The organism is Bradyrhizobium sp. LB8.2 (assembly GCF_040548035.1).
In the GTDB taxonomy this organism is placed as follows: domain Bacteria; phylum Pseudomonadota; class Alphaproteobacteria; order Rhizobiales; family Xanthobacteraceae; genus Bradyrhizobium.
In genome coordinates, this window is sequence record NZ_JBEPQV010000047.1 from 1 (window position 1) to 47,691 (window position 47,691).

Genomic DNA, 47,691 nt, shown 5'->3' on the forward strand with positions numbered 1-47,691 from the left:
AGCACCGCATTCTGCACCGACTGGCCCGCCAGCTCGGCCAGCGAATCGTCCCCAATCCAGCCGCCGTCGTCTGACAGACGTGTTCATGGAGAGGAGCAACTTCCTCATCTCAGCGCGTCGAACCTGAACGCGTCCCCATCTCGCTTGATGTGCCCGGCCGAAAAATGCCCGCCGATCACCAGCGTCGGGGTATTGGCAAAGCGGCCGAACAATTCGCGGCGCGTCACCGCCGATTGGCCCTGATCGGAATCCGCGGTCGAGGACCAGCCGAGATGCGCCATCTGGCAGGGATGATGGGCGACGTCACCCGTCAACAGTCCTTGCTCACCGTCCGACTGGATCAAAATGCTCATATGTCCGGGGCTGTGGCCCGGGGTCGGGATCACTATGATCTCGTCGCTTAGCCGGTGGTCGCCCGGGATTAACTCGGCCTGGCCGGCATCGACGATCGGCTTCACGGAATCGCCAAATACGGCCTGCTTGTCGGGCTCGGTGGAGTGGTCGCGCCAATGCTCATATTCAGTCTTGCCGAAGACATAGCGCGCCTTGGGGAAGGTCGGCATCCATTTGCCGTCGACCAGTTTCGTATTCCACCCGACGTGATCGACATGAAGATGTGTGCACAGCACGGTGTCGATGCTCTCGGGCGGAAAGCCCGCCTCAATCATCGTCTCCAGGAATGGCGCGGTGCGGTGGTTCCAGGTCGGGACGTTGCGGCCCTGCTTGTCGTTGCCAAGGCCGGTGTCGACCACGATGCGGCGCGTCGGCGTCTCCACCACCAGCGAATGGATCGACATTTTCAGCCGGCCCTCTTCGGTGGCGAAATGCGGGATCAGCCAGGGCAGCTTCTGGATTTCCGCATTGCTCGCCAAGGGCAGAATGAAGCGGGTCGAGCCGACCGTCTCCAATGCCACGATCTTGGTGATTTTGACCCTGCCGACTTTCCACTGCATCCGGCGCATCCTGACGTTCTTGCTTTGGCACGGAACATGCGCAGTTTCGCCGTCAGGCGCAATGGATCATCTGACGTGATGCGGCGTTATCGCGGGAACCCAGGGAAAGCCAAAGGGCCAGCCATGCCAGAGCCAGACATGCCAGAGCTTGCAATCTCCGCCGAGAAGGTCGCCTTCATCATCGAAAAGGCGCGCGAATTCGACGTCAAGGAAGGAAATTCCGATCCGGATTCCGGCTCGAACGCGACGGATGACGATGCGGTCGACATCCTCGAGGATGACGGCTCCGATCCGGTCGTCAACGAACTCGGAAGTTTCATCGTCGCCCTGAACGAGGACGAGCAGATCGATCTCGTCACGCTGACCTGGCTGGGCCGCGGCGACGGCACGATCGACGACTGGAACGATCTGCGCGCACGCGCCGTGCAGGCGCGCGCCGAGTATCACAGCCCCCGGCGCGAAACGGCGCATTATCTGCTCGGTGAGCCGATGCTGGGCGATCTGCTTGCCGACGGGCTCGACGAATTCGGCATCGACTGGACCGACGGAACCCCAGTCGCCGATTCCTCCAGTTCGAGCCAGCGGGACGAAGACGAGCCCACCAAGCAACAGCGGTGATCCTGGCCGATACTAGCGCGCGCAGTCGACGACCACGGTGCCGAGCTTGTCGCCTTTCTCGACGGCGACATGGGCCTGCGCCGTCTCCGACAACGCAAATTGCGCCGCGACGTTGTGAATTCGCGGCCCCGCCGCCAGCCATTTCGAGATGTCGGCCTGCGCCGCCGCAAGCAACGCCGGCGGCAGCGCGAACAAGACGAGCGAGCGGAGCGTGATGCACTTCTCCATCAGCTCTCGCATCGGCACAGTCGGCGTGCGGTTGCCGTTCGTGGCGTAGACCGCGATTGTCGAATTGATTGCCATCAACTTCAGGGTCGTCGCGATGTTGCCGCCGAAATCGACATCGACCACGTGGTCGACCCCGCGTTCGCCGGTGAAGGCCATCGCCTTGGCAACGACATCTTCGTCCCTGTAATTGACCACGAGATCGGCACCGGCTTGTCGCGCCTGCTCGCCCTTCATCGCCGAGCTGACGGTCGCGATCACCTGCGCGCCGCCCCATTTCGCGAGTTGCACCGCGTAATGCCCTACTGCACCCGCGCCGCCGGTGACCAGCACGGACTTGCCGACGATCGGTCCGTCCGCAAACAGGGAGCACCACGCTGTCATTGCGGGAATGCCCAGCGTCGCGCCTTCCGCAAAAGAGAGATCGTCCGGCAGCGGCGTCACCAGATGCTCAGCAAGCGCGATATGTTCGGCCGCCGTGCCAAAGGCGCGGCCGTTGCGCTGGCCGTTGAACAGCCAGACCCTGTCGCCGATCTTGAACCGCGTCGCGCCATCGCCGATCTGGTCGATAAATCCCGCGCCATCGCTGTTCGGAATGACACGCGAAAATTCCTTCGCGCGATAGCTGCCGCCGCGCCGGCCGACATCGGCCGGGTTGACGCCAGAGGCTTCCAGGCGAATACGAACTTCGCCTGGGCCTGCGACCGGCGTCGTCATCTCACCATAGGTGAGGACGTCCGCCGCCGGTCCTGTCTCTTCGTACCAGACTGCCCTCACAGCGTTCCCGGGAAGGCACCGCCGTCGAGCAAAAGGTTCTGGCCGGTGATGAAGCCGGCCCTGCTGCCGCACAGGAATGCGCAGGCGTAGCCGAACTCGTCGGGATCGCCGAAGCGGCCCGCGGGATTGAGCTTGGCGCGCTCCGCCAGAACCTGGTCCGGCGTGATGCCGCGCTTCTCGGATTCCCCCTTCGCGGTGCTGCGCAGGCGGTCGGTCTCGAACGGGCCCGGCAACAGGCCGTTGATGGTGACGTTGTTGATCACGGTCTTGCGCGACAGGCCGGCGATGAAGCCGGTGAGGCCGGCGCGCGCGCCGTTGGAGAGACCGAGAATGTCGATCGGCGCCTTCACCGCGGCCGAGGTGATGTTGACGATGCGGCCGAACCTGCGCGCCATCATGCCGTCGACCGTCGACTTGATCAGCTCGATCGGGGTCAGCATGTTGGCGTCGATCGCCTTGATCCAGTCGTCGCGGGTCCAGTTGCGGAAATCGCCGGGCGGCGGTCCGCCGGCATTGTTGATCAGGATGTCGGGCTCGGGGCAGGCCTTGAGCACGGCCTCGCGGCCGGCCGGCGTCGTGATGTCGCCGACGATCTCGGTGACAGTCACATCAGGACAGGCCTTGCGGATGTCGTCGGCCGTCTTTTTCAAAGCTTCGGCGCCGCGCGCGGTCAGTGTGACGTGAACGCCGGCTTCCGCCAGCGAGATGGCGCAGGCGCGTCCGAGGCCTTTGCTGGATGCGCAGACGATGGCGCGGCGACCTTTGATCCCAAGATCCACTGTTTCACTCCCGTAACGTCATGCAGGTTTTTAGAGCCGCTATTCTAGCCAACCTTGGCGCCGCTGATAAGGGACGGGCTCGCATCAAAATGCATGCAGTCCTGCGCGGCGATGCAAATGCGCCTGATCAGATGCGCCGTTCCTGCTTGAGACGGTCGATCGCGGAGGTCGCCTCCGGCGGCAGCGACTTGAAGCCCATCTGCCCCGCGGCCGAGAACAGCGGCCGTAGATGCGAGCCGGCGAGAAAGGGCGGCTGGCGGTTGGCCGGCACGATCTGGTCGAACACCAGCACCAGCGTGGTGGCGACGAGGCCGACCCTGATGGCGCCGAGCGCGGCGCCGCCGAGCCGGTCGCCGATGCCCGCCTCGCGTATCGTGTCGCTCAGCGCCAGCCGGCCGAGATATCCAAACAGCATGCCGACCACCACGAAGATGCCGAAGAACCAGATCCAGTTCTGAAGCAGCGGCGAATTCGGATTGCCCGCGACCTGCGGGACGATCAGCGGCATCAGCGCGACGGCGATGGGGGCGGCGACGAGATAGGCGAGGATCGTCATGGCGCTGCCGAGCAGGCCAGTCCTGAAACCGAAGCCGATCGCGATTGCGAGCGCAGCATAGACGGCGAGATCGAAACTGTTCATGCGCGGGACCCTGCCATGGAACGAATGAACGCAGAACCGATCATTCCGGTTTCAGATCGTTAAAATCGTCTGTATTGGTGGCTGCAAAGCTCAGGGATCGCGCCCCAAGAAAACGTCAAGGAACTCGTCATGTCAGACCTATTCGACGTTAGTCGAGAAACCATCCTCGTGACAGGCGCGAGCCAGGGCCTGGGGCGGCAATTTGCCCGGGTGCTGGCAGCGCATGGCGCGGCCGTCGCGCTCGCGGCGCGGCAGACCGACAAGCTGAAGAGCCTGGAAGAAGAGATCCGCGGCAAGGGCGGCCGTGCCGCCGCCGTCGCGCTCGACGTCACCGACACCGCCTCGATCGCCAGGGCCGTCGACGCCACGGAAGCCGCGCTCGGCCCGGTCACGGTGCTGATCAACAATGCCGGCATCGCCATCGAAAAGCTCGCGACCGAGCAGACCGAGGCCGATTGGGACGCGGTGATCGGCGCCAATCTCAAGGGCGCCTATTTCCTTGCGACCGAAATCGCGCGGCGGATGATCGCGCGCAAGCAGGAAGGCAACATCGTCAACATCGCCTCCGTGCTCGGCACCGGCGTTTTGAAGGCGGTGTCGCCTTACGCGATTTCCAAGGCCGGCATCATCCAGGCGACCAAGGCGATGGCGCTGGAGCTTGCGGGGCAAAACATCCGCATCAACGCGCTGGCGCCCGGCTATATCGACACCGAGATGAACCACGCGTTCTGGTCGACGCCGCCAGGCGAGCGCCTGACCAAGCGCATCCCCCAGCGCCGCATCGGTGCCGAGTCCGATCTCGACGGCGCGATTTTGCTGCTGGCCTCGAAGGCCTCGCGGTACATGACGGGCAGCGTGGTGACGGTGGACGGCGGGTTCTTGTTGAATTGAAGAGCTGCCGCGTACTCCGCCCTCATCCTGAGGAGCCGCGTAGCGGCGTCTCGAAGGATGAAGATGAGTGCGGGGTGCGTCCTTCGAGACGCGCGCAATCGCGCGCTCCTCAGGACGAGGTCGGAGCAAGTGGCTGCCGTAGCTCGGCGCAGCTTCAATTCTACCGCATCTCCGCCCTGATCATGTCCGCCGCCTTTTCCCCGATCATGATTGTCGGCGCATTGGTGTTGCCGCCGATCAGCGTCGGCATGATCGAGGCGTCGACGACGCGCAGACCCTCGACGCCATGCACCTTCAATGCCGGATCGACCACGGCCATCGCATCCGTCCCCATCCTGCAGGTGCCGACGGGGTGATAGACGGTGTCGACGCGCTCGCGCAGGATGGTGCGGATGTCGTCGTCCGTTCTCACGTCAGACGTGAACATGTCCTTCTTCTGCAACGCGCGCATCGCGGGCGTCTCCATCAGCCGTCGCGTGGTCTTGAAGCCCGCGACCATCGTATCGAGATCCTCCGCCTCACCCAAAAAATTCGGATCGATCATCGGCGCTGCCAGCGGATCGGCGCTTTTCAGCCAGACGCTGCCACGGCTCTTCGGTCGCAACAGGCAGACATGGCATGAGAAGCCCGCCTCCTTGTGCTTCTTGCGGCCATGGTCGTCGAGCATCGCGATGATGAAGTGCAGCTGGATGTCGGGCACATCGAGGTCGGCTCGGGTCTTCAGGAAGCCGCCACACTCGGCGAAATTGGTGGTCATCAGGCCGCGCCGCTCCCGGCGGTATTGCTGGATGGCGCGGAGCAAGGATGGCAGCCGGCTGATCGATGAGTGGACGAAGTGCGGATAGTCGGAGGCGTAAACGAACACGAAGTCCGGATGATCCTGCAGATTGCGTCCTACGCCCGGCAAATGATGCACGACGCCGATACCGTGCGCTCGAAGCGCCTCGCCATCGCCTATGCCCGACAGCATCAGCAACTGCGGCGACTGGAAGGCGCCGGCGGCGAGGATCACCTCGCGGCGGGCGCGCAGCTGCTTTGTCTGCTTGCCCTGTATATATTCGATGCCGACCGCGCGCCCGCCCTCGAACAGGATGCGCGTGGCATGCGCCTGCGTCTCGACACGCAGATTCGCGCGCTTGTCCATGTGGGGATGCACATAGGCGCGTGCTGCGCTCCAGCGCTCGCCATTATGCTGCGTCACCTGGTAGCTGCCGAGCCCTTCGTGGTCGTCTTCATTGAAGTCCTCGCGGATGCGGAACTGCGCCTCGCGGGCGGCCTGATGGAAGACGTCATGGATCGGATTGTCCGAGCGCAGCCTATTGACATGTAGCGGGCCGCCCTTGCCATGATACGCGCCGTCGAAATCGGTGTTGTTCTCCGAGCGCTTGAAATAGGGCAGCACGTCCGCGTACGACCAGCCGGCATTGCCGAGCGAGGCCCAGTGGTCGTAGTCCCATTTGTTGCCGCGGATGTAGACCATGGCGTTCATCGCCGACGAACCGCCGAGCCCCTTGCCGCGCGGTTGATAGCCGATACGGCCGTTCAATCCCTTCTGCGGCACGGTATCGAAGGCCCAGTTCGCTGCCTTGTATGGCAAAGCGAGCCCGAACGGCGTGGTGATCCGCCAATTGTCGTTCGGACCGCCGGCGTCGAGCAGCGCCACGGATGTCCCCGCATCCTCCGACAGCCGCCCCGCCACCGCGCAACCGCCGGAGCCCGCGCCCACGACGACGAAATCGAATGTGTCGCTCACTGATGTTTTCCCCCTGCGTATTTTCTTCTCGTCATTGCGAGCGAAGCGAAGCAATCCAGAATCCCTCCATGGTGACAGTCTGGATTGCTTCGTCGCTACGCTCCTCGCAATGACGGTGCTTGTGGTCGCTACGACATGAACCGCATCATCTTCTCCAGCCGCGCGATCTTGCCGCCATAGGGCGGATAGAGGTCGGCGAGGCGGTTGAATTTCGAGCGATAGAACACCGGCTTCAGCTTGCTGAACGTGCGAAAGCCCCATTCGCCGTGATAGGCGCCGGTGCCGGATGCGCCGACGCCGCCCATCGGCTGGTTGATTTGCGCGAAGTGAAACAGGCAGTCGTTGATCGTGACTCCGCCGGAGACGGTGCGCGCCAGCACCTCGTCGCGGGCAATGCGGTCCTTGCCGAACCAGTACAGCGCCAGCGGCCGGTCGCGGGCGTTGACGAAGGCGATGGCGTCGGCCGGTTCGCGATAGCCGAGCACCGGCAGCACCGGGCCGAAAATCTCCTCCTGCATCGCCGCCATGTCTTCGGTCGCGCCGACGATCAGCGTCGGCGGGAATTTGCGGTGCGCTTTCCAGTTGGGATCGTCGGCCTTCGCCGGCTGCGAAATCTTTGCGCCGCGGCTTGCCGCATCGGCGACGAGATTTTCCAGCCGCGCATAATGCCGGTCGGAGATCACGGAGGTGTAGTCCTTGTTGGCGGGATCGGTGCCGAACATGCGCCGCATCTGCGCCCGCACTTTTTCGGCGAAGGCCTGCAACGAGCGCTCGGGCACCAGCACATAATCCGGCGCGATGCAGGTCTGCCCGGCATTGAGCAGCTTGCCGTAGGCGATGCGCTCGGCCGCCTCTTCGAGATCGGCGGAGGCGTCGATGATCGCGGGCGATTTGCCGCCGAGCTCGAGCGTGACGGGTGTCAGATTGCGTCCCGCGGCCTCCGCGACCAGCCGCCCGACCCGGGTCGAGCCGGTGAACACGAGATGGTCGAACGGCAGGTATGCGAAGGCCTTTGCGACCTCGTCCTCGATGCCGGTGACGAGCACTTCCGCGGCATCGAATTTTTGCGCGATCGTCTCCTTCAGCAGGCCTGCGAAGCGCGGCACCAGCTCGCTCGGCTTGATGATGACACGGTTGCCGGCGGCGAGCGCGCCGATCGCAGGCGCGAGCGTCAGTTGGAGCGGATAATTCCAGGGCGCGATGATGCCGACAACGCCGAGCGGCTGCGGCATCAGCCGGTTGCGCGCGGGCAAAAATTGCAGCGCGGTGGCGATGCGCTGCGGCGCCATCCAGCTCTTCAGATGCTTGGTGGCATGCCGGATCTCGGAGAACACCATCATCGTTTCGGCGATGGTGGTCTCGACCGCCGAGCGGTGGCCGAAATCGGCCGAGATCGCCTGCCGGAAGCGCTCCTCGTTGTCGGCGACCACGGCACGCAGCCGCGCCAGCCGGTCGAGCCGCCCGGCAAGGTCAGGCGCCGGCTCGGCCCGCGACCGCGCGACCATGGCATGGAAGGCGTCCTCCAGCGCTCGAAGCGGCGCGCTCGGCAGGGATTTGTCCAAGGATTTGTCCAAGGATCGGTCCAAGGCGTTCTCCCTCTTAAGTGGCGTTGGCCCCTTGGTTTTGTTGCCGCAAGCTGGCCCTTTGTGGAACTTCTGGCAAGACTTGGCTTTTTGGCGGGTTTTGACCTGTCATAAAGTCGAAAAAATCGTCCCGCAGCCCTTTCCAAAGGCACCCCGGGTTGGTACATACCGCCCGCACCCAACGGGCTTTGCCCGGGGTCGCCTTCCAAGGAAGCCTTTGGGACGGACGAAGCAAGCCACGCGAGCAGCGTCGGCCCTTCATCCACCGTCCCGGCATTTCGCGAAGGCAAAGCAACGGTTAACGCGGGGTGGAGCAGCCCGGTAGCTCGTCAGGCTCATAACCTGAAGGTCATAGGTTCAAATCCTATCCCCGCAACCAGTACACCCCTAGACTCTAGGGGATCGGCCGCCGCCCTCTCAGAAATCCTGAGTAGGGCGGCGAGTTGGCCGTAAATCTCGATCTCCACAGGCTTGTAGGGTCCGCGTGGATGAATGACGACCTTCTCAACAATCTCCCGAATGGCCTCATTGGCCTCCAAGCGGCTGTCCTCGTCGGACTCGGCCAGAGCCTTTTTCAGGTTCCGTACCTTGTCGCCGTAGGCGTTCGCCGCGTTCGGATGAAATACGACCGCTGGCGGGGCGACGGCGGCAATCTCCGCCTCGATTTCGTCGCGCTCAGCCTCAAGGGCGGCTAGTCGGTCGCGCAAGGCACGGCTTGGCGTTTCGGCCAACAGAACGTCCACGGCTTTTGAGATAGCACCGTTGACGTTGCCCAGCCGCTTTTCGAGATCACGGTGCCGGTGAGCTGTTGAGCTGTGCAGTTCGCGGGTCATACGATGATACTCGCGGACGTATTCTGCGATCAGGTCGGGCGAGGCCAGGTTTTCCTCAATTCCCCTCAACACCAGCGCCTCGATTGCCTCTCGCGCGACGGTGCGCCTGTTGTCGCAAAGGCCGGTTTCCTTCATGCGGGTGCAGACCAGCAGCGAGCCGCGCTTGTCCCAGCCGCCAACGACGTAGCCAGCCCCGCAGCAGCCGCATTTGACCAGACCGGAAAGCAGGTTCTTTGGCCGCGTGGCGTACACGCCTTTGGGGCCGCCGCGATCCTCTCGCCGGGCCTGGACCTTGGCCCAGCTCTCGGCATCAACGATGCGCAGGTGTTCCGCATCGGCCGTCATCCATTGCTCGCGCGGATTTTCGCGGCTGATACGTTTGCCGGTCTCGGGGTCCTTGATGAAGGTCTGCCTGTTCCAGATAATCCGGCCGACGTACAGTTCATTTTGCAGGATGCCGTTCAATCGCTTGCGGCTGCCCGCGATGGTTGACGCATTCCAGACGCCGCCGCGCGGTCCCGGCACACCCTTCTTGTTCAAGGCTGCGGCGATGTTCCGTGGCGAATTGGCCCCAAGGTAATCGGCGAAGATTTGGCGAACTGTCGCCGCCTCTGCCTCATCAATCTCAAGCTCGCCGGGCTTTCCAGGTATCGCCCGATAACCGTAGCTGCGCCCGCCGTTGTGGCGGCCATCGCGCACAACGCCCGCCTGTCCGCGCCGGGTTTTCTGGGCGAGGTCCTTGAGATAGAGCGAGCCAAGCAGTCCCTTCACGCCGATATGAATGTCACCCGCAATACCGTCCTGGGCGGTGCGGATTTCAACGCCCGCGAACTGAAGGCGCTTGTGAATACCAGCCAGATCCTCTTGGTCTCGCGAAATGCGGTCCAGCGCCTCGGCAACCACAACCTTGAACTTGCCGGCCTTGGCGTCGCGCATCAGCCGCTGCCAGCCGAGCCGGTTCAACGTGCTTGCGCCGGATATCGCGCGATCGTCGTAGACAGCAGTGACGATCAATCCTTCCCGTTCACAGATGGTGCGGCAGAGCGCGACCTGGTCCTCAATGGACCGATCGGTTTGCTTGTCGGAGCTAAACCTTGCGTAGATCGCCGCTTTCATTGTCGCTGCTCGCGTCCGGTGGGCGGTGTTGCAGGTTATAATCCGCGATAGCGGCAGCGCGAGCAAGAGCACGAACGAATCGCAGCAATGCGTCGTTGGCGGTGCTTTCGGCCCGCGGCGCTGCCTCATTATCCGCGCCCTCGATTGGCGCGGATCGACCTTTGAGGCGGCAAAGCTTATCCGGCCCGCGACCAGCCATGCTGATCACTCCCATCACAGCGCAAATGCCACGCCTTCCCGACCACGGCCCGAGACATCGGCGCCATGGCATGCGCGCCCATGTTGCGACGGGCGGCATCCGCTAGGGAAAGATCAAGTAGCGGGATGTTCAGCGGCTACGGTTGGGGTTGCTGCTGAGACGGGCTAGGTCGATTTTGGAAGCTTTTGCTGGCCTGGGATAATGGTGATTTACACCGGGTGGCCAATAATGATTTTAAAGCGCTTCTGTGGAGCCCTGAGCGTGGAAACTGTAGCGCGAGCGGCTGATTTTTTCAAGATCGATTATCAAATAACCGACTCAGCACTGGCTTTGGTAGTGGTGAGACTCCCCTTCTCTTCGGTCTATCAACTTGCACGGCGTTGGCTGGAGTTTCGGCGCGGGCGCAACCGGCCACTTCATTGGGCCGGTTTGCGCCACGCGCAGCGTAGAGCGCGGAAGAAGGATATTCTAAGGATAAAGGATCCCCCTCAAGTTTCGATTCAATACAGTCACTTAACCTGGAAACGGGTGGTGTATGCGTCAGCGAAAGGTGGTGTATGCGTCAGCGCCGGGTGGTGTATGTGTCAGCGAGCGGTGGTGTATGCGTCAGCGGCGGGTGGTCCATAGGTCAGCGACCGGGTACCGGGTGGCGTATACGTCAGCGCGTTGCGCCGCTAACGAGTAACGGCCGCCAAACGCGTAAAGATCGCTCTTCGGCTTTGCCGACGATCTCAATGCGATATTCAAGCAATTGGCCGCCACAGGCCTCGACGGCTTTCTTGAGATCGCGGTTGAAATACTTTTGTTCGGCTCGCGACTGGAAGCGCTGCGCCAGCTCGACAAGCGAGATCGTATAGGCATTGCCGTCTTTAGGCACCTTCAGGGAAAGCAGCCGGTACAATGCGCGATGCATGGGTTGGGCCAGGATGAGATAATCGCGGCTGAATGTGCGCAGCATCGGCACGGCGCGTTCGACGATACCTTGGTAAATCCAGTCAGGGATTTCGATGGAAAGACGCGCAGCTTTGCCTTCGTTCGTTTGCGCCAGCACATCGACCCGCCCCGTCAGGTGAAAGACGCCCCCGCGATACCGGCTTTTCCGGAGTGAATCGATGGTTACGGTCGTGCTCGCGAGCCGTCGCAGGCCGTCCACGATATCATCGCTGGCATGGCCGCCCCACTTGGCCCGCTTGAACTTCACCACTTCGCTAATGCTGACCTCAAACGTATGCGGCGGCATGACCGGCGGCTTCACCTCAAGACCGGCTCGCCTGTCCGCTTCATAGCGCTCAACAGCGGCCTTGTATTGATTGGCCATGTCGGCGAGCCAACTCTGCATCATCAGCACGAGATCATAATCCTCGGACGTTGGCAGCTTCTCGCCCTCTGCGGCCTTGACGCGGAGTGTGAGGCCTTGCGGTGAGGTGTAAACCAGTTCACGGCGGGTTTCGTTACGGCTGTTGAGTGTGAAAGGCGTCATCTCCATGAGGTGGACATCGTCCTTGAGAGCAACTTCCGACAGCTCGGGAATGAAAAAGTCGCGCTGGGCATCGTCAGGGGCGACCGCCCGCAGGATTTTCTCAATGGGCGTTACGTCCGCTGGCCGCTCCTGCCCGCGCTCGACAACAGAGACGGAAACCGGCTTGCCAGCAACATCGGACGCCACCGACTTTATGGCGTCCGCTAGGCTTTGAGTGATGAAATGCGCCGCGAATTTCGTTCCAACCGATACGGTGAGCTTGTCGTCGCTCAGCTCAATGGTAGCGCCCCGCAGCCATTCGGAGTAAGTCTCCGCGCCAAGCTGAGCCTTGAGGCGTTCAGCTATCAGTTGACCCGGGTCTGTCGTCGTATTCACGTCTAATCGTATTTACGATTTCAGGCTTCGTCGGGGAATTCCGCTTCCAGCAAGCGCCGGATTTCATCGGCCATGATCTTGCCGCGTCGGGCGCATGCCATTTTTACCCGCACATGCAGTTCGACCGGCACATCGATCGTGAATCGCTTCATGACGACTGGTGCAGGAGAAATCGCCACGCCTTCAATCTTGGTTGCTTTCAAATGCGGTTCGACGCCTTCCCCCACCCAAGCGTCGGCCGCTTGCGATTTGGGCGCGGGCATCTTGAACGCGACTGTCTTGTTCATGCTGCTGCTTTCTTGATGTTAAAATCCGAGAGGCTGCGCGCGAGGCGGGTGATTTCCTTCGCGGCCTCGCTACCGGGTTCGGCCTCGACAACGGCCAGACCGCGGGCCGCGCTTTCCGCGTAGACCACCCGCTGGCTAAGCGCTCGGTCGCAAACCGGCAGCTCGAAATTCGCCAGCGCCTTGGTGACGTCGCGGCCAATCGCCGTATTTACGATTTTGCGATTAATCACAAATACGGCCCGCAAATTCGGCTTGAACTGCTGGGCTTCCTTGATGAGCTGCACCGTGTCGGCCGAGGCCCAGACGTCATAAGGCGATGGCTGCACCGGAACCACGACCAGGTCGCTGGCCATGATCGCGGCGCGGCCCAACTCGCTTACGCGTGGCGATCCATCAATGATCACCATGTCGTAGTCGCTTGCGATGCCCGGCATGTCCTTGTGGAGTGTCGGCTTCGGCATCCCGACCACCGCGAACAACGGCTTGCCTTCTCGCGCCGACGACCAGGCGAGCGAACTGCCTTGCGGATCGGCATCGACCAGCAGCACACGCTGGCCAGCCTTGGCGTAAACCGCAGCCAGGTTGACGGCGATGGTGGTCTTACCCACGCCGCCCTTTTGATTCAGCACGCCAATGATCATGAGTTTTGCAATCGTCCTTACGACTGCACGATGACACGATTTTACGATTTTGCAGTAGGGATGCCGAAGAAGCAGGCAACAAGTGTGGCGGGGTTGTCGCAACGTCGTATTCACGACTTTACGGATTCACGATTTTGGTGCTGGCGATGGCTTGCAGACCGGCAGTGACGTGTCCGGCCCGTCGCACAATCGCATTTGCGATTGCACGATTTTACGCGAAACCTACTTCCCGGCAATTGTCGGAGCCCAGGAAATCTCTGGCTCCCATACGTCGGCTTGGTAACCGTCGAGCAGAGTGGCGGTTCGCCGCGTCCAAACCAACGCCAGGCCTTCTAGCTTGCACCACTTCTCCAGGTCGGAGGCTGCAGGCGTGCCTTTCACGTCCAAGCTGTCGGGCATTTTCACGCGCAGGCCTGTGAGGCCGTGCTTGGCAGCCTCATAGATCATCATGCGAATATTGTGGGTGTTGAGTTCAACCGTCGCGCGTTTCTCGCGGGCCAGGAACGATTCCTTTTGCAGCTCGGGCAACAGCTTTTTGACCGGCGCCTTCATCACGCGCGACCCTTCGCCGCGAAACGGCCGCCCAGGTAGGTATCGGTTATCTGCAGGCGGTTATGACCCAGCTCATTGCTGATTTGCATCCGCGCCCGATAATCGCGCGCGCGTTCGCCACGGTTCAGGCGCTCGTAAGTGGCGCCACCAGCGGCGGGGGAGGAGCGTCCGGTCAGCACACGATAACGCCATTGCGCGTACCAGTGCCGGTGGCCGTGCATATTGTGGATGCCCGCGCGCCAGGTAGCGTGCTCGACTTCCTTGCGAAATTCAATGTAGCTCTTGTTTTGCGGAATGATTGCGCCGCTGCCGCAGATTTCGCGCACCTCATCGAGCAGTGCCCGCTGGCGATCATGCGTCAGCGTGACCTCACGCGCCCGGCCACCCTTGCACCAGCTCGCTTGCAAAGCGATGCGGTCGCCGCGATCGGCTTGGCCGACGCGGAATTTCAAACTTTCTTCAAGCCGCAGGCCGAACGCCATCTGCAGGCGCAGTGCGAGTTGCATGCGGTCGGGAAGGGCGCTCATCTTCTGGCCCATTGTGGTGTGGGCCTTGCTGCCCTTGAAACCCTCACGTAGCGGAATGCCCACGCTGGCGTTGTCGCGAGGCAACACGCTGGCCTTGCGGACGCTTTGCGCCCACCAGCGCACCCAGCCCATGCGGTTCTTGAGCGTGCCAGGTGTCAACCGCGCCGCCTTCCAGTGCGCGACCAAGGCCTCAACGTGTTTTGGTTTAAGGGAAGCTGCACCGGGGAGGGCATAGCCAAGCCCGCGCAGATCCCGCGCGATCGCTTGCAGTCCCCGGTGTCGTTGCGTTCGTGTCAGGTGCGACCCTTCGGCCTTGAGAGTGAGATTCTTCAGGTCATAGGCCAGCGCGTCCACGTCGTTCAGCTTTCTTGTTTTTGTTTAGTGATTATGACCGCCCCGTGCGCCGTAGCTGCACGCGGCCCGCCGTCGCCGGCAGGATGGTCAGGTTACTCTGCATGATCAGTGCTGTTTCTCCTTCCGCTCAGTCTGCAATCGGTTCGTACCGGGAGCGCGCTGGATTCCTTCAGTATCGCGCATACGCTGCCTCATTTTTTCCGTTCCGTTCATCGCTTACCTCTTTCAGGTTTGCCGCCGACATTGCCCGTGGGGTTGTACATAACGGCCGTTGTGCCGGGTTGCGCCCGGCTCGCTTTGATGACGTGCATCAGGTCTTATTCTTGTTATTCAAATGGTCGTGGCCCGGAGGCCGGTTGTGTCCCTCTTCCCCGGCCCAATGGCCCGGCGGCGTGTTACCGGAACAGTCCCGTTCAAGACTGTTCGACCCCCTTTGGCACTCGTCAGCACTCGATCCTGACAGGCCCCTGACACCCCTGTAGAAAGAATTGTTTGTGGCTGATTTCCGCGCTTTTGGTCGCGGGCGCTGAGCTTGCGATGCGCCGCCGTCACTACCGAGGGCAAGTCGGTAGTGACGGCGGCGTTAGCCGCTGTTGCCGCCATGTCGGCATCGGGGAGGGCTCCCCAAACCCTTCCTGAGGCCGCTTAGGGCTGCGCCTTCCAGCGGCCAGTAGAGAGCTTGCGCCGCTCTCCGCACCTCTGGCGTTCAAGCCTAATCGTTAGGGCAGGGGATAATCAGTAAACCGGAGTTGAGGGGCGTGCCGGTGCCCGTCGGGCTCTAGGCTTCGCCCGGAGCCGTGCAGATCCCGCCAGCGGGAAGCCACGTCTCCGCCATTCGGTAACGATCCTTCACGCAAAAGGATAATGAACCGCTCGCCGGAGGCACTCGGGTCCCGCGTCCGCCTGCGGCTATCGTTATCACTGCCGCTCCTGCGGGTGCCTTCTTAACCGGTCTCGCGGTTGCACTCGATCCAGCATCCGCCTTCGGCTATCGCTATCACTGATGCTGTGCCGGGTGCATATCCCGGCTCCGCGTTGCTTCGCTGTTTGATAGCAAAGAGCCACACCGCCCCAACCGCATCAAGGCCAAGCCCTGCGGGCGCTACGCGGCCTTGACCCGGTCGTGCCGGTGAGGCGAGGGGCCTTCCATCGTTTAAGCCGGAATCCGGCTTAAGCCGATAGGCCACACACCTGACGCCGCAATAGGCGGCTCCCAAGACAATACAATTACTTGGCGCTAGGGTTTGCCCATGCGCTCGCTTGTGCTCGCAGTGGTGTTCGGTCTTGTGGCCAGCACTGCTGTCGCCCAGGACTGGGGCAAGTTCGCGACGATTTCCAGCACAATGGGTGTGAGTGCCAGCCGGTTATGCCTAGGTGATGCATCACGCGGTGACATCGGCTGCCCTTCTTATGCGCCCTACGTGAATAGCTCGGGATTTGTGGGCATCGGCACAACGGCGGCCAGTTCTACCCTTTACGTCAGCGGCACCGGCTGGGTTGGCAACACGTCATCCAGCATCAACCTGCAAGACGACCTCTACCTTGGTCACTCCTACTCCTATGGCTATTCGCCGAATCTGAGCATTCAGACGATGGGCACCACTTGGGCGACCACGAATTTCCAAGGGGACCTGGGGCAAGGGCAGTTTTACTTCTCCCGCAACTCCGGGGGCAACACCGTACTCATGATGGGTTTGAGGTCCGCCGATTACATGGGAACGGTCTTCAACCTCTATCCCGTCAGCGCCACGATGACCAGCGCTACCACTGTTAGTGGCACGCCGTATGCTGCCATTAACCAGTCGGGCACCAGCTACATCAGTACCTCGGGCATCCTTATCGGCCCCAACGCAGCCTCACGGAGCGCAGCGACAGCGCTTGAAGTGAATGGCACCATCAGCGCCACCAATTTTGTCGGGAATGGCAGCGGGCTCACGGGAATTGCAGGCGCGAGCGCTGACCGCATTGTCAGCGGCACCACGTCGATGCTGGCCATCAGCAACACGGGTTATGTGTCGCTGACGCAAAGTGGCGTCAACACCGGCTGGTTCGATCCCGCCCGTGGCCTGGTGACAATTGGTGTGAGCAGCACCGGGCCGATCAGCGGGACGGACGGATATTTCAGCGGCAACGTTGGAATTGGTATGCCCGTTTCCACCAACTACGGCCTGCAGGTGAGCGGTACCGCGGGGTTGTGGGCCCAGGGAAACAATCCTTCCGCAGTTGTCAGGACGCCGGGGGCAACATCAGGACTGAAGACCAGTTTTTATGCGGGCCGGGGTGCGGTTGCCGCGGTGTTCACCGCCAATCCATCTAACTCGGGCGCATCGACCGAAGTTACCATCGCGGGTGGCACATCAACCGGGAACTCTTACCTCTCGTTCGATAAAGCCTCGCCGACCACTGTCAATGCGCCGGGCAGCATTGGCTACGATTTGGCCAACAACGCGATGGCTCTCAATGTCAATTCGTCGAATGCGATCACTATCGTTAGCAGTGGCTTTGTGGGGATTGGTACCAACCAGCCCAGCACCACGCTCCATGTGATGGGTGGAGCTATCCTCGCCAAGCCTAATTCGCCGCTGTACTACCAGAATGACCTTGGGGTTGGGCAAATCAACAATGCCAATACTCCTAACTTCTACCTTCAGAGCATTGGCAGCAGCTCCTATGCGTATATGCGGCTGGCGGCGCAACGGTTTGGCGCCACCTACGATATAGACCGTGCCGACTCCAATATTCACGGCAACGCCAATCTGATGCGCGTTAGCGGCGCCACGTTTGCTTCAACCACATTCGCGCTCTATCCCACAGGAGCCAGCATCACCAGCGCCAGCGTCATCGTCTCAAGCCCCTACGTGGCATTGAACGAAGGTGCAAACAGTTACTACAACGGGAACGGTAACCTGGGTGTAGGTACAACATCGCCAAACGCCAAGCTCGAAGTGTCCGGCACTATTAGCGCCACGAATTTCGTCGGCAACGGCTCGGGGCTTACCGGCATAGCCTCGACGGGTGACCGCATCGTTAGTGGCAGCGTCAACATGGTCGCCGAACAGACCAGCGGCACCGTGCGGGTGAGCGGCACGCTGGCGATGGTGAACACCGGCAATGAGGTTTGCAATGCGGCGACGTGGTACAGCTTCCGCGTCAACCCGAACACCGGCATGATGCAGATGTGCAGGCCGTAAACGCCAGGGTGTTGGACCTCGCCAAGTAGCCCGAAATGCCTCGATTTTGGAACGTTTCGGGCACTTTTGAGGCCATTGCAACCGATAGGCCGACTGACTATCTCAGTTGCATCGGGAGCCATCAGAGCTCAGCCTTCCCCGGCAAAGAACCAAAGCCCGAATTAACGGGATCGACCGCCGACTTTAACCCGCACTGCGGGTGATGGTCGATTGCGCGTCATTCACCACCACCCCTGTGCCAACCATAGAGGTAGTGAAGTGAATCAGTTCATCCAACGTATGTTCAAGGCCGCCGCCGCCCGCAATGGCGGCGTTGTTCGCCGCAGTCGGGCGAGCGTTAAGAAGCACGCGTCCTTTCGTCAACTGAAGGCTGCTGTCACGAAACGTGGCTTCCATCTGCTGCGCAGCGGCGGCCAGTACATTGTCATTTGCAACAAGGGTGACTGCAAACTGCTGGCCTAATGCCTGGCCCTCGCCTGGCATGAGAAATCGTGCCGGGCGGGACAGACCAGCCACAAATAAGTTACCGATCACAGGCGCCGCTGATTTGACTTTCCGCTTAGGGCCTCTTTCTTTTCGCCGGATCTATTTCTTGAGCTTCGCCATCGTCTTTTTGAAACGCTCTTGCTGTTCCTGCAGAGTGAAGACCACGATTTCCATGTTTCGTTCAGCACTTTTCTTTTGAACAGGCGTTTTGGCTTTGTCTGCCAGCTTTTTGAACCGAGCATATCGCTTCTGTGCCGCCGCGATAACGCGTTCGTTTGATTCCTTGAACTTGCGGATAGCGATGTCGATGGCATCTACCATAGGGTTGCTCCATAAGAAGCCCTCGATAGGGCCCTTATTCTGTGTTGAGGTTGGGCGAGGAGTCGCGTGAATCCCTTCATCCTCACAGACGGCCGCCTTCTAAGCAACGAGCGCGGATGGAAATAAATGCCGGAGGTGAACTAGCGCGGCCGATTTTTAGGTGATTATTGGTAGGCCTCGAAGCGAGAGGTTCACATGATTCAAGTCAACGTTCTTAGATTCCTGATCGAAAAAGGGCCGGGGCGTTCAGAGATTGACCTGGCGAGGGCGATCCACGGCGACAAGGCTTATCAACAACAGGTCAACTCGGACATTCGTATGCTGGTTGATAGCGGTCAAGTTGAGCGGCGCGGGGATGGCGGCGTGAATGATCCATACAGGTACTATTCAAAATAAATACCTCCGAAGAGGATGTGGGGCAGGGGATCTTGACGCAAAGCTGCGCGCGTTCCGCTCGTGTTGCATAAGTCAAAATATATGCAACAGGGGTAGGCATGAACGTCCGCAACGGCTTTGACCGTTGCGTAAGTCTGTTGCAAATTACAGGCAGTGAAATACGGCTATGCCCGCGTGTCGACCTCCGAGCAGGATCATGCCGGGCAAGTTGACGCGCTAAAGGCAGCGGGCGCCGTCAAGGTCTTCAGTGAAAAGATAAGCGGGGTGAGGGCGGATAGGCCGCAGCTAGCCCGTGCCATCGCGGCTCTAGACCAGGGCGACGTCCTGGCCGTGACGCGGATTGACCGCCTCGCGCGATCATCGCGCGACCTTCTCAATATCGTGCACGAGGTAGAGGCGAGGGGCTCAACGTTTGAATCATTGACCGAGCCATGGGCAAATACGAACTCACCGCAAGCCGCCGCCATGCTTACGATGCTTTCGGCTTTCGCCCAGCTCGAACGCGCATTTATCTTGGCCAGGACGAAGGAGGGCAGGGAGCGCGCACGACTTTTAGGCCGAAGCTTCGGGCCCAAGTTCAAGCTGAGCCAGCAGCAGATCGCGCACGCGCGGGATCTGCAAGGTGAAGGGCGTGGTCTGCGGGAGATTGGCGCGCTGCTTGGCTGCCATGCCTCTACCGTATCGCGCGCCCTGCAAATTGAAAAAGAAGAGGAGGAAATCGCATGACCGCAATCATGCTCACCCGCGTCGATGTTCGCCGCAACATGGCGCGGTATTACAAGCTGGACATTCAGCCAACGTTGTTTGGCGAATGCTCCCTTGTGCGAGAATGGGGGCGTATTGGGCGTGCTGGCACTGTCCGAATTGAAACCTATTCGTCCCGAGGCCAAGCCGACATAGCCATGATCTCGAAATGGGCGCGGAAGCGGAAGAAAGGTTATCAATAAAGGGAAGCGGCCTAGCTTCCAGTCGCGTAAGCGCATTTACGATTTCACGACTGCGCTAATGTTCCGAGCAACGGCGCAAGAGGTTCGGTGTAAATAAGGTCCGAACGTTGAGTCCTATCGGCTTCCAACATCGACCCCACACGTGATGAAAATTCCTCTGCACCCTGACCGATTGGCCAACTAACTAACTCTCTACTCTCCGAGATCGCCGGCGAATACGCGCTCATCTGGTCCCGCCGACCGGCCAAAGACGCGCCCCTCCACCGAGCGGGGCGTCTCCCCTGCTAATCCCTGTCAGCGTGCCGGATTGCGCGCCGTGACGATCCACGTCGCGCTTTTCATCATCACCAACCGTTCGCCGGGGCGGCCCGCGAAGGCGGCACGAACCGCGGCCGAGGCGCGGGCGCGGATGTCGTCGGGCTGATCAGCGAGCGCGCGCGACAGCGGACCGACCTCGAACGTCATCTTCACCGCGTCGTCGATCGCCGCGTCCCGCGTCGCGCCCTCGCCAAACGGGAGGGAAGCATCGAAGGGCGCGATCGCGATATCGCCGAAGCCTGCCGCCGTCAGGATCCGAGCCACCCGCCCCCGGTCGCCGAACGAGAATGGACCGGGCGCTTCGGGATCGGGCGGCGCCGTCGGCGGGACGACGCCTTTGATCGCGCCCATCGGCAGGCGCATCCAATCGTTCTCGGCCGCGCCGCGCCAGCAGACGAATGCGACCCGCCCGCCCGGCTTGAGCGCACGGCGCATATGCGCGAACGCCTCTGTCGGATCGTCGAAGAACATCACGCCGAAACGCGAGAACAGGATGTCGAACGCGCCCTCGGGCAGCTCGGCGCTGCTGGCGTCGGCCACCCGGAACAGAACCTGCGTATCCTGTGGCGCACGCGCGCGCGCTCGGCTGATCAGCGGTTCGGAGATATCCACGCCCAGCACTTGGCCCCCCGCACCGACGCGGGCGCCCAGAGCCAGACTCGACGCACCCGCGCCGCAGCCGACATCCATCACGCGCTCGCCCGCCGCGGGCGCGGCGGCTTCGATTGCGGCCTGCCCGAACACCGCCAGCCTGGCTTCGAGCCGGGCCTCATGGACGACCCAGCGCTCCCCGCTTTGGCCCTTCCAGTCGGCGACCCGATCGGCATTATGCTGTGCCATGACATATCCTTGTTCTGGCCCGGTCATTGGGCGCAGTGCGACCGCCGGGGACTTCCGAGACGATGCAGTTCATCCGGCCTACAAGCGAAAGATTACGGCTTGCGCGCGCTTGCCTTCACAAAGTCGTTCTGATGCGCGCGCACGAAGTCCTCGATCGACATCGGCGGCACACCGGTCAGCAGCTTCACATCGTCCGAGGATCGGTCGTATCGGCCGTCCCGGTGCAGCAGTGCCATCGACTCCAAGTGCGCGACCACGTGTGCGGATGCGCCAATGGATCGCAGGATCTCCAGCCACGGTTCCATCGGAATGTTCATGTAGGTGATTGGACGCCCCAAGACTCTTGTGAAATCTTCGGCGACCTCGCGAAGAGTCTCCGCACGGGGACCGGTCAGCTCGTAGACCTTTCCAAGGTGAGACTCGGGATTCGCCAACACCTCTGTCACGCACCGCGCAACATCGTGGGCGGCGATTGGCGACGTCTTTCCCTCTCCGAACGGCAACATCAGCGCGTCCTGAGCGGTGACTGTCGGAACGGCAAATCGCCAGAAGAACGCGTCCATGAAGGCGGTGGGACGCATGGTGACCACCGGCAAGCCGCTCCACCGCAAGACCTGCTCGGCCAGCCAGTGCTGCTTGTGCTGCGGGCTGCGCGCGGTCTCGCGGATATTCATCTCCGAGACCGTCATTTGCGACATGTTGACGAATGCTTCGACGCCATGGTGCTGGGCAACCACCGCCACGTTCGTCGTAGCCTCTAGATACTTCTCGTTGACCGACATGCTGAAGTACAGGCGCTTGCAGCCATCCACGGCGCGGTGCACCGCGTCCAGGTCGAACAAATCTCCGACGATCACCTCGGCACCAAGTGCCCTCAGCGATTCCGCCCGGCCGTCATCCTGGCGGACCATGGCGCGCACCTTCAGCCCGCGCTCCAGCAGAGACTTCGTCACGTTCGGTCCGATCGCTCCAACTTGGCCAGCGGCACCGGTGACAAGGATGGGATGGGAGTGTTTCATGTCAAGGTTTCCTTCAGATCGGTACCGGCGCTTCGGCCGGCGACGAGAATGGTGCGACCGAACAACTTCACTGGCGACTTCCGGAATTGGTATTGAATTGATTGACAGGACTGTTCGAGGCCGATCGATCGAGAAGTGCCCGCGGACGTGACGATCGCGTCTCGGCTGTGCCGTTTCTGCTCGGCGCGACTCACGACGCCACCATGTCGGCGTGAATCGCCTCGACGACCGCGGCGGGGTGGGTCATCGGGATCATGTGTGCAGCCCCGGGGACAACGACCGTGCGGGCGGCGAACGCCCCCGCGAGCAGACGGCTCACCGACCGCGGAGCGACCGACGTTCGCTCGCCGACGAGCACCGAGGTCGGCACCGCGGTTGAGGTGAACTCGGCGAGCGTGGTCCGATCGGCTGCGCTGGCGGTCATCTCGAGCCGCAGCCGCGGTGCGAGCCCTGCAACCAGCGCACGCCCCTTCTCGCCCAGCGCGTTCCACGCGCCAGCGCCGTTCCAGTGCTCCACCAACAGGCAGGCGGCCGCACTGTGATCAGGCCACGCGCGCATGAACCGATCGCAGAGGGTCTGCGTCTCGCGCAGGGCGTCTTCCTCCCCGGGCACGCGCAGCACGCTGACGACCACAGGATCGACCAACGTGAGCCGCGCCACGCGAGACCCGACGGCCAGCCGCAGGTGAAGTCCGAAAAAGGCCCCGATCGAGTGGGTAACGAGGTGAAACGCGCCGACGCCCTGCATGTCGAGCCAGCCGCGCAGGTACGCCACCTCATCCTTTAGCTGCCACGCCTCGCTCGGTTTAGGCGATCGTCCGTAGCCGAGCATGTCGGGTGCTAACACCCTGGCGCGGTGCGCCTCAAGACCCGTGCGGACCGCGACCCAGGAGTAGGAGCCGGTGGCGGAGCCGTGGAGGAGCACAATGGGAAGGTCGTCGGTCATGGGAGATCCTGAGTTCGGAGTTGCGCCGGGTCTACTGCGGGTCAGCCGGCGAGCGGTTTTCCGTGACACCGAGCCAGGCTTGCGGGACCTTCGCACCCAGCCACCGCGCGAGGCTTGCATTGACCTCGACGGGCTTTTCTTGTGCCATCCAGTGCCCTGAGGAAATCCTCTCGATCGTGAGATCGCGACAAAGTTTCTTCATCGGTTCGGTCAAAGGCGAGTTCACGCAGTCGCACGTGTAGTCATACTCCGCCTCCAGAAATAGAACGGGCATGTCCAGAAAGCCGTCGTTCAATGCATCAAGTGCATAGCGAGCGTTGGCTGCATGATTCATGTACAGAGAGGCCGTGCCGTAAAAGCTCGTTCGCTCGAAGGCTGAGACATAGGCATGCAGGTCGACCTCGGTGATGACCCGTTCATCACGAGGAACGTTCGGAGCGACGTCCTTTCCGCCGAACCAGCCTCCATCACGGCGAATCTGGGACGATATCGCCGGCTTGCCTTTACCATCGGCATTGCCTGCGCGAAAAAGCGTCTTGAAGGTTGCTGCGACGTTCGCCTCCATGCTGCTGGTGGCCTTCTCGAAATGCTCTTCGTAGAAGCGCTGGTACTCCCAGTTGCCGAACGGATATTCGCTTTGCGGGTACAGATCGCGGTTGACCAGCCCGACGAGCACATCAAGTCCACGCTCGAACGTGGCATAGGGTATGCACAGGTTGGCGACCGCGAGGCACCGGTCCGGATGGTGGCTGGCGATGTTCCAGACGACCACCGCTCCCCAATCGTGCCCTACCCAGATCGCCTTTTCCTTACCGAGGGAGTCGAGCAACTCGATCATGTCGGCGACGAGTTCGCGCTGGGCGTAGGCGTCGTGCGTGCTGTAGAGCGAGGACCTTCCATGCCCCCGCAAGTCCGGTGCGATCGCCCGGAAGCCGAGCGCACCGAAGATTGGAAGCTGATGCCGCCAGCTCACTGCAAGTTCTGGCCAGCCATGGACGAAGATGATCGGCGTGCCGTCGCTCGGGCCGCTTGCAAGATAGAAAGTGCCGTTGCGTGAACCGTGGAAAGTGTTTTCTGTAACTTGAACCGGCGACATCGCGGAGCTCTCCTGTCTGAACTGTGCGCTTAAACCAACATCGACTGCTGGGCGAAGATACCCGCCATCGCGCCCTGCGATGATGCCTGGGTGACCGAGGGCAAGAAGGGCGTGGTGAGGTCGCCGGCGGCGTAGATGCCGGGCATGCTGGTTTGGCGGCGCTCGTCGACCTTGAGGGTGATGCCGCCGGGCGTATCCACCGTGGCAAGGCCCAGTGATTCATGCAGGCTTGCGGACGGCTTGTTGCGCGGATGCGCGAAGAGGATGTCGACTGCGATATTGCGGCCGGTATGGAGATTGACGGTGGTGATATGACCCTTGTGATGGGCGATCTCGGTGATCCGGCCATCGACGACAGGTATTTTGCGGCGCGCCAGATCGGCCTGGATATCGGGCGGAATGTCGTGACCATCGGCAAAGAGAGTCAACTTGTCGGTCCAATCGAGGAACAGCCTAGCCTGATTGTGCGACTGTGGGCCGGACCAGACGAGGCCCCAATGCTGGCCGGCGACTTCAAAGCCGTCGCAATAGGGGCAGGGCACGACGGACGTGCCCCAGCTTTCGGCAAAGCCCGGAACATCAGGCATCTGGTCGGCGACGCCATAGCTCAGGATCAAACGACGCGCCCTAAAGCTTTCGCCACCGCCAGTGAGGACGTTGAAATCGTCGATGGCGCCGGAGACACTTTCGGCCCGGGCACTGACCAGCTTGATCGTGGGATAACGCGCCAGCTGCTGCCGCGCCTCGGCCAGGATGTCCAGCGGCGGCTTGTGGTCGTGGCCGAGCAGGCCGTGCGAGTGGCCGGCGAAGCGGTTGCGCGGCAGGCCGGTATCGAGAACGGTGACCTTGCGGCCGGCACGGCCGAGCTGCAGCGCGGCGGCGAGACCGGCAAAGCTGCCGCCGATGATGATGACGTCATCCATGGGGATGGGCTCCGTGTAAATTGGCTTGCATATTTCCGATACTATGTGGTATCGTAATTCATAAATTATGATACTGTCAAGTACTGGAATTGTCGTGACCGAAAATAGCCAGGGCCGGCGCGGCCGGCCCGCCAACGAGGCGCTTGGCCAAACGATAGTCGACGCCGCGAGCGAACTCTTTGTGGAATTGGGTTTCCAAGCGACGACACTGGACAAGGTCGCCCAGCGGGCGAAGATATCCAAGCTCAGCATCTATAGGCACTTCGAGAACAAGGAGGCGCTGTTCAGAGCGGCCATCGCGGCCGGCTGCCATCAATTTACAAAGGCCCTTTTTGAAGGCGTCGACGGTTCGGCCGAAGATCAGCTCATGGCGGTGGGATCATCCCTGCTTCGCACGCTGTTGAGGCCGGACGTCAGCAATGTCGAAGCCATGATCATGGCCGACAAGACGAATCAGAAGGCTTTAAGCAAGCTCCATTACGAAGCCCGCCCCGCCCATGTCATCGCCCAAATCGAGGCCCTGTTGCGTCAGTTGCACGCGAAGGGGGTTCTGAACGTGCCCGATCCGTTGCAGTCCGCCCGATTGTTTGCCGCGCTTTTCAAAGGATCCGATCTCCTGATTGTCGCGCGCTTCGATGAGGCGAGAGCAGAGGATGATATCGAATCCTATTGCCGGTCGGCCGTGGCCATGTTCATCGCCGCCCACGGTGGCAGCGACCACGCGGGCGAATAGGCCAACGGCTCATAGGGCTCGATCAGCACGGCCGAGAACTGAAACCGCGGTTTTCAATATTTGAACCCATGGGATCGCCGGCAAGAAGTCGTTGTAACTCACTGCTGGGGGCTTCCGAGCGTGCTCCGCTGCTTCTTATCGCGCGTCTCGTCGGGATCTTTGATCGCCTCAGCTGCCTCGATGTATTCGGCGATATAGTCCGGCGGCAGGCCGTGTTCCTTGGCACCCACAAGGACAAAGTCCTTATACCAGCTATAGGGCTTGAGGTCGTCGTCGATGTGGTCGGAGGCGGCGAGATAAGTAAGAACCTTCCGCCTGCGGCCTTTGTCGTTGACGACGGTAACCATCGCGTGCTCGTAACCGTTACCAACGCCTTCGGCCTTATCGAGCTTGGCGCGCTCCGCAGGATCGAAACTGAATAGGACGCCGATCAAGCTATTGTCGCTGCCACTGGCGAATGCGTTGCACTTCCCGGACTTGTCCACGCTGCGTTTATGGAAGCGAAGCGCGTGACCAGGCAAGGTCGCAATACCAATCGGCTTACAGCTAGGCATACGCTCGCGAAGCCGTTCGGTCGACATATTGGACCCATACGCGAAATAAACGAACGGTTCCGGTGGCCCTGTTTCGGTGTTCTTCAATGGCTCAATCGGCGGATCGCCCGGCTTAACGATCGTGCGTAGCGGCACTGTCATAATACTGTGCTCGTCGGATTCTTCGCCTTCGCGAGTGATGATGGCTTGTCCATCCTCCAGGTCAAGGATTGGGACGGGCCGGCCGGTCCATCCGCAATCCGCACAGCGCGGTCGTTCCCAAAGGATGCCCGGTGCGGCATCATTTTCGCCTTGTTCAGGTTCGAGATGCGGAGAGTTGCAAGTCGGGCATTGCTCAGGCACACCGCGCAACGCGCGAAGAATCAATCCGGTCGCCATGCCGCTGGCGTGCTGGATCAACGCATGCGCCATCTCCGCATCAGTCCAGGTGGCCGACTTTGAGTGCGTCAGCCAGTTGCAGAACGTCCATGCAGAATCAAGCGCACCCTTGAGGGCTCCGCGACGTTCTTTGTTGGTGTCACCCGGCAGAAGATCGTTGCAGATGATCTCCGCCCAAGCGCGAAAGTTCGCACGCTGTGGCGGTGTGCCGGTCCACGTTGCCGCGTCCTGCGCGACGCCGATCAGCTCAAGTAGCGCCTCCCGGCAACGGACGCCGACGGCTTGATAGTCCGCGAGGTTATGGGCCTGTGCCACGGCGGTCTCGACTTCTTCCATCTTCTCAAAGACCGGACCGAATGGAAGAATTCGTAAGTCGCTTGTCTGTTGTTTTTCCGTTCGCGGGATGCGGAGCATCAAGCCAATATGGAAGGTCACAGCAAGGTCCATATTTGGGAACTGCTCCTGAGAGTAGAGGTTTGTGCCGCCCGTGATGACCCACCAACGATCTTTGTTAGTGTGGATGTCCCATACATCATGGCGGGTGTTCAGGACCGCCTCTGAGTAGACCTTCTGCATAAAAGTCACTTCGAGGTCCGGCGCCTGCCATTCAAAGTATTCCCGGACTTCCTCGGTCTCCTCGTCGGTAGCTTTCAACATGATCGGCTCCCGCGACGGGTTCGTCGCACCGCGTCTGCCGACGGTTTGCGAAGCCCAAACAGTAGTCGTTTGAGCTGCACCACGAGGGCAGCCTTGAGCTGGCGTAGCCCGGCATCAGGTAGGCCGAGGTCGGCAAAAATGTTACCAGAACCCGTCTCGTGAGCTGGCAGCTTCTTTCTGGTACTCATCATCGGTCTAGCTAGCCGGTGCCGCTGGAGCACTCGGGACAATGACAAAGAGACCGGCTCGACCATCGCCTGGATTGCTGGTGAACTTTATTGCCTGCGGGAGAGCCTGAACGTCGGCTGGCGGATCTGTGTTTTCAACAATGATCACCTGCTGGTTCTCAGGAATGCCCATCAGGAAGTGATAAAATCTCTGCTTCAGATCAGTGTGGCGTAGATCATCGTCTTCGCCGTCTGGCTCTTTGTACGAGAGCAACGGCGAATCGAGGATCACAAAGCCAGGGTGGGGCGTCGCTTGCTGGCGGCAGTACTCTAAAAGTCCGATTGAGAACGCGGATTGCGTGATTGCCCGCAGCCCCTTGCCGAAGGACGTCCGATTCTTGCCGTCGATCACTAGATCGCGCTGCCGTTGGTCAAAATGGACGCTTTGCACGTTGGGGAAATGCCACTCTTTCAACAGGTCCAGAACGACCGTCGAAAAACGATGGATGCTGGAGGAAGGAAGATCGCTATCAGCAGGGTCGCCTCCACTGTTTTTCACCTCCGCCTCCAGAGCGGCCTTCCTATCCTGCAGGTCCTTGAACGTCCGGAAAAGGCCAAGTGCTTCGCGCACCTCGGCCTTTTTGTCGGCTATCTCACTGTAAGATTGCCGCATGCTTCGGAGGTTCGGCGATATTTGGGATTCGATGAACGTCGACAATTCCGCGATATTGCCTTCCAGGGTTGGCAGCCGACGTTCCAGGGATCTCGATTCCTTTTTCAATTGATCGATCGTTTTGGACAGATCGTCTTCCAGTAACGCTATTTTGCCAAGTTCCGCCTGCGCAGCCAGCACGACCTCTTCCGGGTTTCCTTCGCAAGCCTCGCCTTTATGTTGGTGAGCTGGTTCGGCGCCACACAAGGGACATGCGCCATCGCTGAGAGAGGAAAACAGCGTCCCAGCCTCCTCGATACCTTCGAGCCGCTCCACGTCAGAGCCGTAATGTCGCTGCAACAATGCGAACCGTTCAAGCAACACCTGGATTTCGGCGAGCCGTTCTTCCGCGTCCTGACGGCGCTTTCGAAAGTCGCGCCGCTTGGCCGAGGCCTCGCGATACTGCGTTTCGGTGGTCGCCAACTGCGCCGCACGCGACTGCAAGGTCTTTTCGAGTCGCGAATCCTGGTCCTCCAGTTCTTTCGGAGGACCCGACAGCTCGCGTATTTGCGCTTGCTGCTCTGCGATCAGCTGATCCAGCAGCTCCAGCTGCCCGATGCGAGACTGCTCTACTGCCGTGGCGCGCGTGGATGAGGTGAGAGAAGAATCATCGACACCAGTAATCAGCAGCTTGAAGGTGGATGTATTCGCGGTATCAGCGACCAAGTTGCCGTCCGACAAAGGGGAACGCTTCTGGATGATTTCTTCTTCATCGACGACCGCTAACCGCACGACATTCCTGAAACTTAGGCTGTTGGTGTCGTTCGCTTTGTTCCGACGTATCCGCTTGTCGACCAGACCGATCTCTGACAGCAGAAATCGAGAAAGGTTGTCGTCCCGGTTGTCACGATGGGCCTCGTGAAGTTCGGCGCCTTTGTCCGCCGGCATCGCATCGACATGAAGGCCCTCGAACAGCGTAAAGGAGCCGCCCGCCATACTTCGGTGGATCGTGAAGGTCTTGCCGTTTAGGTTTTGGATGCCAAGCAGAATGCGGTCATAACCGACACGTTCCGGAATGTCTCGAAGCGGCCCTTTGCCACCAAGCATAAAGTCGATGGCATCGACTACGAACGACTTGCCCGTATCCGAGGCCCCATAAAGCACGTTGAACCCCGGTCCGAACGGAACAGTGGCGGTGGCCCGGTTGGGCCCCAAGAAGCTGAGGTGACGAATGCGAAGCCCGAGGGTCGTGGTCATGGCGATCCAAAGCTTCGTTCGAATTCCTGGAATTCCATCACCCAATCGTCGAAGAACTGACGGATGGTCCGCGCAAACGCCTCCTCTGAGTGGTCCTTAAAATAATCAACAAGCCAGGTCGCCCGAGATTTCAACTCAACCAAATACGGCGACCGGAGCGAGTCCAGGAAGGCGGCAGCGCTCTCACCAGCCTGATAATGAATTCCGCTGGCGGTCGCTTGTCGCGCGACGAGATCGCGCGACATCATCAGCACGAGGCCTTGCTGAACCACCCGTCGCCGGACTTCCGCATTGGGCGACCGTATCGGTGTTGGCGGGTGGATGCTTTCAGGACCGTTCAGCTCTTTCGTTCGGACAAGCAGATAATCCAGGGCTGTCAGATGTTGCAGGTCGAATGAACGCGGATAGGCCGCACCGAGCACGGCAACGACTCTCACCCCAGCCTCAAGCGGACCGTTAAAGGTGATCGATTTGCGCGATGCGGCTACTTCGTCCATTTGAGCCGGTCTTCATTAGCGAGTTGGTGACAAATGCCGTGACGGTCTTGCGTTTGGGCGATCGGTGCAATCGGGTTCGCTGTAAGCTGCATATCTTGAGCAGCCTTCGTAACCGCGATCACGCGCACAAATCCATCGGCATGATCCGTAGCGTTGGTGTCGGCAACGCCGGCATACAGCTCGTCCTGCAATCGCTCGAACGTCCCCGGTTCGACCTTGTCGCGGACGAACACCCGGAGCGTTTCAGCGTGATAGAAAGCCTCCCGCTGGCGCGTGAAGTGTTCATTCAACGCCGCGCGCCGCTTAAGGTCCCCAGGAACCTTAATGGGTTGCTTGGTGTGATCAGAATATGCTTCCAGCAACTGCTCCACGTAACGGCTTTCAAGGACGTCAATCTCGGTCGGTGGGGCCACTGCTGCCGGGCGCGCCGGCAGACCACCTCCAAACCGAGAAAGGTGATGTGGTGAAGCGCGATGCTCCTCAATAATTGTCAGTGGTTGCTTGCCGTGGAAGATTGAAAAATCGAAACTTTCGACGTAGGTCAGGAAGGCGCCTTCGAGCGGGACCTCTTGCGTGTCGGTAATCGCAGTACGGCAAACCTTATCCCAGGTCTCGATGAGGTCTTTCTTGAGAGCGGCCGTGTTCTTGAGCAGGTTGTTGAGCTTCGTGCCGATGCCGCAAGGCGCAACAAAGCTGTATGAGATCGGCGGTTTATATTCGCCTTTGAAAGAGTACCAGAGGATTTTGGCAATCTCGGGCTTGGCGTCAGCCGGCGCGAGCGGCTTGATGTAGTGCTTGCACTGGAAACCGTCCCACGCGCCAAGGAAACCGTCCTTGTCAAAGAAGACCGCGATATCTACGCCGCGATCACCGGACGATCCGAAGCGAACAACATCATGGTAATTTTTCTTGAGCGAGCAGTGTGCCCACTCGTTGGTGAATTCTTCCCACTCGCTCGCCGAATACAACTTGATCCGGGCGACCGGCAGTATTGGCGGTCCGGAAATGATCTGCGCGGCGCTAATCAAGCCTGCCGGGCCCTTGGGCGTCTTGATCGAGCTAAAACCGTCCATCATTCATTCCCCCACGGCCGACAGCTCCACCGGCCACGGCCTGCGCCCCCCGACGCACCTCCGCGCTCACTGGGGTACACGATGCAACTTCGGGTAACAAATTGGAGAAGGTCTCTAGCCGATGGAAAACCGACGATAGAGAGGTTCATTTTGCCAATTTGTCTTTTGCGTTCAATGACATATAGAAATCTAGTTGATCAGCCCGGTGATAACCTCAACCAGCTCGGTTTGGTCCCCATCGAAACTGGCGATCATGGCATTGAGCATCGCGTCCGGATCGAGGCTTTCCAGGTCCAGCGGCTGGCCGGCCTGATCGGCCAGCAGGGCAAAAAATGAAAGTTGTGCGCGCCCGTTTCCTTCACGGAACGCATGTATCGCGTTTAATTCCGCAAGAAAGTGCGCGGCCTTGTTCGCAAATTGGGCCGCTGGAAGGTCTTTTAGAAAATTATCGGATTTTAGGTCAGCAAAGAGCTTCGACGCTTGCGCCTGTATGTGTTCGGGAAAGCAAAATGGATTGCCCTGCTTGGACATCCGGACGGTCCGGGGCTTGCCCGCCCATTCGTAGACATCCTGGAACAGATGATGATGGACCGCGCAGTAGTGGGCAAAATCGAGGTGCCCCTCGGGCAAGGGCTCGGCTGATCGCGCGTTCGAAATTTCGGCCTCGAAATCGTCCAGTTCGTCCTGATCCCGCAGGTCGAGCTTGTTAACGAGAACAGTCGAATTTTCGTAGGTGTACGGATCGTCAATCGCATCGTACATGCGACTGCACTAGCCTTTGCGATAGCTGCGCACGATCGTGCGGCGGTATTCTTCCGCTGAGAGGCCCTTTACGGCGGCCTCACTGGCCCGCTTCTTCATGGCTGGCTTCAGCCGAATTCCTTCAACCGCGCTGATCTTCGTAAAGCTCGCGCGGCCAATGATGAACCCACTTTTAGCGGTTTTTCCAGTCGATCGCTTTTGCTTTGGCATAGCGCGAATCTATCACAATTTTCGAGTTTTGCCACGTCGTCCCAGACCCCCTGTTGCGTGGTCACCCCAGCGGGCAGACCATTATGGCACTGCCAGCGGTAGCGGTAGGCAGTGGCGCCTTTCTGTTCCCCGATGACAGCCACACCACTGCCGGCCGGCAGGACCGGGTGAATAGGCCAGCAGCGCAGCCCGGCAAGGGCATCCACCGGTCTCGCCAGGGGGCGGTGCCTTTCTCGTCTAGCGGGTCGGTTGTGCAGGGCCTATTCGCCCGACCGGCGCTGGATGAACTGCCGCGCAGGGCACAACTGGCCTTATTGAGCTTCAGCCTGCTTTTTTAGAAATGTGATCACCTCCTGAATCAAATAGCTAATATTGCGAAGATCTATACCGACTTCATTATAGGCCATCGTATTGAAGGGGGCAGTATTGAACGTTCCATAGCCAAAAACCGAACTTGCCAGGGGAATTGTGCCCTCCTTATGCGGTGCTTTTTCATCGTCACTTACGACGTGCTTGAAATGATGGGCCATCATATCCACGATCGCAAACTGCCGGCACTCCTTCCGCCATCTGCTTTTTAGGTTTCGAGGTCTCTTAGGGTAGGTCGCGCGGTCGACGGCGTGATACGCCGTCACGCATGCCAGAAACGCATGCCGTTCCGACGCAGGGTTGCGTTTGAAATCCTCGAAGGTCGGTTCAACAAATTGTTCTATATAGTATTTGAGGGCGTTCACCATTCGCTCCAAGGGGTACAGGCCGCTGGATCAGCGGTTGCCGCCTTTCAGGCTATCGTACTCGTCCAGCAAGAAATTCAGATAACTACGTGTCAGATTGCAAAACAGCCGAGCTTCGTGACCCGACATTTCCGCTTCCGCCGTGAGGGTGCCACCATGCCGGACGCCGCCACCTGTAGGAGAGGAAAGATAGCCGTGCAGCGTTTTCATCCAACCGATGGCCTGCTCTGCGACCTGGCCCTTTCGATGTTGTCTCAGCTCATCGGCAATCTTGTTGAAATATTTGCCCTGGATCGTCGCTTCGCCAACCGGAATGCCTTGAAACGCCGTCGCCACGGTCTCCAGCAACCATAAAATTTCCTGCACAGCCTGCCGGTTTTGACCGGCGGTCAGGTAGTCCTGTGCCTGCTTCAACGACCGTTGAATTCGCTCGTGCGCCATCTCATCCAACGACGGTGGTAATTCTTCCATCGTGACCGGGTTTGGAGGTGTCCGCGCGATTAAGTGGGGAGGGCTGACTTCATAGCCAGCATCATGGCTGCTCAGAACGTGATTGATCGCCGCGACATCTGGCACGACGAGCTCTGGGTGTTGGTTTCTTAGTGCCTGTCCTGCGTCAAAGAAGGCTTCGATGAATAAGGCGGCATTTTCGGCGGCTTCAAGCATGTAGTCGTCGAGGTCGCTTTCCGCCCAACTGAGCGATGAGCTTTGGTGTGCCGGCCGACCTGCCGCGTCGGCAAAATACCGCTTGTAATGTTCAATAATGGTTTGGCGATTACCAAACTGGCCTGACACGCGTTTGATCAGAACCGTCAAGTCGGACACAACGCCGCGCGTGATTTTGCCTGGCGATCTGAACCGCCAGGAAGGATCGAAATTGAGCACGCGGGTTCCCCGTCAGCAATGTTGCAAAGCAAAGGCCCCGCATCCAGACGGGGCCTTCTGAGTCCTGCCCTAACCAGGACTGACCACATCATAGCGCAGGCCTCAGCAGCCGCCAACGGCCGATGTTCGAGCGGTATCAAGGGAAATACCGACTGCGACCGAGCGCTTACGCGCTCGGCACACCGTCGGCTGTTTTCTTCATCTATGAACCAAACGAAAGCAACTACCCATGGACATCCAGTCATGGACAACGACCCTAACCCTCGACCTCTCAACCTACGATATCGGCATCATGCGCCTCTGGCTGCGCGAGCACGCAGCGCCCGTGCCGAGTACCAACCGGGACGTCATCGGCAAGTACCTCAACGCGAACCTGGCTACGAACCTCGCATGGGACGGCTTGCTGACTTCTCCGCCCCGTATCAGCCGCCCAACCTTTCCCTCGGTCAGTGAAGGCTTTGAATGGGAGGAGCAGGCCGACGGCACGTTCAAACCCGAGCCCCGGAGCAGCCTCGCGCTCGCGGTCGATTGCTTCGCGGCCCTTATGGTGCTCACTTGCATTGGGCTCATTGCCAGCCACGCGGCACCCCGTTGGCTGCATACCCCATTCTCATGGTACAATACCGCCCATGAGACCCCGGCCAACACCACGTCCAAAGCTTCCCTGTGAGGATTTGACGTGATGTTTCTTAGGTATCTAGGAAAAGGGCGGCGGCTGCGCGCGGCGCGCTGACGCGCGCCGTGCTCGCCACCGCCTTCCCCGGTTTTCACGAAACGTCCCCTAACACCACACCCGGCGCTATCTGGGCTTGAAGATAAAGCCGAGTTCCCTGACCTGCATCGTAATAGATAAAGCGGCCTGTCTTCACGTCGGGCGGGTTCACCGGCAATCCGTCTAGCTCATCCAGCACCGAAGCGGCCAGCAATCTCGATACGCGAAAGCATATCCGCAGGTTCAGGTTGGTGCGTACCGCCGAATCCATCGCATCAGTGGTCGGCTTCTGCAGGGCGCAGACCAGGACTATGCCGAGTGACCTGGCCCGGCGCGAAATCGCCCGTAAGTTAGAGGAAAGGCGCCTGGCAGCGTCTTTTTCCTCGCGAGTGGTCGCGTTATCTATCTCCCATTGGATATCGCCGTATTCATCGATCACGATGAACACCCGGCCGTCAGGCCACTCTCGCATGCCACGGTTACGCAATATGTCCTGGCGCGCGGTCATCAGCTCCATCACGCCGTCAATGACGCGCACGACATCGCGAAACTCCCAGACAATCTCGGCTTTGGGCATGTCGCGATACGCGTAGAACTCCGTGCCGCCCTTCAGGTCGATCAGGATGGTCCGCTCCACCTCGGGCGCCCGCACCAATTGGTAGACGAGCTGGTGCAGGAAAACCGATTTGCCCGAACCGGTCGTGCCGGCGATCAGCATGTGCGGGATCCTACGCGGCAGAAGAACACAATTATCACCTGTTTCAACGGACGTACCGAAAGTGATGAGGCCAGACCGTTCGGCGAGAGGGATGGGTCGCTCCAGCCGCTCCATTTCGGCCCGATGTCTAGCGGCGGTCGCATCGGCTGCAAGTCGCTGTTCGGCTTCTTTTGCTTCGCGGGCGGCTTTCTCAGCGGCGCCCTGCGGCGTTTGCTCGTAAAGCTGACGTCTTTCTCTTTCTTGGTGTTCGTGTGCCAATCGCGCGCCGACCGCGAAAGCGCGGGCAAAGCTCCTTGAGACCATGTCCTAATCTCCTCAATAATCTGTTGGGTAACGGATGACGAAACCGGGACCGCGCGTGATGGCGCGGTCCCGTATCATTTCGGAATGGTTGGTTCGAGAAGCTGGCACCTAGCCAGCCGCAGACGTGCGTGGCGGCACGCGTGCCGCTTCACCGTTTCGATTGTCGGTCGACTTTGCGGGCAGAGTCTCGCGAGTGGCGCGGTAATACATCGTGCCTTCATAGTTCGAGATATCAACCGCCAGCTCGATCTGTTTGCCATCAGCGTAGTTGGCAGGATCGGCGCCCTCGGGCAGCTTCACCTGCATCACTTCGATGCTGTTTTTGGCGTTACGCTTCACGAGTTGCACTGAGTGGCCAACCACCTGACCGCGATCGTTGCGACTCTCTTTGACGCCGCGGCTCGTGCCGCGCAGGACAATTTCAGCATCTGTAAATTCACTCATAGCTTTGCTCCATTCTGGGATAAAAATTGGTTCGCAGCGAGTCAGCGCGTTGCTCACGGCCCCATGGCTGGTCCTCCCCGTCTGGAGTGGCCCGGTTCGTCGAACGAACGACCAACCAGGTAGAAGCCTGCGTCGCGGCCACGCGTGTGCCACTGATAGGTTTCGGTGCAGATGAACTCACCGAGATCGAGCGCCTTTACCTCATCCCTGGGGTCATCGGTGAAATCGAGATCATCATTGCCCTGGAGATTGCGTGACGTGGCCACAAGGCGGCGGCCCTTCACCGCGTCGCAGAACGCCATCACCGGAACGTTGATCATCGGCTGCAACGTGTCATCACCGGGCTTGCGGTACAGCTCCGGCGTTTGGCGCCCGACCGCGAATGCTTTGCCGTTCTGCCAGTAGATCAGGCTGCCCGGCTTGACCTGGTACTTGATGACTTCGCATAGCGCGTCGCGGCCCTTATCGGTCAGCGGCGACGTCAGGCCCTTCAACGCGCGGATATCGACAACCGGCGTATAGGTCGCGCGCAAGGCTTTGCGCCACAGCGCTGCCCACTGTTCTTGCGAAATGTAGAGCTTGCTGCCGCGCCTGAAGTATTCTGCCTTGGATACGAAAATGCAGACATGAATATGTGCGTGCCACAGGCCGGTGATCGCATTGCGGGTGAACTCGACTGAGCGCACGTAGGCCTTCACCGCGCGTTTGACCTTGGTGAAACTCATCAGCCGCGAAAAAGCGCGCAGTATCTCGCCGAGCCGATAGTTCAATTCGTGGGCCGGGCAGCTCCGCTCCGTGAGCGTCAGCAGTAGCCCTTGCATGCCGTCGTGTTTTCCCAGGAAGCGCTCAACCGAGGCGCTGGTTTCGCCATAGAGACGCCGCCCCCGCGCGAGCTGGGCCGTGGGACAGAGCGGGTGCTTGCACTCATTTACCCCGCGCAACCGCACACCCTTTGTGTAGCGGTCGAGGAATAGCTGGGTGCAGCAATTGCTCAGCAGGTTGGCGACGTCGTCCCGACCGGCAGCCTTCAGGCTGTCGGCCAGGGCGATCTTTTCCAGGTGCATGCGCCGGTAATCGCGCTTGCCGATCTTGGCGAGCTTTTTACCGACATCGGGCAGGCCTATCTCATCGCAGAAATACGGTGCTTCATCGCTTGGCAAGCGATGAACGTGGGTGCTTGGCACCCACTCCAGTGTTTCAGCTTCGATGCCATTGAAAAGATCGAGCATGGCGCAGCCCGCCTACTCAGCGATCCGCGCGATGCCCATCTTTCGATCCTTCCAGTCCTCGACAATGACGGGAAAGGTTTTGTGTAGGGTCGGCTGGCCGTTCAGCAGCATGTAGCGCCAGGCATACCGTTCAAACTTGCCCGTCTCAGGGTTACGGCAGAAGGCCTGGTAGTAGGCGACGGGATTGCCGTCGCCCCATCGGTCCGTCCGCTGGTATTTAGCTTCACGCATGCCGGCCGAAAGTTTGTGGACGGGCCGAAACTCTTCCAGAGGCGCTTCGTCCATAGGATCGCCCGCAATGTCCGGGGCACGGACGACGGGTAAATCACCGACTTGGCTTAGAATTTCGAGGGCTAGGCAATGAAGTCTGACAACGTCAAAGTCTTTCATGGAGGCTCCGCATCACCCTTAGTCTTGGGCTAAAAGCGCCCATCGCTTCAGTGACTGCGAACCTAGCTGCTCAAAAAAACCTGATATAGAATCGCCGGAGATTCTAGACTTGCCGCCAATTTTGTGCCTGGGGAGGAGAGCTGATGGCCCGGACTAAGACGCCTGCGAGGTCCAACCACAAGGACGTTGTCCCAATGCGGTTTGATGAGGAGCGCAAAGAGCGATACCAGGCCGAGGCAGACCGCCGCGGGATAGCGCTTTCCCGTGTCCTCGATGAATTCATCCTAATCGGCGAAAAGCAAGATCAGTTTCGCGCAATTATGGAGAGCGCTCGCGGACCCAACAAGCTTCATGAAAGTAAGTACGATCAGCATGTGTTTTTTGGTGCCCTTTGGCTGAATGCACTCAATGAATCTCTCGCGACAAAGCTCAAAATCACCGACGAGATGTTGACCGATTGGGCTTCGTTGCCGAATCCAGTTCTCGATACCAAGACCGTTGCGATCCCGTCCATAAAGGCCGGGACTAAAACTGCACTACAGAATTTTACCAAAGAGATCGAGAGACCAACAGTCTTCCTCTCGTTCATTACTTTCGTGTTGGTACACAGACCGCTCACGCACTTTGACATGAACCCTGGGCCCGTCATACCGGGCCACTATCAGTCAGACATAAAGAACGCGATGTGGCGCATGTACGCCACGAACGCGATTTCCTACGCACTTCTGTGTAAGGTGTACGAAAAACATACGGACAAGCATCCCCTCGACCTTACAAAACGCCTAGCGCCCAGTGATGCAGTCTTGCAGGCCGAATTCGAGCGTTTCGATCGTTTCAGATCAAACTCAATGAGTAAAACTCGCTAATTTTTCTACTTCTTGCTCCCCTACCTTTTCTGCGTAGTGCAACAAGATGCCCCGCAACCGCGGGGCATCAAATTCAAGCTTCGTAAATTGGGGAGTCCTCTTCGTCCAGCAAATCGAGCACGGCTTGCGGAATACTAGCGATCGCCTTTCCGTCGTCGGAAAACCCCAGAACTCTCAGGTGCACGGCGAGGACAGACTGCACCACGGCTAAAATTGCGTCGCAGCAGGCGATCTCGCTCGAATCGAGGGGCTGATCGCCTCTCGGAAACTGGTGTGGGTCGTCGGCGATCACCCGTTTAAGTTCGCTGGCATGCCTGTGGGCAAGCCCGGCGATCGACAGGTAGGGCGACAATTCTCTCATAGATCATCTCTGATTGTGCCGTCCGTCACGCCGGAAGGCGTGGACGGGGGCCGTACCTCAGAGGAGGAAACGGAACGCGTGATGCGTCCCAGTATGGGCCGAATATTGCCTTGCACAAGCGGGGCACCCCCGCCTTTGTTGTTTATGCCTTAGAACTCAATGAGATAACGAGCGGCGGCAGTCTGTGGGGGTGTCCGTTGCGGGTCCCTAATCATACCCGCAGACTTGACCACCGGACGTCCGCTTTTCGACACGAAGCGGACCCCTGACTTTCAAATGCACCATTCAGCTTGTGACCCAGAGGCGACATTTCGAGGCCATTGTTCTAGCTCTGTCGAGCTGCCCGTATGATAAGGTACGCTGCGCGTCGACCAGGTGACGACGATTTCGCCTGTTGCTTCGGCGGTGGAGGACCTTAGCCGTCAAGGAAGTGACTGATGATCGATTTTGTCATGCCGGAGACGCGCTATGCGCTAAGCGGCGACGTCAATATCGCCTATCAAGTACTGGGTAGCGGACCCGTCGATATCATCGTGGTCCCGGGCATCATTTCGCATGTCGAATTCTTGCATGAACTGCGCGGTTATACCGCGTTCATGCGCCGCCTTTCGACCTTCGCCCGGGTCGTTTCCTTCGACAAGAGAGGCCAGGGGCTCTCAGACAGGGTAGCCGGAGCCCCTTCACTTGAACAGCGCATGGATGATGTTCGCGCCGTCATGGACAGCATCGGGTCAACCCAGGCCGCGCTGCTTGGAGTCTCCGAGGGATGCGCGATGAGCGTCATGTTTGCTGCCACCTATCCCGAGCGCGTATCCAAGCTCATCCTCTTTGGCGGCTATCGACGGCGACGCGACTTGCCCGGAGACGGCGAGCAACGGGCCACGCAGCTCATGAAGTCGTGGGGCACGGGCGCGATGATCAACAGAGTTGCTCCCAGCCTCGCGACCGATCCTGCCGCCGTAGCGCAATTCGCCAAGTATGAAAGGCTTTCAGCCAGTCCCGGAGCCATAAAGCAGTTTGCCCTGCTGAATGCGTCGATCGACGTGAGTCAGCTGCTTGAGAGCGTGCGCGCTCCGACCCTTGTGCTGCATCGTCATGGCGACGTGCAGGTACCGGTCGAGCATGGCCGCGATTTAGCCGTGGGGATTCCCGGCGCGCGATTCATCGAGTATGCGGGAGATGACCACAGTCCATATTTCGGCTTCAGCGATCGCGACGAGCTGCTTGGCGATATCGAAGAGTTCATGACCGGGCAGCGGGACGGCTCGCCAGAGGATATCGATCGCGTTCTCGCCACAGTCCTGTTCACGGATATCGTCGATTCAACGCGCCGCGCCGCCGAAACCGGCGACCGGGGGTGGCGCAAATTGCTCGACAACCACGACGAACTGGCGTCGCAAATCGTCGAGAAGCATCGCGGCACTTTGATCAAGTCCACCGGAGATGGCATTCTCGCCACCTTCGATGGACCAGCCCGCGCCGTCCGTTGCGCTCTCGCGCTTGGAACAGCTGCGAAACAGATCGGCTTGGCGCTCCGAGCGGGTCTTCACACCGGTGAAATCGAGATCAGGGGCCGCGATATAGGCGGCGTCGCCGTGCATGCAGCTTCTCGCGTTATGACCCAGTCGCAGCCTGACGAAGTCTTGGTGTCACGGGTTGTTACCGATCTCGTCGCAGGCGCGGGCTTGAGGTTCGCCGAGCGCGGATCGCATGAACTTAAGGGACTTCCGGGCCGGTGGGATCTGTTCGCAGCGAGCATCTAAGTGAAGGACCGCTCTTGGCCCGTCTCGGACCAACGGGGCCGGTTCGATTATGTCCGCTGTTCGCGGTGGACCGGAAGTGACAGGTAGAGGTCTGCACCGACGCGATGGACCCAAACGGACATAGGTCATGCGCCCTAAAGTTGGGGCACGGCTTGCGCTGGTAGAACCTCAACCTCTGGTGATTGTCGCACCTCTTTGTTATAAATTGGTCGAGCAATGTCGAGGCTACCCTTGCTTTACGGACTTAGGAGCTGCCAGTGCTATTCGGCCGTCTGACTCTCGCAGCGATTCTTCTTGCCTTCAGCGTATCAGGCGCTTCGGGCGTTGCGGCGATGATCGGAGACACGTTCGTTAAGCTACCGCCGCCGTCGGGCTTCTGCGAACTCACCCCACGCTACGAATTTGACGGCCGTGCTGTGGCGGTTATCTCCGCGTACATGGCAGGCGAAAATATCAAACTTCTGGCCATGTCTGCTGATTGCAACCAACTTGCCGAGGCGCGTGAGGGCAAGCGACAGCTCGACGACGTGTCCGCATATTTGATTTTCAACTCGGACATGAAGATGCCGACCCCGTTCTCGGTTGCGAGCAAGTGCAAGACTTTGCGGGCATCAAGTAACAGTCCCGTCGGGACCGATGTCGATGCCCGCCTCGCAAGCATTCTCGAAAAGATTAACGTGAACCAAGGCGGTTCCATCGGGGTAATCACTGAGGATGATAACGCCTGCTACACCGCAACGCTCACAAAGCAAGGGACTGACGATGGCGCGCGTAAGCTTTTCGTAAATTTGCAAGCAAACGCCGTTGTCCGAACGAAAGCGATCATGGTTCGCCGACAAGCGGTTTATCAGGATGGAGACACGATCAAGGCCGTGTTGGCAAAGCTCAAAATCGACGTTGCCGCCTTTGTTACGGCGAATCCCTGAGTTGCAGAGAATCAAAAATATTCTTCATCCAGTCGCAATCTTTTGGGAATGGGCAGGTCGTGAAAGCCTCCGCTAAGTTCGATGTTGTAGTCTATGGGGCCACAGGTTTCACGGGGCAGCTCATAGCCGAATATCTCGTCACGCATTACAAAGATGACCCATCGTTGAAGTGGGCGATGGCCGGACGTGATCTCGATAAGCTGAAATCGGTTCGCGATGCCACCGGCGCTCCAGCCGACCTCCCTTTGATTATGACGGACGCCAGCAGTCGGGCCTCACTAGAGGCGATGATTAACCAAACCCGCCTGGTAATCTCGACTGTCGGGCCATATCAATTCTACGGCTCCGACCTTTTGGCTGGCTGCGCAGCCACAGGCACCGACTACATCGATCTCTGCGGCGAGCCGATATGGATGCGACAGATGATCGATGCGCATGACGCAGCGGCCAAGGCGTCCGGCGCAAGGATCATGTTCTCCTGTGGCTTCGACTCTCTACCATTCGAACTCGGCGTATTCTTTTGCGAGGATACTGCGAGAAAGGCATGGGGAATACCGGCGCCCCGCGTCAAGGCGCGCATCCGTCATGCGACCCTGTCGCTCTCCGGGGGGACCTATGCCAGTACCAAAGCAAGCTTTGTAGCTGCCACCAAGGACCTCAGTCTCGTTGCGACGCTCAAGGACCCGTTTGCGCTAACGCCCGGGTTCGAAGGGCCCAAGCAGCCTGCTGGGAATAAGATCGCTTTCGATGAGGAGCTCAATTCCTGGTCCGCTCCGTTTCCGATGTCGACCATCAACACTCGCAACGTCCATCGCTCGAATATGCTGATGGGATTTCCCTATGGGAAAGACTTCGTCTACGACGAGATGATTTCGACGGGACAAGGCGAGCAAGGCCGCACCAACGCAAAGTTGGTGATGGCTGCCACTAATAAACTGAGCGGCACCGAGGGACCAAAGCCGGGCGAAGGGCCCTCAAAGGAAGAACGGGAAAGTGGCTCCTATGATATCCTTTTCGTTGCAATTGCGCCCGATGGCAGGCAATTGCGCACCGCCGTTATCGGCGATTGCGAACCGGGCTATGCCTCGACGGCAAAAATAATCGCCGAATGCGCGATCTGCCTGCTACGCGATTCGTCGGATACGCCAGCAGGAATTTGGACTCCGGGTGCAGCAATGCAGCACAGGCTGATCAATCGGCTTGTCGGTCATGCTGGTTTGAGCTTCAAGGTCGAGGGCTGACGAGAGTCAGCTTTTGGCCCGTTGCTGACCTTTGCTTACGGGGGCGCGATGTCTGCCTTCAAGAGATAAGCGGACCTCAGTCAAGCAGGTTTCGAAGTCAGCCTTTGACCCATTGCGGAAATCGTGCCTGCTGGTGAGCAGTCGATGTCTGCATCGCAAAATAATTCATCGCCGTGAGAGATCCTTTGCCATAAGAACCAAGTCGTAATAGCGGCCGGCTTGCTTCAGAGCGTTCTTCTCTACACCGTACTCCAGGAAGCCCAATCTCGCGTAAAGACTCCGCGCCTGTTCATTGTCCACCACCACGCTGAGTTGGATCAGCTCAACCTGCTTACGGGCGTGATTGCATATCGCTTCGACCAACCGTCGACCGACCTTGGCATTCCTTGCGGTGGGTCGAACGTACATTCCCCAAAGGACGCCTTTGTGGGCTTCTTTCTGGCCCTGTTGGACACCAAAGCCGACAATACCGACGAGCTCTGTGTCGCGGAACGCGCCGAGCACTGCAGAGCTGCCGAGCCGATCCGAGAACAAACTCAGCGGCTGAGCTTCTTCAACCTCGAAGGTGCTACCGAACGCTTCCGGGTTGGCTTGGAGAGCTTCCAGTCGAATGTCTCGATAGAGGACGGCGTCCTCCTGTGCGAGGCGACGTATCTCGATGTCGTCGTCGGTCATTTTTCTTCACCAGCCGGGAGGGAATATCCCTAGTGAGTTGCACAAGATAACTTCTACGATACCGCAAATCCAGAGAAGCTCGACTTCTGCTTGTGGCCCATCGCTTCCGTTCGCGCGGTGTCGCTGCACGTCGGCTCGCAGGAGCAGACCGGAAGTTTGCAGCCGGGCGCCGGTTCGGCAGCATGTGATCCGCAACGGACATTCCCGTCACTAGGAATTGTCATGAGGGCTGAGGAACTGCGGCAGCGGTGGGGTGGTGTCACTCTTAACCGGATTAGCCCGCGATCGAAACGTGTGGAAAGCATCTAATAGAAGCTTGGGCTCTCTTGGCGTAACTATAACGTACCGAAACCACCCACGGGATTTCTTGATCCTGCACATCTGACGAATACCATTGCCCAGATTGATTTGCGTTGATCGTTTGTCAAAAATCGAAGCGACCTCTATTTCCACTATCTGGAAGTACGGGATGGTCATCAGTTTGAAAGCGGCGAATAGTATCGTTAGTTGGGTATCCTCGATCGCATAATGAATGTAGTAACTGTCCTGCATTTCATGAAATTTGCGTTCTCGCTCGGCCAACGCGTTCTGCTCATCGGCCTGCCGCGCGAGCTTTGTTAACTGATCCTCCCTCGTCATCCCTTGCTCCAAAGTTTGCTAGATTGAATGGGCGTTTCCTTATCTTAGCGCGTGTACGTGGCGAATAGACATCGTCAGAGTCGTAGGCGAATTTTCAAGTCGAACTATGGGCTCGCTTTCCACGCATCGATCCAAGGCGTGTAATCTGACGGTTGCCCGGAATAACTGAGAATGTCTTGCTGAATAGCCCATAATTGGGCGCTGCTCGTCCACATCTGAGCGACGGGCCGAATCTTACTTGTATTGTCCAGAGTCCCTGCCCGCAGATTGATCGTAGCCGCAAAATTTCGTTGAGTGTGTTGGGTATAAAGTCGTGAATGACACTCACGACACGAAACCGAAATGTTCTTTTGTCCGTCGGACAATGTTCGTTCACTTCGCACAGTTTCGCCGTGATTTATTTGGAAGCCGTCGGCCGGCATCACAAGCGCTATGCTGAATGCGCTGCCGGTTCTCTTCTGGCATTGATGGCAATGGCAGATGTAAACGGTGAGCGGTTCCTTAGTAATCCTGTATCGCAGTTTACCGCAACTGCATCCACCGACCGCTGGCGCGAGAAGAATCATGAAAACCTCGAACGTATATGATCGGCGGAAGGGTAGCCGACTTCTCGTCTGGCGCCGAGCATGTCCGCTCTTGACAGCGTAGCCGACTAAACCCCTCACAGACTTAAGGAAATGATCAACGCTGCAAGTCTATGGGGGTGTCTGTTGCGGGTCCCCGCAACCAAATACTAACCCGCTATCCCAATGGGATAGCGGGTTTTTTGTTGCCTTGAATTCCTTCGGGCTATTCACCGCGTCGTCACCCTGAAAAAATTGCGCGTTGAGCGGAAGTAAATATTGCCGGCAGTTGACGCGCAGCAATGCGGGTGATCTCCCTGTTGCGACCGAAGCGGCAGCAAGCGGCACGGTAAGGGGACGTAAGTGGGGGCATCATATCCAACAAAAATTCTGCTCGCTTTCCGTAGCGGCGGGATTTGCGCGTTTCCGGGTTGCGCCAAGCCTCTCGTTTATACTGCCATCGTGGGCGATGACACGGCTGTAGGCGAAGCGGCACATATCGCGGGCGAGAAGCCGGCTGCCGCTCGCTACGACGCCACCATGACCGACGCACAGCGAGATCACGTCGATAATCTCATCTACATGTGCGAGGGCGATCATACGGTCATCGATAAGGTGCCGGCTGACTGGCCCACGGCAAATCTCTTAGCCCTCAAGGCTACGCATGAAGAGAAGGCGAGCGCCGCCATAGCAGAGGCATTTTCTGACGTTGCCTTTCCCGAGTTGCAGCACGCGGTGGCGTGGGTGTCCAGCCAACCGCCGGCCACTGTCTCGGGGCCAAACTTCGATCTCCTGCCGCCGGAAGAAAAGATCAAGAAGAATGACCTGTCTAACGGCTCCCGCCACACGATCGCGGCCGGCTTGTCATCTCGCACAACTGTCGCCGATTTCGTCGCGGCTGAAACACAGCTAGATCCGGACTTTCCCGATAAGCTCAAGAGCGGCTTTCTCGCAGAATATTTTCGCCTTCGGCATCAGGGCCACAAAGGCAACGAGCTTTTCGAGCTTATGTGTGCATTCTCCCAGCGCGGACTTAAGAGCCAGGGCGATCGAACGGCCGGGCTTGCCGTCCTCATCTACTTGTTCGAGATTTGCGACGTGTTCGAAAAATGATCCTTCCCACGAAACATATCTCGGAAAACGAGACGATCCTCGGGGTCGGCGCCACAATCCTTCAGCACTTGGACAGCCCTATTACTGTGTCTGGATTATGGGAACGCACCAAGGTTGAAAAAAATGTCGGCACCTTCGAGCGTTTCGTTCTTGCGGCAGATCTTCTATTCATCATCGGCGCAATCGAACTTAGAGACGGGCTTTTTGTCCGAGTGCAATCTTGATCCACGGTGTTTACGCAAATCATAAAGGTTTTCGGTCGGTCGAGTTTGAGGCCGGCTTAAATTTGATCGTGGCCGATCGTTCGCAGGCAGCGGGTGATAAGGACACAACCAATGGCCTCGGAAAATCAGCGCTGATCGATATTGTCGATTACTGCCTTGGCAGCGGTCCTAGGCCCAAGGAGGGCCTTCGGGTTGAGCCTTTGAAGGATTGGGCCTTTACGCTCGATATCACTCTTGGCGGCGCCAAGGTGCGCGTGACCAGACATACAATTGAGCCCGGCTTTGTCGAGGTTGAAGGCGACGTAAGTACATGGCCTGCAATCCGGGCGACGAACAAAGCGGGGCAAGTAGGTTTCGACATAAAACAATGGCGCTCTCTGCTCGGATGGGCGCTGTTCGGGGTCGGCGACAAGGCGAACGTGACGACATATGCGCCGTCGGCGCGATCGTTGCTCGCGTACTTCGTCCGCAACCATCCGCCGGCCTATCTGTCGCCGTTCACTCACTTCGAGAAGCAAAAGACCTGGGACGCACAGCTTCACAATGCTTTCCTATTGGGCCTCGATTGGGAGAAGGCCGCCAAGTGGCAGGTGTTGAAGGATCAAAAAAACGCGCTCGATGCGCTTAAGAAAGCAATCAAGACAGGCGCAATTGACGGCGAGTTGTCCTCGATCGGCGAGTTGGAGGCGCAAAGGATACAGCTAGAAGGACGACTGACCCAAGAAAATGAAGCGCTCGCGAATTTTCAGGTTCTTCCGCAATATCGACAAACGGAACAGGAAGCCAATCGGCTGACTGCGCAGATTCACGCGCTTGTAAATTCCAACATGACGGCAGGGCGACGGATCGATCGATATTCTGATAACCTGCAAGACGAAGGGGCTGCCACGCCCGATCGTCTGGAAGCACTTTATTCAGAAGCGCGGGTTGTGCTTCCCGAAGCGGTGAAAAAGACCCTTGAGCAAGCCCGGTCCTTTAACAGCGAGATCGTAAAAAACAGACGCCATTTTCTCGCAAACGAAGTCGCTGAATTGCAGGCACGCATCGCCTCACAAGAGGAGGAGTTGGAGCAACTTTCGAGCGATCGTGCGATCTTGCTGAACCTCCTCAAAGGGCATGGTGCGCTCGAAGAACTTACGGCTTTGCAAGAAATGCATGCGACCACCCGCACGCATTTCGAAGCCCTTATTGCTCGCATCAACCAACTCCGGCAGATGGCGACGCGCCTCGATCAGATAAAGGTCGCAACTGTCGATTTGAAGCGATCAGCTGAACTCGATTACGATGAGCGCCGTGCTGTATGGTCGAAGGCTTTACGCCTTTTTGCCGATAATTCAGAGCACCTTTACAAGACCCCCGGCCGCCTGCTGATAGACATCGATGATACCGGCTATCGATACGACGTTGAAATAGATGGCGGAACAAGCGAAGGCATCAGCAAGATGAAGATCTTTTGCTATGATCTGATGCTTGTCGCTTTTGCTCGCGGGCGCGGGCTCGGCATAGACTTTCTCATTCACGACAGCACGATTTTTGATGGTGTCGATCCTCGGCAGCGAGCACACGCTATCGAACTCGCGGTGCAGATGAGCGAGAAATACGGCTTTCAATACATCCTCACACTCAATTCGGATGCGCTGCCAACGGACGATTTCAGCGCCGAGTTTGAGGCCCACGATTATATCCGTCTTGTGCTGACTGACACTGATCCGTCAGGAAGCCTTTTGGGTTTCCGGTACAAAGCGAAGTAGCCCTAAACGGAAAAACCCCCTGTCGTTTGGAACCGAGGAGTTACGGTGACAGTGCTGGACTGCACCCCTGGAATGAGACACGGTAATTGCGGTGACAGCGCGGTTGCCATGATGCGTTATCGTGCCTTGTTTTGCGCGAAGGCGGTTT

Annotated in this window: 50 protein-coding genes, 1 tRNA gene and 1 pseudogene; 17 read left to right on the top strand and 35 right to left on the bottom strand. The window is 59.3% G+C overall.

The genetic code is table 11. The annotated features are described in order from the left end of the window. Nucleotides 1-104: 104 nt before the first annotated feature. On the bottom strand, nt 105-953 hold the full coding sequence (locus ABIB06_RS35835) for an MBL fold metallo-hydrolase (protein ID WP_354053347.1): 849 nt from the start codon (nt 951-953) through the stop codon (nt 105-107). A 138-nt stretch (nt 954-1,091) separates the two neighbouring features. Between ABIB06_RS35835 and ABIB06_RS35840 the strand changes: the two genes are divergently transcribed. Then, the gene (locus ABIB06_RS35840; protein WP_354053346.1) at nt 1,092-1,571 is read left to right on the top strand and encodes a DUF3775 domain-containing protein; all 480 of its coding nucleotides are present in this window, start codon (nt 1,092-1,094) and stop codon (nt 1,569-1,571) included. Nucleotides 1,572-1,583: 12 nt separating this feature from the next. Here the strand turns inward: ABIB06_RS35840 and ABIB06_RS35845 are convergent, their stop codons facing one another. From ABIB06_RS35845 to ABIB06_RS35855, 3 genes are all read right to left on the bottom strand, one after another. Further along, on the bottom strand, nt 1,584-2,573 hold the full coding sequence (locus tag ABIB06_RS35845) for an NADPH:quinone reductase (protein WP_354053345.1): 990 nt from the start codon (nt 2,571-2,573) through the stop codon (nt 1,584-1,586). Then, entirely contained in the window at nt 2,570-3,352 is a 783-nt protein-coding gene (locus tag ABIB06_RS35850; RefSeq protein WP_247344108.1) for an SDR family oxidoreductase, read from the bottom strand. Before ABIB06_RS35850 ends, ABIB06_RS35845 begins: the two co-directional genes overlap by 4 nt. A 127-nt stretch (nt 3,353-3,479) precedes the next feature. Then, nucleotides 3,480-3,992 carry a CvpA family protein gene (locus ABIB06_RS35855; protein WP_354053344.1) on the bottom strand — a complete coding sequence of 171 codons (513 nt, stop codon included), beginning with the start codon at nt 3,990-3,992 and terminating at the stop codon, nt 3,480-3,482. Nucleotides 3,993-4,121: 129 nt separating this feature from the next. On the opposite strand from ABIB06_RS35855, the gene ABIB06_RS35860 reads away from it, so the two are divergent. Next, complete coding sequence (locus tag ABIB06_RS35860; RefSeq protein WP_354053343.1) at nt 4,122-4,883, top strand: SDR family oxidoreductase; 762 nt, start codon at nt 4,122-4,124, stop codon at nt 4,881-4,883. A 160-nt stretch (nt 4,884-5,043) separates the two neighbouring features. On the opposite strand, the gene ABIB06_RS35865 is transcribed toward ABIB06_RS35860, so the two are convergent. Together ABIB06_RS35865 and ABIB06_RS35870 are read right to left on the bottom strand one after the other, a co-directional pair. Beyond that, complete coding sequence (locus tag ABIB06_RS35865) at nt 5,044-6,636, bottom strand: GMC family oxidoreductase (RefSeq protein ID WP_354053342.1); 1,593 nt, start codon at nt 6,634-6,636, stop codon at nt 5,044-5,046. Nucleotides 6,637-6,764: 128 nt separating this feature from the next. Next, nucleotides 6,765-8,198, bottom strand: coding sequence for a coniferyl aldehyde dehydrogenase (locus tag ABIB06_RS35870; protein ID WP_354053348.1), 1,434 nt, complete (start codon nt 8,196-8,198; stop codon nt 6,765-6,767). A gap of 323 nt (nt 8,199-8,521) precedes the next feature. Here ABIB06_RS35870 and ABIB06_RS35875 point away from each other — a divergent pair. After that, nucleotides 8,522-8,598, top strand: a tRNA-Met gene (locus ABIB06_RS35875). Between the two features lie 109 nt (nt 8,599-8,707). Beyond that, nucleotides 8,708-8,914 (top strand): hypothetical protein, encoded by a 207-nt coding sequence (locus ABIB06_RS35880; RefSeq protein WP_354070098.1) that lies wholly within the window; start codon nt 8,708-8,710, stop codon nt 8,912-8,914. 255 nt (nt 8,915-9,169) lie between these two features. Here the strand turns inward: ABIB06_RS35880 and ABIB06_RS35885 are convergent. From ABIB06_RS35885 to ABIB06_RS35910, 6 genes and pseudogenes are all read right to left on the bottom strand, one after another. After that, nucleotides 9,170-10,297 (bottom strand): annotated as a pseudogene (locus ABIB06_RS35885) (recombinase family protein); the annotation flags it as partial. Nucleotides 10,298-11,025: 728 nt separating this feature from the next. Next, nucleotides 11,026-12,222 carry a replication initiator protein A gene (locus ABIB06_RS35890; protein WP_354070100.1) on the bottom strand — a complete coding sequence of 399 codons (1,197 nt, stop codon included), beginning with the start codon at nt 12,220-12,222 and terminating at the stop codon, nt 11,026-11,028. A gap of 20 nt (nt 12,223-12,242) precedes the next feature. Further along, entirely contained in the window at nt 12,243-12,509 is a 267-nt protein-coding gene (locus tag ABIB06_RS35895; RefSeq protein WP_354070102.1) for a plasmid partition protein ParG, read from the bottom strand. Further along, nucleotides 12,506-13,150: a ParA family partition ATPase gene (parA, locus tag ABIB06_RS35900; RefSeq protein ID WP_354070104.1), complete on the bottom strand. Its 645-nt coding sequence runs from the start codon at nt 13,148-13,150 to the stop codon at nt 12,506-12,508. The genes ABIB06_RS35895 and parA overlap by 4 nt, the downstream gene beginning before the upstream one ends. A 222-nt stretch (nt 13,151-13,372) precedes the next feature. Then, nucleotides 13,373-13,702 carry a hypothetical protein gene (locus tag ABIB06_RS35905; protein ID WP_354070106.1) on the bottom strand — a complete coding sequence of 110 codons (330 nt, stop codon included), beginning with the start codon at nt 13,700-13,702 and terminating at the stop codon, nt 13,373-13,375. Further along, complete coding sequence (locus ABIB06_RS35910) at nt 13,702-14,583, bottom strand: phage integrase N-terminal domain-containing protein (protein ID WP_354070109.1); 882 nt, start codon at nt 14,581-14,583, stop codon at nt 13,702-13,704. The genes ABIB06_RS35905 and ABIB06_RS35910 overlap by 1 nt, the downstream gene beginning before the upstream one ends. A gap of 1,250 nt (nt 14,584-15,833) precedes the next feature. Here ABIB06_RS35910 and ABIB06_RS35915 point away from each other — a divergent pair. After that, on the top strand, nt 15,834-17,774 hold the full coding sequence (locus ABIB06_RS35915; protein WP_354070111.1) for a hypothetical protein: 1,941 nt from the start codon (nt 15,834-15,836) through the stop codon (nt 17,772-17,774). A gap of 183 nt (nt 17,775-17,957) precedes the next feature. Here ABIB06_RS35915 and ABIB06_RS35920 read toward each other — a convergent pair whose 3' ends face one another. Both ABIB06_RS35920 and ABIB06_RS35925 read right to left on the bottom strand, forming a co-directional pair. Beyond that, the gene (locus ABIB06_RS35920; RefSeq protein ID WP_354070113.1) at nt 17,958-18,257 is read right to left on the bottom strand and encodes a hypothetical protein; all 300 of its coding nucleotides are present in this window, start codon (nt 18,255-18,257) and stop codon (nt 17,958-17,960) included. Nucleotides 18,258-18,359: 102 nt separating this feature from the next. Continuing rightward, a complete protein-coding gene (locus tag ABIB06_RS35925) occupies nt 18,360-18,581 on the bottom strand; it encodes a hypothetical protein (RefSeq protein WP_354070115.1) in 222 nt (73 codons plus the stop codon). Between the two features lie 195 nt (nt 18,582-18,776). Between ABIB06_RS35925 and ABIB06_RS35930 the strand changes: the two genes are divergently transcribed. The 3 genes from ABIB06_RS35930 (at nt 18,777) to ABIB06_RS35940 (ending at nt 19,924) form a co-directional block, all read left to right on the top strand. Further along, complete coding sequence (locus tag ABIB06_RS35930) at nt 18,777-18,977, top strand: hypothetical protein (RefSeq protein ID WP_354070117.1); 201 nt, start codon at nt 18,777-18,779, stop codon at nt 18,975-18,977. A gap of 153 nt (nt 18,978-19,130) precedes the next feature. Next, the gene (locus tag ABIB06_RS35935; RefSeq protein ID WP_354070119.1) at nt 19,131-19,703 is read left to right on the top strand and encodes a recombinase family protein; all 573 of its coding nucleotides are present in this window, start codon (nt 19,131-19,133) and stop codon (nt 19,701-19,703) included. Then, nucleotides 19,700-19,924, top strand: coding sequence for a WGR domain-containing protein (locus ABIB06_RS35940; RefSeq protein ID WP_354070121.1), 225 nt, complete (start codon nt 19,700-19,702; stop codon nt 19,922-19,924). The genes ABIB06_RS35935 and ABIB06_RS35940 overlap by 4 nt, the downstream gene beginning before the upstream one ends. 294 nt (nt 19,925-20,218) lie before the next feature. On the opposite strand, the gene ABIB06_RS35945 is transcribed toward ABIB06_RS35940, so the two are convergent. The 5 genes from ABIB06_RS35945 to ABIB06_RS35965 form a co-directional block, all read right to left on the bottom strand. Further along, complete coding sequence (locus ABIB06_RS35945; protein ID WP_354070123.1) at nt 20,219-21,082, bottom strand: class I SAM-dependent methyltransferase; 864 nt, start codon at nt 21,080-21,082, stop codon at nt 20,219-20,221. A gap of 92 nt (nt 21,083-21,174) precedes the next feature. After that, the gene (locus tag ABIB06_RS35950; RefSeq protein WP_354070125.1) at nt 21,175-22,101 is read right to left on the bottom strand and encodes an NmrA family NAD(P)-binding protein; all 927 of its coding nucleotides are present in this window, start codon (nt 22,099-22,101) and stop codon (nt 21,175-21,177) included. A 190-nt stretch (nt 22,102-22,291) separates the two neighbouring features. Next, nucleotides 22,292-23,047, bottom strand: a complete 756-nt coding sequence (locus ABIB06_RS35955) for an alpha/beta fold hydrolase (RefSeq protein WP_354070127.1) — start codon at nt 23,045-23,047, stop codon at nt 22,292-22,294. A gap of 31 nt (nt 23,048-23,078) precedes the next feature. Next, complete coding sequence (locus ABIB06_RS35960; RefSeq protein WP_354070129.1) at nt 23,079-24,143, bottom strand: alpha/beta fold hydrolase; 1,065 nt, start codon at nt 24,141-24,143, stop codon at nt 23,079-23,081. Between the two features lie 29 nt (nt 24,144-24,172). After that, nucleotides 24,173-25,066 (bottom strand): NAD(P)/FAD-dependent oxidoreductase, encoded by an 894-nt coding sequence (locus ABIB06_RS35965; protein WP_354070131.1) that lies wholly within the window; start codon nt 25,064-25,066, stop codon nt 24,173-24,175. 94 nt (nt 25,067-25,160) lie between these two features. On the opposite strand from ABIB06_RS35965, the gene ABIB06_RS35970 reads away from it, so the two are divergent. Beyond that, nucleotides 25,161-25,799 carry a TetR/AcrR family transcriptional regulator gene (locus ABIB06_RS35970; RefSeq protein WP_354070133.1) on the top strand — a complete coding sequence of 213 codons (639 nt, stop codon included), beginning with the start codon at nt 25,161-25,163 and terminating at the stop codon, nt 25,797-25,799. A gap of 98 nt (nt 25,800-25,897) precedes the next feature. Here the strand turns inward: ABIB06_RS35970 and ABIB06_RS35975 are convergent, their stop codons facing one another. From ABIB06_RS35975 to ABIB06_RS36010, 8 genes are all read right to left on the bottom strand, one after another. Further along, a complete protein-coding gene (locus ABIB06_RS35975; protein WP_354070135.1) occupies nt 25,898-27,388 on the bottom strand; it encodes a gamma-glutamylcyclotransferase family protein in 1,491 nt (496 codons plus the stop codon). 195 nt (nt 27,389-27,583) lie between these two features. Further along, nucleotides 27,584-29,464: a hypothetical protein gene (locus ABIB06_RS35980; RefSeq protein ID WP_354070137.1), complete on the bottom strand. Its 1,881-nt coding sequence runs from the start codon at nt 29,462-29,464 to the stop codon at nt 27,584-27,586. Further along, nucleotides 29,461-29,961: an ABC-three component system middle component 2 gene (locus ABIB06_RS35985; RefSeq protein WP_354070139.1), complete on the bottom strand. Its 501-nt coding sequence runs from the start codon at nt 29,959-29,961 to the stop codon at nt 29,461-29,463. Before ABIB06_RS35985 ends, ABIB06_RS35980 begins: the two co-directional genes overlap by 4 nt. Further along, nucleotides 29,949-31,037 (bottom strand): ABC-three component system protein, encoded by a 1,089-nt coding sequence (locus ABIB06_RS35990; protein WP_354070141.1) that lies wholly within the window; start codon nt 31,035-31,037, stop codon nt 29,949-29,951. The genes ABIB06_RS35985 and ABIB06_RS35990 overlap by 13 nt, the downstream gene beginning before the upstream one ends. A gap of 186 nt (nt 31,038-31,223) precedes the next feature. Continuing rightward, nucleotides 31,224-31,796 (bottom strand): Fic/DOC family protein, encoded by a 573-nt coding sequence (locus tag ABIB06_RS35995; RefSeq protein WP_354070143.1) that lies wholly within the window; start codon nt 31,794-31,796, stop codon nt 31,224-31,226. 9 nt (nt 31,797-31,805) lie between these two features. Next, on the bottom strand, nt 31,806-32,006 hold the full coding sequence (locus ABIB06_RS36000; protein ID WP_354070145.1) for a hypothetical protein: 201 nt from the start codon (nt 32,004-32,006) through the stop codon (nt 31,806-31,808). A gap of 311 nt (nt 32,007-32,317) precedes the next feature. After that, complete coding sequence (locus ABIB06_RS36005; protein ID WP_354070147.1) at nt 32,318-32,740, bottom strand: hypothetical protein; 423 nt, start codon at nt 32,738-32,740, stop codon at nt 32,318-32,320. 30 nt (nt 32,741-32,770) lie between these two features. Beyond that, the gene (locus tag ABIB06_RS36010) at nt 32,771-33,625 is read right to left on the bottom strand and encodes a hypothetical protein (protein ID WP_354070149.1); all 855 of its coding nucleotides are present in this window, start codon (nt 33,623-33,625) and stop codon (nt 32,771-32,773) included. Nucleotides 33,626-33,854: 229 nt separating this feature from the next. Here ABIB06_RS36010 and ABIB06_RS36015 point away from each other — a divergent pair, with 229 nt between their 5' ends. Continuing rightward, nucleotides 33,855-34,295, top strand: a complete 441-nt coding sequence (locus ABIB06_RS36015; RefSeq protein WP_354070151.1) for a hypothetical protein — start codon at nt 33,855-33,857, stop codon at nt 34,293-34,295. 97 nt (nt 34,296-34,392) lie between these two features. Here the strand turns inward: ABIB06_RS36015 and ABIB06_RS36020 are convergent, their stop codons facing one another. The 4 genes from ABIB06_RS36020 to ABIB06_RS36035 all read right to left on the bottom strand — a co-directional run bounded on the left by ABIB06_RS36020 (nt 34,393) and on the right by ABIB06_RS36035 (nt 37,421). Beyond that, nucleotides 34,393-35,358 (bottom strand): FtsK/SpoIIIE domain-containing protein, encoded by a 966-nt coding sequence (locus tag ABIB06_RS36020; RefSeq protein ID WP_354070153.1) that lies wholly within the window; start codon nt 35,356-35,358, stop codon nt 34,393-34,395. A gap of 108 nt (nt 35,359-35,466) precedes the next feature. Next, the gene (locus tag ABIB06_RS36025; protein WP_354070155.1) at nt 35,467-35,802 is read right to left on the bottom strand and encodes a hypothetical protein; all 336 of its coding nucleotides are present in this window, start codon (nt 35,800-35,802) and stop codon (nt 35,467-35,469) included. Nucleotides 35,803-35,855: 53 nt separating this feature from the next. Then, nucleotides 35,856-37,031, bottom strand: a complete 1,176-nt coding sequence (locus ABIB06_RS36030) for a protein rep (RefSeq protein ID WP_354070157.1) — start codon at nt 37,029-37,031, stop codon at nt 35,856-35,858. A gap of 12 nt (nt 37,032-37,043) precedes the next feature. Next, a complete protein-coding gene (locus ABIB06_RS36035) occupies nt 37,044-37,421 on the bottom strand; it encodes a hypothetical protein (protein ID WP_354070159.1) in 378 nt (125 codons plus the stop codon). 143 nt (nt 37,422-37,564) lie between these two features. Here ABIB06_RS36035 and ABIB06_RS36040 point away from each other — a divergent pair, with 143 nt between their 5' ends. Then, nucleotides 37,565-38,287, top strand: a complete 723-nt coding sequence (locus ABIB06_RS36040) for a hypothetical protein (RefSeq protein ID WP_354070161.1) — start codon at nt 37,565-37,567, stop codon at nt 38,285-38,287. A 73-nt stretch (nt 38,288-38,360) separates the two neighbouring features. Here the strand turns inward: ABIB06_RS36040 and ABIB06_RS36045 are convergent, their stop codons facing one another. After that, entirely contained in the window at nt 38,361-38,648 is a 288-nt protein-coding gene (locus ABIB06_RS36045; RefSeq protein ID WP_354070163.1) for a hypothetical protein, read from the bottom strand. Between the two features lie 437 nt (nt 38,649-39,085). On the opposite strand from ABIB06_RS36045, the gene ABIB06_RS36050 reads away from it, so the two are divergent. The 3 genes from ABIB06_RS36050 to ABIB06_RS36060 all read left to right on the top strand — a co-directional run bounded on the left by ABIB06_RS36050 (nt 39,086) and on the right by ABIB06_RS36060 (nt 42,578). After that, complete coding sequence (locus ABIB06_RS36050) at nt 39,086-40,411, top strand: adenylate/guanylate cyclase domain-containing protein (protein WP_354070165.1); 1,326 nt, start codon at nt 39,086-39,088, stop codon at nt 40,409-40,411. Nucleotides 40,412-40,668: 257 nt separating this feature from the next. After that, nucleotides 40,669-41,337, top strand: a complete 669-nt coding sequence (locus ABIB06_RS36055) for a hypothetical protein (RefSeq protein WP_354125693.1) — start codon at nt 40,669-40,671, stop codon at nt 41,335-41,337. 59 nt (nt 41,338-41,396) lie between these two features. Beyond that, nucleotides 41,397-42,578, top strand: a complete 1,182-nt coding sequence (locus ABIB06_RS36060) for a saccharopine dehydrogenase family protein (protein ID WP_354070169.1) — start codon at nt 41,397-41,399, stop codon at nt 42,576-42,578. Nucleotides 42,579-42,743: 165 nt separating this feature from the next. Here the strand turns inward: ABIB06_RS36060 and ABIB06_RS36065 are convergent, their stop codons facing one another. From ABIB06_RS36065 to ABIB06_RS36075, 3 genes are all read right to left on the bottom strand, one after another. Further along, a complete protein-coding gene (locus ABIB06_RS36065) occupies nt 42,744-43,253 on the bottom strand; it encodes a GNAT family N-acetyltransferase (RefSeq protein ID WP_354070171.1) in 510 nt (169 codons plus the stop codon). A gap of 210 nt (nt 43,254-43,463) precedes the next feature. After that, nucleotides 43,464-43,892, bottom strand: a complete 429-nt coding sequence (locus ABIB06_RS36070) for a hypothetical protein (RefSeq protein WP_354070173.1) — start codon at nt 43,890-43,892, stop codon at nt 43,464-43,466. A gap of 104 nt (nt 43,893-43,996) precedes the next feature. After that, nucleotides 43,997-44,458: a GFA family protein gene (locus ABIB06_RS36075; protein WP_502916591.1), complete on the bottom strand. Its 462-nt coding sequence runs from the start codon at nt 44,456-44,458 to the stop codon at nt 43,997-43,999. Nucleotides 44,459-44,818: 360 nt separating this feature from the next. On the opposite strand from ABIB06_RS36075, the gene ABIB06_RS36085 reads away from it, so the two are divergent. Genes ABIB06_RS36085 through ABIB06_RS36095 form a run of 3 tightly spaced genes read left to right on the top strand, consistent with a single transcriptional unit; the run spans nt 44,819 to nt 47,543 of the window. Continuing rightward, nucleotides 44,819-45,568: an HNH endonuclease gene (locus tag ABIB06_RS36085; RefSeq protein ID WP_247344097.1), complete on the top strand. Its 750-nt coding sequence runs from the start codon at nt 44,819-44,821 to the stop codon at nt 45,566-45,568. Continuing rightward, nucleotides 45,565-45,792 carry an ABC-three component system middle component 6 gene (locus tag ABIB06_RS36090; protein ID WP_247344094.1) on the top strand — a complete coding sequence of 76 codons (228 nt, stop codon included), beginning with the start codon at nt 45,565-45,567 and terminating at the stop codon, nt 45,790-45,792. The genes ABIB06_RS36085 and ABIB06_RS36090 overlap by 4 nt, the downstream gene beginning before the upstream one ends. Then, complete coding sequence (locus ABIB06_RS36095) at nt 45,789-47,543, top strand: DUF2326 domain-containing protein (protein WP_247344090.1); 1,755 nt, start codon at nt 45,789-45,791, stop codon at nt 47,541-47,543. Before ABIB06_RS36090 ends, ABIB06_RS36095 begins: the two co-directional genes overlap by 4 nt. The last annotated feature ends 148 nt before the right edge of the window (nt 47,544-47,691 follow it).

Bases quoted from the DNA above. Each gene is read 5' to 3' on its own strand.
- ABIB06_RS35835 (WP_354053347.1), bottom strand. From the start codon at position 953: ATGCAGTGGAAAGTCGGCAGGGTCAAAATCACCAAGATCGTGGCATTG.
- ABIB06_RS35840 (WP_354053346.1), top strand. From the start codon at position 1,092: ATGCCAGAGCTTGCAATCTCCGCCGAGAAGGTCGCCTTCATCATCGAA.
- ABIB06_RS35855 (WP_354053344.1), bottom strand. From the start codon at position 3,992: ATGAACAGTTTCGATCTCGCCGTCTATGCTGCGCTCGCAATCGCGATC.
- ABIB06_RS35860 (WP_354053343.1), top strand. From the start codon at position 4,122: ATGTCAGACCTATTCGACGTTAGTCGAGAAACCATCCTCGTGACAGGC.
- ABIB06_RS35880 (WP_354070098.1), top strand. From the start codon at position 8,708: ATGAATGACGACCTTCTCAACAATCTCCCGAATGGCCTCATTGGCCTC.
- ABIB06_RS35895 (WP_354070102.1), bottom strand. From the start codon at position 12,509: ATGAACAAGACAGTCGCGTTCAAGATGCCCGCGCCCAAATCGCAAGCG.
- parA (WP_354070104.1), bottom strand. From the start codon at position 13,150: ATGATCATTGGCGTGCTGAATCAAAAGGGCGGCGTGGGTAAGACCACC.
- ABIB06_RS35905 (WP_354070106.1), bottom strand. From the start codon at position 13,702: ATGAAGGCGCCGGTCAAAAAGCTGTTGCCCGAGCTGCAAAAGGAATCG.
- ABIB06_RS35915 (WP_354070111.1), top strand. From the start codon at position 15,834: ATGCGCTCGCTTGTGCTCGCAGTGGTGTTCGGTCTTGTGGCCAGCACT.
- ABIB06_RS35920 (WP_354070113.1), bottom strand. From the start codon at position 18,257: ATGCCAGGCGAGGGCCAGGCATTAGGCCAGCAGTTTGCAGTCACCCTT.
- ABIB06_RS35925 (WP_354070115.1), bottom strand. From the start codon at position 18,581: ATGGTAGATGCCATCGACATCGCTATCCGCAAGTTCAAGGAATCAAAC.
- ABIB06_RS35930 (WP_354070117.1), top strand. From the start codon at position 18,777: ATGATTCAAGTCAACGTTCTTAGATTCCTGATCGAAAAAGGGCCGGGG.
- ABIB06_RS35940 (WP_354070121.1), top strand. From the start codon at position 19,700: ATGACCGCAATCATGCTCACCCGCGTCGATGTTCGCCGCAACATGGCG.
- ABIB06_RS35945 (WP_354070123.1), bottom strand. From the start codon at position 21,082: ATGGCACAGCATAATGCCGATCGGGTCGCCGACTGGAAGGGCCAAAGC.
- ABIB06_RS35950 (WP_354070125.1), bottom strand. From the start codon at position 22,101: ATGAAACACTCCCATCCCATCCTTGTCACCGGTGCCGCTGGCCAAGTT.
- ABIB06_RS35955 (WP_354070127.1), bottom strand. From the start codon at position 23,047: ATGACCGACGACCTTCCCATTGTGCTCCTCCACGGCTCCGCCACCGGC.
- ABIB06_RS35960 (WP_354070129.1), bottom strand. From the start codon at position 24,143: ATGTCGCCGGTTCAAGTTACAGAAAACACTTTCCACGGTTCACGCAAC.
- ABIB06_RS35965 (WP_354070131.1), bottom strand. From the start codon at position 25,066: ATGGATGACGTCATCATCATCGGCGGCAGCTTTGCCGGTCTCGCCGCC.
- ABIB06_RS35975 (WP_354070135.1), bottom strand. From the start codon at position 27,388: ATGTTGAAAGCTACCGACGAGGAGACCGAGGAAGTCCGGGAATACTTT.
- ABIB06_RS35980 (WP_354070137.1), bottom strand. From the start codon at position 29,464: ATGACCACGACCCTCGGGCTTCGCATTCGTCACCTCAGCTTCTTGGGG.
- ABIB06_RS35985 (WP_354070139.1), bottom strand. From the start codon at position 29,961: ATGGACGAAGTAGCCGCATCGCGCAAATCGATCACCTTTAACGGTCCG.
- ABIB06_RS35990 (WP_354070141.1), bottom strand. From the start codon at position 31,037: ATGATGGACGGTTTTAGCTCGATCAAGACGCCCAAGGGCCCGGCAGGC.
- ABIB06_RS35995 (WP_354070143.1), bottom strand. From the start codon at position 31,796: ATGTACGATGCGATTGACGATCCGTACACCTACGAAAATTCGACTGTT.
- ABIB06_RS36000 (WP_354070145.1), bottom strand. From the start codon at position 32,006: ATGCCAAAGCAAAAGCGATCGACTGGAAAAACCGCTAAAAGTGGGTTC.
- ABIB06_RS36015 (WP_354070151.1), top strand. From the start codon at position 33,855: ATGGACATCCAGTCATGGACAACGACCCTAACCCTCGACCTCTCAACC.
- ABIB06_RS36020 (WP_354070153.1), bottom strand. From the start codon at position 35,358: ATGGTCTCAAGGAGCTTTGCCCGCGCTTTCGCGGTCGGCGCGCGATTG.
- ABIB06_RS36025 (WP_354070155.1), bottom strand. From the start codon at position 35,802: ATGAGTGAATTTACAGATGCTGAAATTGTCCTGCGCGGCACGAGCCGC.
- ABIB06_RS36030 (WP_354070157.1), bottom strand. From the start codon at position 37,031: ATGCTCGATCTTTTCAATGGCATCGAAGCTGAAACACTGGAGTGGGTG.
- ABIB06_RS36035 (WP_354070159.1), bottom strand. From the start codon at position 37,421: ATGAAAGACTTTGACGTTGTCAGACTTCATTGCCTAGCCCTCGAAATT.
- ABIB06_RS36040 (WP_354070161.1), top strand. From the start codon at position 37,565: ATGGCCCGGACTAAGACGCCTGCGAGGTCCAACCACAAGGACGTTGTC.
- ABIB06_RS36045 (WP_354070163.1), bottom strand. From the start codon at position 38,648: ATGAGAGAATTGTCGCCCTACCTGTCGATCGCCGGGCTTGCCCACAGG.
- ABIB06_RS36050 (WP_354070165.1), top strand. From the start codon at position 39,086: ATGATCGATTTTGTCATGCCGGAGACGCGCTATGCGCTAAGCGGCGAC.
- ABIB06_RS36065 (WP_354070171.1), bottom strand. From the start codon at position 43,253: ATGACCGACGACGACATCGAGATACGTCGCCTCGCACAGGAGGACGCC.
- ABIB06_RS36070 (WP_354070173.1), bottom strand. From the start codon at position 43,892: ATGACGAGGGAGGATCAGTTAACAAAGCTCGCGCGGCAGGCCGATGAG.
- ABIB06_RS36075 (WP_502916591.1), bottom strand. From the start codon at position 44,458: ATGATTCTTCTCGCGCCAGCGGTCGGTGGATGCAGTTGCGGTAAACTG.
- ABIB06_RS36090 (WP_247344094.1), top strand. From the start codon at position 45,565: ATGATCCTTCCCACGAAACATATCTCGGAAAACGAGACGATCCTCGGG.